The sequence below is a fragment of the Enterococcus hailinensis genome (genome assembly GCF_045862035.1).
GTDB lineage: Bacteria > Bacillota > Bacilli > Lactobacillales > Enterococcaceae > Enterococcus_A > Enterococcus_A hailinensis.
In genome coordinates this window covers 173,015-230,685 of record NZ_BAAFRV010000001.1, presented here as the reverse complement: position 1 = coordinate 230,685, position 57,671 = coordinate 173,015, and the positions used below count along the sequence as shown (strand labels likewise).

Here is a 57,671-nt window from a genome sequence, read left to right as displayed (position 1 = left end):
GAAAATCGTATCAGAACTGATATCGATCCCATCTCGGTATTCTTTATCACTAAAGATGATTCTAAGCGGAACCATAAAAAATGGTCCATTATCAATCACTTCTTGTGGGACATCGGTCCCTGAATCAACTAAAACTGCAATTTTCTCAGTCATTACTTTCGCCTTCTTTCTCTTTTTCCAATTGAATGATCTTTTCCGCTAACATTTTTTGCGTCAGCGAAGCGACCGCACTTTCCATTGCTAAATAATGCACGTCCTTATTGGTCCGCGTCGTAGTGATCGTTTCACCTGCGATCATTTTTGCGCTATCGCTCAATGCCGCTTCTTGTACGATACAAAAATTGTTATAGGCTTCTTGCGGTTCATTGACCGATAACTGCATCCGGATCAACTCGTTGATATCTGGAATCGCAAATACTTGTTTCAACGAAGTGATCGCGATCAAGTAAGCCAAGTGATTGCGATTGTAACGCTTCTTCACTGGTGGTGGTACCAATTTGTGTTTAACGTAATTATTCACCATCGCACTCGATAAGACAGTTTGCTTTTCATTTTGAATCAATGGAGACAAGTAACGATCGACTAGTGTAATGACTTGATCCATATACAATTCTAATTCTGGTAATTCTTCCCAACGAGGCAGACGAACACTTTGGATCGTTTCGGCCCATTCTTTGAGTGCATTCTCTTCCAAATCTAATAGCTCCTCTTGTGATACTGAAAATTTCGTTTATCTATTGGTTCAAAGATATTTTTTATTTTTCAATCATTTTATTGAAACGCCAGTCAATTGATTTTATCGCTAAAAATAGTTAGACTACGATAAAGTGACAAATGAAACCGGCATCTTTGAATTCTTATTTTAGCAAAATTACCATGATTCTACAATATAGTTTTCGAAACTAGATAAATAAAATATTTTCTTTAATTAAATCTTTATTTATTCTTGCATTTTTATTTTCTCAGTGCTAACATATGTAAGTAATTTGTTTGGGCTGTTAGCTCAGTTGGTAGAGCAGCTGACTCTTAATCAGCGGGTCGTGGGTTCGAACCCCTCACAGCCCATTGGGTGCCAAACCCACGTCACCGGCACAATCTTGGCGTCTTCGGACGTTTCGAAAAGAATGTGTGCGGTGGCATTTTTTATTTATCTGAAAAGCAAAAAAGTTGAAACAAAAGTATTTTTACTTTTGTTCCAACTTTTTTTATCTTAAAATATCGATCAAATCTTTTTTTGCTGCTTCGGATGCTGGCATAACAGAAAAGAGTAAACCAATTCCGCTGGAGACACCAACCGCTAAACAAACGGTAAATAAATCTACCGAAACATGGATATCCATCACACTGCCAATAGCATAAGCGACTAGCATTCCTAATAGATAACCAATGATTCCGCCTACTAAGGTCAGCGTCATCCCCTCTAATAAAAACTGGAGACGAATCGCTCCTCGCGTTGCTCCTAAAGCTCGTCGAATCCCGATCTCTTTCGTACGTTCTGAAACAGAGATATACATCATATTCATTACACCAACTCCTGCAATAAATAAAGAGATTCCTGCTACAGCACTAATAAAGAGTGTAATACTACTCAAGACATTACTGATGCCATCTGTCATCATCGCCATATTAGAGACTTGGTATTCTCCCTGTTGACGCATCGCCCCATTTGCTTTCAATTTATTGATAGCTTTTTCAGCAATTTTATTTATTTTGCTGCCGTTGGCCAAAGTCAATACCACAGATCCAGTATTTTTTTCATTGCCGAAAAAGTGCGTATAAGTCTTTCGTGGGATTTGGACTTTTGTAGCGCCGACTGAAAACATGGATTCCTCCGCGCCAGCCGGAAAAACACCTACGATCGTAAAGACTTCTTGATCCATTTCGAAACCACGTCCCACGGCTTCACTTGCTGTCCCAAAAAGTTCTTTCGCTAACGAGGCATCCAATGTCACAACTTTATTTTGTGTTTGATTGTCAAAAGCCGTTAGCGCCCGACCGTGACTAACTGCTTTACCTTTTTTGGTAACTACCCCAATACGAGTGCTTTTAGTTTTTTCTTTTACAGGGATGTCTTTATAGATGTAAGTCAAATCCGTTTTAGGATATGAGACTTCTTCTACTCCGTCAATTGTTTTCAACAAACTAAAATCAGACCTTTGGATCAGATCAAGATTTGATTCATACAAATTATTATTATTAGGAACAAAATCGATATTAACTTCTAGCTTATCTGATTCCTCTGAAGTAAGACTTTTGATCGTATCGCGTTCAAATCCACGACCGATCGATAAAATCGCAATCACAGCCGCGATGCCAATGATAATTCCAAACATTGTTAAGGCACTTCTTTTTTTATTCTTGAAAATCGATCCTAACGAAGAACGCCAATTCACATAAAATTTCATGCTTCAATCACCGCCCGATCTTCAATAATTGCGCCGTCTCTGATTTGAACAAGTCGCGTACAGTAAGGAACGACTTCTGGATCATGGGTCACTAAAAAGATCGTGACTTGATCTTGACGATTCAATTCCTTGAACAATTCCATGATGTCGTTGGAGGTGTGTGTATCCAGTGCCCCTGTTGGTTCATCTGCAATGATAAACTTTGGTTGGTTGATCAATGCTCGGGCAATCGCGACACGTTGTTGCTGCCCGCCAGAAAGTTGACGAGGATGTTTTTCTGCTTTGTCTGCTAAACCAACTTTGGCTAACACTGCCATAACTTTTTCTTTGGTTTGATGGAAACTGTAGCCATTATATAGCAAAGGCAGCTCAACATTTTCGTAAACGGTATAATTTTCGATCAAACTGAAGTTTTGAAAAACAAATCCAACTGTTTGATTTCGAATTTTTGATAACCGATCATCTGTTGTCGTAATAAGATTTTCTCCTTCAAAGAGATACTCACCTTCAAATTTCGTATCGATAAAACCTAAAGTATTGATCAATGTCGATTTTCCACTACCTGAAGGGCCCATGATCGCAATCATCTCACCAGCATCGGCGTAAAGATTGATGTCTTTCAATACATGCAAGACTTCCTCATCATTCCGATAATATTTATTGATCTGTTTTAATTCGATCATTTAATCCACCGCCAATTCCTGACCATCATGTAACGTCTTATCAGGATTTGAGATTATCTTGTCTCCTTCTTTAAGACCTTCTTTTAAAATCACGTAACTTCCTTGATTTTCAGTTTTGATCGTCGCTTCATGGACTTTGCCTTTACGATAAACAAAAACATATTCTGTATCGCCAGTAGTTCGAATCGCTTTTTTAGGAATACGAAGCTCATCGAGTGGCAGAACTACTTGGACATTGTAACCATAATGCAACGTTTCCGTTGGTTTAACACTAAAACTATAATTTGAAATCGAAGAAGCAGCCGTTGTTGTTGCATTTCCATTGGTCTGACTAGCTTGATCAGGTAGTTGGTTAACATGCGTGATCGTTCCTGCAATTTCTTGATTCGTCGTCACTGGTTTGATCGTTACCGAAGCATCTTGTTTTACTTGAGGATAATCATATTCAGAAGCGGTTGCTTCAACAGTGACTTCATTGCTGACTACTTTTACAACTGGAACGGTCGCATCATTTTTGCCTTTTTGATCGACATAAGCAATTCCTTTTGTCGTACTAGTTACGACGGAACTTACTTTATTTCGGACGGTATCGACACTTTGATTGGCCGAATTTAATTCTACATTCGCACTTTCTAATCCTTGTCGCGCTTGAACGACCGCATCTTTTGCACTATCTAATGCTGTTTCATACTGATCTTTTTCTTGTTTGTACTGCTCTTTTTTAGCTGCGCCTTCCTCCGTGTTTTCATTCGTATTATTATAATTATTGATAGCCGTATTCAATTGTTGCTGAACTTTTGCCTGTTTATCTTGAGCAATCGCCAGCATCTCTTGTGCGTTCGTCACCGCGAGATTCAATTTATCTAAATTACTACTTTGTTCCTCAGCTTGAGTTTCATATTCTGGATTGGTATAGCTCAACAAAGTTGTTCCTTCAGCTACTTCTTGACCATCCTCCACATTGATTGTTGAAATTTTCCCCAACGTTTGATCTAAATAATAATCCTGCGTATGTGTCGCTTGGACGATTCCGTTGAATGTCAGCGGATCCGTTTTCTTTAACGTAACCGTTTGAAATTTATTTTCGCTCGTCTTACTTGGCTTCATTTGTTGGAAGACAATAATTCCGATCACTAACACCAATGCAATGATTCCGCCAATGATACTCCAACGAATTTTTTGTTTTCTCGTCATTTTTTTCATTTAGGCTACCTCTACTGGTTCTGCTTTGAATAAATGAACGATTACGATTACTGCTGGAATCAAGAAAATCAATTGAAAAATCAACGTAACGATCATCATGATCAATGAAACATTCGCACCTTCAACTTGCATCGTCGGTTGCATCAATTGATTGATCAATAGCCCGACCAAACTCCAGATGATATAGACATAATAAGGAACCTTTGTTGGAATCGATTCATCTGCTAATTTTTTATTGGCTTTAAAATAAAAGACCAGTAAGCCAATCGTGACGATCAGTGAAACGATCGAGAAAATTTTTGTGAATGGACTATTCAGATAATCAAACATTTCTTGACCATAGTCGCCTAACATTTTGTAGTCACTAAGTTTTGGATTCAATGATTTGGGTAAGCCAATAATCCCAGTAATCGTTGAAAGTATTCCTAAAATAATCAAAATCATATTCCATGTCTTTGCTTTCTTCAGATGCTTTTCCATTTACTCACTCCTAAATAATTTTATTTAATGAAAACAATCTCCAACCCTAAAGTGATCTCATTAAATTAGTCCAAGTATACTCAAATTTGATTATCTTTTAAAGTGAAATTGGAAAATAAAATTTTTTTTGGTCATTGTTATTTTTTTAATTGTTTATAAACAAAAGAAATAGCAAATATTTATTTGTTTAAATAAACATTTTAAGTTATTTAAAATAAAAAAAGCTATGACTCAGGCGTCATAGCTTTTCTCTCAAATTTAACTTTTAACCAATAATTTTGCACTTTTTAAGTGTTCTAATTTTTTCTTATAGTAGGCCACTTCATCTTCTGAAGAATAAATATAGTGTCCAGGACCAATCTCTCGCAATGTTCGAGTCTTGCCATCATGTGGTTCTGTTTGATATTTGATCCGGCGGCGTTGACGTTCATGGTCTGGATCGGGCATCGGGATCGCCGACAACAAACTCTCCGTATAAGGATGGACACCAAAATGATAAATTTCTTCACTATCGCCAACTTCTAATAAGTGCCCATTGTTCATAACACCGATTCGATCACTGATATGTTTTACCATCGACAAATCATGAGCGATAAACAGATACGTCAAGTTTTGTTCTTTTTGCAAATCTTGAAGCAAATTCACGACCTGTGCTTGGATCGATACATCCAAGGCTGAGATCGGCTCATCACAAATAATAAAGCGTGGACGAACAGCTAGGGCACGTGCGATACCGATCCGTTGGCGTTGTCCACCTGAAAATTCATGAGGATAACGCGTACCGTGGCTTGGATTCAACCCGACCGTCTCTAATAATTCATTGACGATCTTGTCCCGCTCTTTCGGCGTACTAGCTAATTTATTGACATCAATACCTTCAGCAATGATATCTTTTACTTTCATCCGCGGATTCAATGAAGCATACGGATCTTGAAAAATCATTTGAACATCGCGACGGAATTTGGTCAATCCAGCTTTTCCGTGGATCTTCGTGACATCTTCCCCGTCAAATAAGATTTCCCCCGCTGTTGGTTGATTTAAGCGAATGATCGAACGACCTGTCGTTGATTTTCCGCTACCTGATTCACCAACTAATCCAAAAGTTTCGCCTTCATTGATGTAAAAGCTGACATCGTTAACTGCTCGAACCTCATTTTTTGTACCAGTATTAAAATACTGTTTTAAATGTTTGACTTCTAATAATCGTTTCTCCATGTATAGTCCCCCGTTTTTTTCTCACTTTGTTTAAGCAGAATATTGATTTTGCTTTTTGCGGAAAATATCCCAACGTCTTTGGATCTCAGCCGGAGGCGTTACTTTCGGAGCTTGTGGCGCTAACAACCAAGTCGCTGCTTTATGCGTCTCTGAAAGTTCAAAGAACGGCGGTTCCATCTCTGCATCAATTTTCAAAGCAAATTCATTCCGAGGATAAAAGGCATCCCCTTTTGGAGGATCTAATAGATCCGGCGGTGAACCTGGAATCGCATAAAGACGATCATTTTCACTATCTAATGTCGGCATCGAACCTAATAATCCCCACGTATACGGATGTTGCGGATTATAAAAAATTTCTTCTGCTGTACCGACTTCAATAATTCTACCCGCATACATAACTGCTACCCGATCCGCTACGTTCGCCACAACACCAAGGTCATGGGTAATGAAGATGATCGATGTTTCAATTTTTTCTTGGATTTCTTTTAGTAATTCTAAAATTTGAGCTTGAATCGTTACATCTAAAGCCGTTGTCGGTTCATCTGCAATCAAGATTTCAGGATTACAGATCAAAGCGATCGCGATGACGATCCGCTGACGTTGTCCACCCGAAAACTGATGGGGATAATTTTTAAGTCGTTTTTCAGCATCGGGAATCCCGACCAGGTTCAGTAGATCCAGTGCAGCTTGCATGCCTTCCTTTTTTGAAACCTTTTTGTGTTTGCGCAATGACTCTGCTACTTGTTTTCCAATCGTCATAGTAGGATCCAATGACGTCATCGGATCTTGAAAAATCATGGCGATTTCGCGACCACGAATTTTTTGCATTTCTTTTTCAGTTTTATCAACGATATTTTCACCTTTGAATAAGATATCTCCTTCATCGATGTTGGCGTTACTAGACAACAATCGCATGATCGTTCGAGTAGTAACAGATTTTCCGCTACCTGACTCGCCAACGATTGCCAATGTTTCACCCTTATTCAAATCGAAGTCCACACCACGAATTGCTCGCACTTTTCCGGCATAGGTATCGAATGAAATATTTAAATTTTTCACTTCTAAAATTTTTTCCATAAATTCTTCACTCTTTCATTTTCGGATCGAATGCGTCACGTAGACCATCGGCTAACAAGTTAAAGCAGATCATGATCAATGAGATCGTCACGGCTGGTATCCATAATAAGTATGGCAAATACAAGAACGTTTTGTATCCGTCGTTCAGCAATGTACCTAGTGAAGCAGCCGGCGGTGTCAAACCTAAACCAATGAAACTCAAGAATGCTTCGAAGAAAATTGCTGTCGGAATACTAAACATCATTTGGATGATGATAACACTGGAGATATTTGGAATAATGTGTTTCAGTGAGATTTTCCATTTCGATTCACCCAGAGTCATACCTGCTAAAACATATTCTTGATCTTTTAGCTTGAGGGTCTGGGCTCGGACAATTCGGGCCATTGGTATCCAGTTCGTAATAGCCATTGCAGCAACGATCGAGAAGATCCCTGGTTCAAAGACGACCAACATCAAAATCATTACTACTAAGTTGGGAATCCCAGAAAGAATTTCCAAGAAACGTTGCATTGCGTTATCGACTCTGCCGCCTAACATACCAGAAATTAGTCCGTAAGCAACACCGATCGTGATATCAAACAATGCGGCAATAAAAGCAATCAATAATGAAATACGTGTTCCCATGAATAGGCGACTCAATACGTCACGGCCTAATCCATCTGTTCCTAACAAGTAATTCACGCTGCTAGGCACATCTGCTTGCGCATATTTATCAACTAATTCACCAGCGACCATTGTTTTTCCGTTTAAACCATTGATATTCAAGCCCGGAACTCGAGGGGGTAAATTGATATAATCAACGTTTTGTTTCGTTGGATCTTGTGGAGAGACAAAGATCGTTGCGATAGATATTACGATAATAATCGCCAAAACGACCATTGAGATAACTGCCGCTTTATTCTTTTTCAAACGACGCCAAGAATCTTGTAAGAAATTCAAGGAAGGTGCGGCGATCTCCTCGCGTTCTGCTTCCGTATTTTTTTGTAAGGGTTGAAATTCATCAGCGGGAATATCAACGATTGAAGGATATTTTATTTCCATTAACTCTTACTCCCTTCTGACAGACGGATCCGAGGATCCACAAAACCATAAAGTAAATCGACGACCAAAATCACGAAGACCAACATGAATGAATACAAAATCGTAACAGCCATGATTGTTGGATAATCATTGGTCATGATTGATTTAACAAATTGTTCCCCGATACCAGGGATAGCAAAAATATTTTCGACAACTAATGAACCCGTCATCAACGCAACGGCTAGTGGCCCTAACAAAGTCATTAAAGGAATCAAACTATTACGCAAGCCATGTTTAAAGGCGATTTCCCAACGGCTTAATCCTTTCGCACGTGCTAACTCCACGTAATCACTGTGCAAGACTTCTACCATTTCCGTTCGAATGAAACGCGCGGAATCGGCTAACGGCGACATCGCTAATGCGAGAGTTGGTAAAATCGTATAGGCAAAACCTTCCCATTTAGCAATCGGTAAAATACGCAATTTCATTGCAAAGATATATTGTAATAACACAGCGAAAACGAAGTTAGGAATTGAACGACCTAAGATCGCTACTAATGTTGCCAATGTATCTGCCCATGAATTTTGTTTCATTGCAGAAATCGTACCTAAGACAATACCGACAAACGTTCCGAAGATAATTGCTTGCAAGCCTAATTGTAATGATGGTCCGATACGGCCAGCCAATAAAGAAGCAACTTCTTGGTTTTTGAATTGGAACGAAATTCCAAAGTTTCCTTGGACCAGGTTCATTAGATAGACCCAATACTGAACAATGATCGGTTTATCTAGACCAACTTGTTTATTCAACATTGCAATCGTTTCAGGACTTAATCGTTCTTGGTTGGTATACGGTGTTCCTGGTAGTAATTGCATTAAGAAAAAGGTGATCGTTGCAATCAACCATAATGTCACTAGCATGAAAAAGACACGCTTTAAAAAATATTTAAAATAACTGCCCATGAGGTGCCTCCTAATTCGTTTCAACGAATCCATCAAGCGACTCGTTGTTGCGTTCTTAAATTTTGACTTCTACTTTTGTTATGGTTTACAGTAGAAGAAAGTTCTAGGTAAATCGTTTTATTTAAAAAGCTTTTAAAGCCTTTAATTATTGGAGTGTATGTATGAAAAGTAAATTATTTCCCATTGGGATCGGCGGTGGATTACTTTTGATCACGATCATCTTTTCGATCATTCAAAAGCCGTTTTCACTACTCGCCTTATCAAATCGTTTATTTCTTATTGGACTGCCTTTTTTGATCATTGGAATCTTGTTTTGGATTTTTTCTTCAGGCTTCTTTGATCACTTTCAACGTTCAATGCATCATGCGTTTAGCAGAAGACAAAAGAAAAAACCAGAATTTCAGTCCTTCTCTACCGTTGGACAAGGACGCTATTCTTTTTGGTTGATCATTGCAGCCATTTTGATTGGTTCTTCGATACTTTGTATTTTACTAACAATGATTTAAAAGGAAGTTGGAACGAGATTCGTTCCAACTTCTTTTTATTTGTCATTGTTTTTCTTTTAATTGATTGAACTAGTTGAAAAATACTTATTTTTCAACGTATGTCCATTTGTAATCCCATGAAGCGCCGGCAGGATGGTGAACGATGCCTTTGACTTTTTCATTGATCAAATGTGCTTCAGATAATTGATACAATGGTGCCACACCTGATTCGTCTGAGATAATTTTGTTTGCTTCTTGTAGGTCTTTCCAACGAGCATTTTCATCACTTGCATCTTTATTCGCTGAATCTTCTACCGCTGTATCGTAATCTTCATTACTCCAACGACCACGGTTATAAGAATTGCCTGTTACGAATAAATCAGTAAAGCTTGAAGGGTCTGCATAGTCAGCGCCCCAGCCGCCAAGTAAGACATCAAAGTCACCTGCATTTGAACGGTCTAGACGAACAGAGAATGGTACTGGTGTTGGTTTCACTGTTACTCCTGGTAACGCTTCTTCCAACGCACTTTGCATATATTCAATCACTTTCTTCGATGAATCTGTATCAGAAGCCATCAATTCAAATGATAGTGAGTCGATATTCAATTCTTTTTTAGCTTTTTCCCAATACTCTTTGGCTTTCTTCTTATCGTATGGAGCTAAATCGCCAGCTTCTTTCGCAAAATCTTCATCCGTTTCAGGGTTTTTAGACATACCTGATGGAACTAAACCAGTTGAAACGACTGAACCATCACCTAACACTTGGTTCACAAGTGATTTACGGTTGATCGCATATGAGATCGCTTTACGTAAGTTTTCGTTTTTAAATGGTGAATTATCCTCACGTTGATTGAACTCTAAGTAACTTGTACGAGCTTCTTTAAATGATTGATATGTTGATTCATTCGCATTTTGTTGTGCTAACTCACCAGAAAGAATGATGTCGTCTGCTTCACCATCTTTAAATAAATTCAATGCAGTAGATGACTCTTTTACAACATTGACTTTGATTGAAGACAATTTCACTTCATCTTTATCCCAATAGTTATCATTTTTCTTGTATTCCCATTCTGTATCTGTACCAGGACCATCGAAGCCTTCTAAAGTAAATGGGCCATTGTAAACGGCTTTATCACTCTTGCTTGCGTAATCTTTACCATTGGCTTCGACCACTTTTTGGTTTTGTGGGAAGAATGATGGAAATGCTAATAAGTAATCAAAATAAGGCGTTGCTTTTGCTAATGTGATTTCTAATTCATAATCACCGACTGCTTTGATGCCTAATTCGTCAGGTGATTTTTTTCCTGCAGTGATATCTGCAGCATTTTCAACTGATTCAAAAAGGTAAGCATATTCTGAGGCTGTCTCTGGTTTCACTGTACGTTGCCAACCATAAACATAATCTTTTGCTGTTACAGGATCGCCATTCGACCATTTTGCGTCCTCTCTTAGTTTCACCGTGTAAGTCTTGCCATCGTCACTTACTTTGACTTTTTCACTTGCACCGGCTGGTTGAGGTTTGTTGTCTTTGTCTAGACGATAAATTCCTTCATATACATTGTTCAACGCAGTGAAACTGATTGTATCTGTTGCGACAGATAGATCAGCTGTAGGCATTTCTTGTGAAACGACCAAATTAAATGTGCCGTTATCCGATGCCTTACCGCTTGCTGAACTACTACTGTCTGTAGAAGAACTACTTCCTCCATAACACCCCGCCAAAACGAGTCCGCAAATTGCGACAATACCATAAGCTAATTTGTTCCTCATATCCTTTTCCCCTTTTGATCAAATGATCTAAAATTTTTGATTCAATTTTCAGAATAATTACGCATTTCTGAATATGAACAATATTTTAATCATTTATTTTTAATTAATCAAGTAATAAACACCAAAAATTCTAATTTTATTCTTTTTTTCCAAAAAATTCCTTATAATACTTGTCAAATCAACAAATTTGTCGGTATTTTTTTTTTGCAGGAAAAACTAAAACGCTTTTTTTGGTTAAAAAGAACATTTTTTCCTTTTTGAAGCATTTTTATAACACGTCAATGGCAGTTGAATCATCACAAAAAAATCATAGATACCGTTTTCTATTCTTTGATTACCTATTATTCCGCCCAATAAAAGCAAAAAAACTGGATTTATTCTCATTTATTTTTCATAATAGCATTGACATCTCACATCGTTTTCTATAAGATTATAAAAAACAATTTCAAAAAAATTCTGACAATAACGGGTGGTTGCTATGAAAAAATCAATTACAACACATATCGCAACTTTATTATTATGCTAGGGACTTATTGAAAAATATTTCAATAAGCCCCTATTCGCATTGCATCGGAGAAGAAAGTGGTTCTTCTTCGATGGGATGCTTTTTTTATACCCATTTTTTGTCATAAGGAGGAAGAACATGAGACAAATCCAATTTTTCGACACCACACTAAGAGATGGGGAACAAACCCCTGGCGTTAATTTCAACACCAAAGAAAAGGTTCAAATCGCTCTGCAATTAGAAAAATGGGGCATCAATGTGATTGAGGCAGGTTTTCCTATCGCCTCCCCTGGTGATTTTGAAGCTGTCAAAGCGATCGCTGAAAATGTTACACAAATGACTGTGGCTGGTTTGGCTCGTTGCCAAAAGAAAGATATCGATCGAGTATACGAAGCATTAAAAAATGCGGTCGATCCACAGATCCATGTCTTCTTGGCAACTAGCGAAGTCCATATGAAATACAAATTGAAAATGACGCCTGATGATGTTTTAGCTTCCATCAAAGAGCATGTCACTTATGCACGGAACTATTTTGAAAAAGTCCAATTTTCTCCTGAAGATGCTTCTCGAACGGAGAAAGACTTCCTATTAAAAGCCGTTCAAACAGCCATTGATGCCGGCGCAACCATTATCAATATTCCTGATACGGTCGGTTACTCTAATCCAGCTGAATATGGCGCTCTATTTAAATTTTTGATTACGCAGATAAAAAGCGAAAAAGAGATCATCTTCTCCTCACATTGTCATGACGATTTGGGAATGGCGACTGCCAATGCGCTTGCGGCAATCGAGAATGGTGCAAACCGAGTTGAAGGTGCAGTCAACGGGATCGGTGAACGAGCAGGTAACACTGCCTTGGAAGAAGTCGCCTTAGCATTAGCAATTCGTAAAGATTTTTATCACTGTCAATCAACGATTGTATTAAACGAAACCAAACGAACCAGCGATCTTGTATCACGACTTTCTGGCATTGCTGTTCCTAAAAACAAAGCGATCATTGGTGACAATGCCTATGCGCATGAATCGGGGATCCATCAAGATGGCGTATTAAAAAATCCTGAAACCTATGAGATCATCACGCCAACTCTTGTTGGTGTTTCGCAAAACTCTCTACCGCTAGGAAAATTATCTGGTCGTCATGCTTTTAGCTCTAAACTTGAAGAATTAGGTTACCAACTAACAGATGACGAAAGTAAAGAGGCCTTCAAGCGTTTTAAAATTTTAGCGGATAAGAAAAAACAGATTACGGATAACGACTTGGTTGCTTTGCTGGCTGACCAGCACCGTGAAGAAATCGAGAAATATCGATTAGCTGATGTACAAGTCCAATACATTTCGAACGGTTATCAAAGTGCGATCGTTTCGATCACTGACGAGGACAACCAAATAAAAGTAGCTTCCAAAATTGGTTCTGGCAGTATCCAAGCGATCTACAATGCGATCGATGAATTGTTCCAACAACGTCCGAAATTGACCGACTACGAGATTCAAGCATTAACTAGTGGCGAGGATGCTCAAGCGGAAGTACGGATCACTTTGCATGATGAAAAAAGTAAACAAGATTTTCGTGGCATCGGCGTAGACTTTGATGTTTTACATGCTTCAGCTAAAGCATATGTCCAAGCCTGCAATCATTTGATCCAAGAACATTAAATTTTCAGATTAGTGAACCTCATTAAATGAATTAGTTGAGAGAAAGATAGGAGTCCTTTTAATATGAAGAAAAAAATTGTTGTGCTAGCCGGTGATGGTATCGGACCTGAAATTATGGAAAGCGGCTTGCGCGTATTAAGCGCCGTTGAAAAATATTGCGACGATGAGTTTGATTATCAATCTTTTCCTTTTGGCGGTGCCGGGATCGATGAAACAGGAGCTCCGCTGCCAAAAGAAACATTAAATGCTTGCCAAGCGGCAGATGCGATTCTTTTAGGGGCTATCGGCGGTCCAAAGTGGGAAAAAGCTGCGGAAACACCTGAAAAAGGATTATTGGCTTTACGTAAAAGTTTAAATTTGTTTGCCAATATCCGGCCAGTAGCTGTTTCAGACGTGTTAGCCCCGCAATCGCCGTTAAAGCCTGAGATCATCGTCGGGACAGATCTCGTGATCGTCCGGGAACTAAGTAGTGGAATTTATTTTGGTGAACCGCGAGAACTAACACCTAGGATGGCCTATGATACAGCGCGTTACCAAAAAAACGAGATTGAACAGATCCTCCATACGGCCTTCAAAATTGCAGAAGGTCGAAATAAAAGAGTTACTTCGGTCGACAAAGCGAATGTCTTAGCTTCAAGTAAATTTTGGCGCGCAACTGCCGAGGAAATCGCTAAAGAATATCCTGATTGTCAGTTGGATCATCAATACGTTGATTCTGCCGCAATGAAGTTGATCCAAAGACCGACGGATTTTGATGTAATCGTAACTGATAATTTGTTTGGTGATATCTTGAGTGATGAAGCTTCTGTCCTACCCGGAACATTGGGTGTATTGCCTAGTGCTAGTCATAGTATCGATGGCCCTTCACTTTATGAACCGATCCATGGTTCTGCCCCAGATATCGCCGGTCAAGGCATCGCCAATCCAATATCGATGATCTTATCGGTAGCCATGATGTTGCGGCAATCTTTTGCACAAGAACAAGCAGCACAACTGATCGAAAAAGCGTGTGATCACGTTTTAGCTCAAGGAATCGCCACCAGTGACTTAGGTGGAACTGCTCGTACGAAGGAATTTACCGAAGCAGTCATCCAAATATGTCAGACGAGCAGCGCAACACTTTAAACTATAGCTAAAAAGGGAGTAAGAACTATGGGAAAAACACTATTTGATAAACTTTGGCAACGACACGTCGTTTATGGTGAAGCAGGTGCTCCGCAATTACTTTATATCGATCTACAATTGATCCACGAAGTTACTTCACCGCAAGCCTTCGAAGGATTGCGGGCAGCAGGACGTACGTTGCGTCATCCTGAAAGAACGTTTGCGACGATGGATCATAATGTTCCGACTGTCGATATCTTTAATTTTTCTGATCTTGTCGCAAAAAAACAAATCGATACTTTGAAAGAAAATTGTCAGGAGTTTGGTGTTCAGCTTTGTGACAATGGCAGCGATCGGCAAGGAATCGTGCATATGGTCGGACCAGAAACTGGTTTGACCCAACCTGGAAAAACGATTGTTTGCGGTGATTCTCATACTGCAACTCACGGAGCATTTGGTGCTTTAGCTTTCGGGATCGGCACCAGTGAAGTGGAACATGTTTTTGCGACACAGACGCTTTGGCAAAACAAACCGCAAAACATGGGGATTAAAATCACAGGAACGCTTCCTAAAGGTGTTTATGCAAAAGATATTATTTTGGCATTGATCGCTAAATATGGAACAGATTTCGGTGTAGGCTATGGGGCAGAATTTTATGGTGAAGCTATTGAAAACCTATCAATGGAAGAACGAATGACGATCTGCAACATGGCGATCGAAGGCGGCGCAAAAATCGGTTTGATCGCTCCAGATGAAAAGACCTTTGCCTATGTCGCAGGACGAGAATTTGCACCAAAAGATATGCAAGCTGCGATCAATGATTGGCAAGAACTTTATACTGATGACGATGCTGTTTATGATAAAGAATTGACCTTGAATGTCGATGAACTGGTTCCTTTCGTAACTTGGGGCACCAATCCAGAAATGGGTGTGCCTTTTGACGGACAATTTCCACTGATCACTTCACCCGATATCCAAAAAGCTTATGATTATATGGGCCTAGAACCAGGACAAACGCCCGCGGATATTCCAGTAGGCTACGTCTTTATTGGTTCTTGCACCAATGGCCGGCTTTCAGATCTGCAAGAAGCGGCTAAAATCATTGCCGGAAAGAAAGTCCATGAAAAAGTAACCGCCATCGTCGTTCCTGGCTCGCGGCCTGTCCGTAAAGCGGCAGAAAAAATCGGCTTGGATAAAATTTTTAAAGATGCAGGCTTTGAGTGGCGTGAACCGGGCTGTTCTATGTGTCTAGGTATGAATCCTGACCGTGTACCAGCAGGAGTCCACTGTGCATCTACTTCAAATCGAAATTTCCAAGGGCGGCAAGGCAAAAATGCACGTACACATCTTTGTAGTCCTGTCATGGCTGCTCTAGCTGCCATCCATGGAAATTTTGTCGATAGCCGTAAGGAGGTTTTCTAATGGAAAAATTTATTCGCTACACTGGTCAAACAGTCCCATTGATGAATGACAATATCGATACGGATCAAATCATTCCCAAAGGATTTTTAAAACAAGTTGATAAAGCTGGATTTGGTAAACATTTATTTGATGAATGGCGTTTTTTAGCCGATGGTTCTCCTAACCCTGAATTTATTCTGAATGCACCTGAGCGAAAAACAGCAACGATCTTGATTGCCGGCGAAAACTTTGGTTCTGGTTCTTCACGAGAACATGCCGCTTGGGCTTTACAAGATTACGGGTTCCATGCAGTGATCGCTGGTAGTTACAGTGATATCTTTTATATGAATGCGTTAAAAAATGGCTTGCTTCCGATAAAATTGAATCACGAAGCTCGAAGTGTATTGAGTCAACTTCCCGCAGAAGAAGCGATCACGATCGATTTACCCAACCAAGAGATCCAAACTTCAGAGGCTCGTTACGCCTTTCAAATCGATCCAACTTGGAAAGAAAAATTGATCAATGGTTCCGATGATATCAGCATCACCTTGCAATACGAAGATAAGATCAAAGCGTATGAAGCAGCACTGCCTAGCTATAGATAAAATAAAAAAACTAGTCAGACAAAATTTGTCTGGCTAGTTTTTTATCTTCAATTAACAACTTGTTCTTGTACGTACTCTGCATACAATGGATGCGTTGCAATCAATTCACTGTGTGTGCCATGTCCTGTTACTTCACCTTTTTCGATGAAATAGATATGATCCGCATCTACGATCGTAGACAATCGATGCGCGATCACCAAAGTTGTCCGCCCTTCCATCAATTGATCCAATGCACGTTGAACCTTTTCTTCTGACTGTGAGTCAAGGCTCGCTGTTGCTTCATCCAACATTAAAATTTTAGGATCTCGCAAAAACGCACGAGCTATCGCGATCCGTTGTTTTTGACCGCCTGACAATTTAACGCCGCGTTCGCCAAGTTCTGTCTCCAATTGATCTGGGAAATCACGGACAAATTGATCGGCGTATGCTAATTCTAAACCCTGCCATAACTCTGCTTCACTCAATGTACGTTCCAATCCATATTGTAGATTGTCACGGATACTGCCGGCAAAGACGGCACTATCTTGTGAGACGTATCCGATTTGTGAACGCCAATTGGCTAAACTAAGTTCATCGACAATTTCATTACCGATTTTGATCAAACCTGCTGTTGGCTCGTAAAAACGTTCCAATAAAGAAAAGATCGTTGATTTCCCGCCACCGCTAGGTCCAGCAAATGCAATGACCGTATTTGGTTTAGCTTCAAACGAAACATTTTTTAAAATTGGACGATTTTCTTCATAATGGAAAGATAAATTTTCCGCTTTGATTGTTTTACCGGAAACATCGACTGTTTTTCCAGCTTCGATCGGTTCTAGCTCGGTTTTTAAAATTTGTTCGATTCGTTCAGTCGCTCCCATAGCTTTTTGAACTTGTGAGAAGAAGGTTGCAAAACTAGCTGCAGGCATCATGATATTGAATAGATATAATAGGAAAGCAACTAATTCCCCACTAGTCAATGTTCCGGCTTGGACTCGAACAGCACCATAACCTAAAATCCCCACGAATAAACCTAACATCACAGTCGTGATAATTGGTTGAAGTAATGCCTCTACCTTTGCATCTTTGATCCCTAAACTAAAAATCTTATTAATAAATGAACGACCACTTTCTTTTTCAAATGGTTCTCCATTACTAGCCTTGATCAGACGAATTTCTGATAATTTTTCACTTGCTTCCGCATTGAAATCAGCAGTTGCTGATTGTAATTGACGGCCAAGACGTGAAATTACACGGCCAATCGGCACCATGATCAAAGCCATGATCGGTACCGCTAAAAACATCATTGCAGCCATTTTCCAGTCCATCACGAATAAAATGATCATCGAACCCACAAGTTGGATCCCGCCAGTAATAAAGTTTGGAAATTGTGTAGCGACTAAATCTTTGATTACTGTCGTATCATTCACTAGACGAGAACTACTTTCACCTGATTTATGGTCATCATAATACCCAACAGGCATTTGTAAGAGGTGTCCCCATAATTTTTCTCGTAATGTTTTAACAGCGCTTTCTCCCACATAACGTAATAAGAAGCTGCCGATCGCGCCAAAAGCTAATTGAGCAACAAATGCTAAGACCAATACTGCCAACATCGCTTTATCGATTTGAGCCAGTTTGCTCGTATCGATTAAGCCTTTCGTCAATTGTGGCACGATCAAACTAGCCCCACTAGTCAACAAGCTTAAAAATAAGCCAACTCCAAATAATGTTTTCTTAGGGTTAACGCTAGTAATCAAGCGAATAAAATCTTTCAATTTGTAATTACTTTTTGTATAGGGGCGTTCTTGCTCCATACTCATATCACGATCCATTATCGTTTCCTCCTAGTTCATAGCGACGAGAGCTAGCTCGTCAGTTTACTCATTCTGCTAATACCCAGAGACTATGACTAGCTCTTATATAGTAGAAAATTTATTTTGTTCCATTACCAAATCAATGATATTTAGAAATCTTCCCAGTCATTGTCTTCTGCTTTTTTGGGTTCCTCAGGTTGATTGAAACAGTCTGGATTCCCCCAGAAATTTTGACGAAAATCACGTGGGAAGTTTCGTGGAAATTCATGCGAAGCATTTCGCATTTCACGTTTCATTTGATTACGCATTTGACGTTGTTCTTCTCTTGAAAGATTCTTCCAATTATCAGCGACTTGTTCACGCATCGCTTGCATTTGACGTAAGCGATCCATCGGATCAACAAAGCGGCCTGCTTGCTTTTTGAATTCATCTTGCCAGCCAGCAGATATTTTTTGTAATGATTCACTAAATTGTCGTTGTTCTTCCTCTGTCAATCCAGCAAAAAACGCTTCACTCATATCGCCACCTGCGGCGCCTAATTTTTGTGCTTTTTCTTTGCCTTTTTCAGTTAGAAAGACGCGTTTGATTCGACGATCTTGTTCCTCTTCTTGTCGACGAACATCACCGCTTTTTTCCATTTTTTTCATTAATTCAGCTAATGAGCTTGGACGAATATCCAATATTTCAGCCAATTGAATTTGAATCAAGCCGTCTTCCTTGTCTAAAATCGCTAAGACACGTTGTTGCCCGGTCAATCTCTGGCGCTTGCTGATAAACGCATTACTCGCTGTGCTAACAAACCGTAATTGCTGCATCAATTCTTCTGTAAAATGACTCATTCTAATCGCTCCTCTTAATTATTTTGATTGTGACTATCTTTAAAGTTCGGTACCTAACTTCAATTCGTTAGTTATTATAGTTCGGTACCTTATCTTTGTCAACAACTTTGTAACATTTTTTATCTCTTTCCAAAAAAAAGAAAAAACGATCCGGCGAATACTCGCCAAATCGCTTAATTTTTTTGTTGTTCTTCTTTTACTGGGCAACTGAAATCACAGTCTTCACACGAACTGCCATGTTTGATTCGCCGATAAATGACTGCACCTGCTCCGCCAAAAATTAGGATGCTTAAAATTATAGTTGCCATTCTTTCACCTCGTTGATTTCTTGGATTGAAATGCTTGGTGTTTGTTTTACTGGTTTTCTGACAATAAAATACAGCATGATCGCTAAAACGATTCCCGCGATCACAGTCGCTAGATTGACCTGTCCACCTTCAAAGAAGAGATGACCAAATTGGTAAAGAATAAAACTTACTGCATACGCTAATCCGCATTGATAACCGATCGCGCGAAGCGTCCATTTTGTATCGCCCATCTCACGATGAATTGCACCCATTGCAGCAAAACAAGGAGCACACAAAAGATTAAAGACTAAAAATGAATACGCACCAACAGACGTGTAGGTCTGACGCAAGGCTGACCAAACTTCTGCTCCATTTTCCGAAACTTCCGTGTGACGATACAACACGCCAAAGGTTCCGATCACATTCTCTTTTGCGACCAGGCCTGTGATCGCAGCCACGGCTGCTTTCCAATTTCCCCAGCCGAGCGGAGCAAACAACGGAGCGATCGTGCCGCCAAGAGCCGCTAAAATACTATCATTTTCATTAACCGATTGTAAGTGGAAATTATAACTAGAAATAAACCAAATAATGATGCTTGAAACAAAAATAATCGTTCCTGCTCGTTTGACAAACGCTTTACTATGATCCCAAGTGTAACGAATTGTATTTCCGATTCGCGGAAAATGATAGACTGGTAATTCCATAATAAATGGCGATGGATCCCCACTAAATAGACGCGTCTTTTTCAATGCGATTCCTGAGAGTACGATGGCAGCCATTCCAACAAAATAGGCCGAAGGAGCTACCCAGCTACTATGAGGGAAAAAGGCCCCTGCCACTAAAGCGATGATCGGCAATTTAGCTGAACAAGGCATAAAAGTCGTTAGCATCACGGTCATCCGACGATCTTTTTCATTCTCAATCGTCCGGCTAGCCATGACTCCGGGTACGCCGCAGCCGGTGGCGATCAACATCGGAATAAACGATTTACCTGACAACCCAAATTTGCGAAAAATTCGATCCATGACGAAGGCAATGCGGGACATATAACCACAGTCTTCTAAAATAGCTAAACATAAAAATAGTACCATCAACTGCGGCAAGAAGCCTAGCACTGCGCCGACACCGGCGATGATCCCATCTAAAATCAAGCTCTGCATCCAAGCGGCCACATGCCAAGCTTGTAAAGTCGAACTGACAAAATTAGGTACGATCGAACCAAATAACTGATCATTGACCCAATCAGTTCCCATCGTTCCAACGGTTTGGATCGCAATATAATAAATCAGCCACATCACTAAACCAAAAATCGGCAACGCTAAGAAACGATTAGTGATGATGTGGTCGATTTTATCTGAAAACGATACTTTAAATTGATCTCCGTTCACGACACATAGCGTTGTTAAATGAGTAATAAAATTATACCGTTCATTGATGACCAAACTTTCTGCGTCATCGCCAAAAATCTTTTCTGTAATCTGAATGATTTCTGTAATTTCTTTTTGCTGGATTTTGCTTAAATCCAATTGCGTGAGCGCTTGTTCATCACGCTCAAATAATTTCACACTATAAAAACGACTATATTTTGCTAGAACAGTACTACCCAAAATTTCTTCGATTTCACTGAGTGCAGCTTCTAGACGACGATCATAATGTGGAAAGCTGACTTCAGCTTGTCCTTTTTCAATTAGATGCACCGCCTCGCTTACGGCTTTATCAATTCCAAAATTTTTCAGCGCACTGATACCGACGACCGGTACACCTAGTGCATAAGCTAATTTTTCTAAGTTGATTTGTTTGCCACTTTTTTTAACGATATCCATCATATTGACTGCGACGATCAATGGAATACCCGTTTCGATCAGCTGAGTCGTCAAATAAAGATTCCGTTCTAAATTGGTTCCATCGATGATATTAATGATCGCATCCGGCGTCCCTGACAACAGATAATCCCGGGCCACTACTTCTTCAGGCGAGTAAGGCGAAAGAGAATAAATCCCTGGCAAATCATCGATCGTTACTTCTGAGTTATTTTTATAACGCCCTTCTTTTCGTTCAACTGTTACCCCAGGCCAATTGCCTACGAACTGATTGGTCCCAGTCAATACATTGAACGTACTAGTTTTCCCACTGTTAGGATTTCCTGCCAAAGCAATATGTAACTGTGCCAATTAGTCCGCCCCCTCTTCTTTCGATACCACGATCATTTCAGATTCACTTTTTCGTAAACTTAATTCATAACCGCGGACTCTTAGTTCGATTGGGTCCCCCAGCGGTGCTAATTTCACTACCTTTATCGGTGTGCCTTTGGTCAATCCCATGTCCATCAACCGACGTTTGACTGCACCTGTTCCGTGGACATTGACAATCACCGCCCGCTCACCTGCACGTAATTGATCCAATGATACCCAAGATTCTTGCACTTGCGTTAGGTCTTTCACAAGTATTTGTTTTAATAAAGAACGCGATAATGCTAAGCGGGTATTTTGCAAAAGGACGATACCATTTTCACCAGAATGATTGACTAAAGCAACTTTTGAGCCAACGATCATCCCTAAATCCTGTAATCTATGTTTTAAGTCATTTTCTAACGTCATTTCATCGATTTGAACGACTTGGTTCAATGATATATCTGCTAAAGTTGTCATAGTTTCCTCCATTTATATCGGCTTATTTTATCTACTTAATCAATAATGAGAATCTTTCTCAATAAGAATAGCCTCATTTGATATCAAAGTCAATAAATGGTCGAAGATTTTTGCTATTTTTGAGCAGTTTATTTGACAAGCAGAGATACATTTGATTTTATTTTAAGATTTACGTTATTAAAAAAACTTATTTTAGGTAAAAAAACACTGACCTTCTTGAATCAAGCAAATAAAAAGGCATTTTCCTTTGAATTCACCTGTTTTCAATATTTTTGCAAAAAACACAAAGAGTGGTATACCACTCTTTTACCACCACAATATATAGTGTTTAACGATTGACTTTTCTACTACATCTTTTATACTAGGAAATGTAGAAATCAGAGGAGGTAGTCTTATGGTAAAAGTCTATTCAAAAAATAATTGTATGCAGTGTAAAATGACAAAACGTTATTTAACTGAAAATCAAATTTCATTCGAAGAAATCAATATCGACAACGAACCCGAAGCTCTAGGTTTCCTAAAAGATCAAGGTTTTCAAAGTGTTCCTGTTATCTTCGGCGGTCAACAAGCCATCATCGGTTTTCGCCCAGATCAATTGAAAGCATTAGCGTAGTTCAAAACTTTGCGGTCCATGATTGCAAAGTTTTTCTTCATTATATAGATAGAAAATTTTAAAGAGAAAGATGTGACGAAATGAGTTTAAAAGATCTTGGTGAAGTATCCTACTTCAAACTGAACAACGAAATCAATCGTCCAGTCAACGGACAGATTCCATTAAACAAAGATAAAGATGCGCTAGCTGCTTTTTTCAAAGAAAATGTTGAGCCTAACACGCATGCGTTTTCTTCTGTGCAAGAAAAAATCGATTACTTATTAGAACAAGATTTTTTGGAAGAAGCCTTTATCGCAAAATATTCCCCTGCCTTTATTGAAAAATTATTTACTTATTTAAAAGAACAAAACTTTACTTTTAAATCATTTATGGCAGCCTACAAATTTTATTCTCAATATGCCTTAAAAAGCAATGATGGCGATGAATACTTAGAAAGTTATGAAGATCGAGTTGCTTATAATGCGTTGTATTTTGCTGATGGCGATGAAAAATTGGCACTTTCTTTAGCCGACGAAATGATTCATCAACGCTATCAGCCAGCGACCCCTTCTTTCTTGAATGCTGGCCGTAAACGTCGTGGTGAATTAGTTTCTTGTTTCTTGATCCAAGTAACCGATGATATGAATAGTATCGGTCGCTCAATCAACTCTGCCTTACAACTTTCTCGTATCGGGGGCGGTGTAGGAATCAATCTTTCCAACTTACGTGAAGCTGGTGCTCCGATCAAAGGCTACGAAGGTGCCGCAAGTGGCGTGGTACCCGTGATGAAATTATTTGAAGATAGCTTTTCTTACTCAAATCAATTAGGCCAACGTCAAGGTGCCGGTGTCGTTTATTTAGATGTCTTCCATCCTGATATTGAAATGTTTTTATCAGCTAAAAAAGAAAATGCAGATGAAAAGATTCGAGTAAAAACATTATCACTTGGGATCACTGTACCAGACAAATTCTATGAATTGGCTCGTAAAAATGAAGAGATGTACCTATTCAGTCCTTATGGGATCGAACGTGAATATGGTGTGCCTTATTCTTACGTCGATATCACAAAAGAATACGATAATTTAGTCGCTAACCCAAATATCCGCAAGAAAAAAGTTCGTGCGCGTGATTTAGAAAATGAAATCTCTAAATTGCAACAAGAATCTGGATATCCTTATATCATCAATATCGATACAGCGAATCGTGCAAATCCAGTAGATGGTAAAATCGTGATGAGTAATTTATGTTCAGAGATCTTACAAGTCCAAACCCCTTCATTGATCAATGGTCGTCAAGAATACGATGTTTTAGGAACAGATATCTCTTGTAACTTAGGATCAACGAATATCGTCAATTTAATGGAAAGTCCTGACTTTGGACAATCTGTTCGAACGATGGTTCGAGCTTTGACTTTCGTAACTGACGAATCAGATATCGATGTGGTACCATCGATCCAAAATGGCAATCAGCTCAACCATACAATCGGTTTAGGAGCAATGGGGCTTCACAGCTTCTTTGCCAAACATTTGATGGCCTATGGCTCTGAAGAATCGATTGATTTCACGAATATTTATTTCACCTTGTTGAATTATTGGACCTTAATGGAAAGCAATGCCTTAGCGAAAGAGCGTCAAACAACTTTCCATAATTTTGAAAAATCAGCTTATGCTGATGGTTCTTATTTCGATAAATATACAACAGGCGAATTCTTACCTAAAACAGCTAAGGTCAAAGAAATCTTTAAGGATATTTTTGTTCCAAGTGCTGAAGATTGGAAAGCTTTGAAAGCAGCGGTGCAAGAAGACGGCTTGTATCACCAAAACCGTTTAGCTGTTGCACCAAATGGCTCGATTTCTTATATCAACGATACTAGCGCCAGCTTGCATCCGATTACTCGTTTGATCGAAGAGCGCCAAGAAAAGAAAATCGGTAAAATTTATTATCCAGCACCTTACTTGAACAATGATACCTTGCCTTACTATACTTCTGCCTATGATATGGATATGCGTAAAGTGATCGATGTCTATGCAACGGCTCAACAACATATCGATCAAGGAATGAGCTTGACCTTGTTCATGCGTTCTGAAATTCCAGAAGGCTTATACGAATGGAAAACAGAAAGCAAACAAACGACACGTGATCTGAATATTTTACGGAACTATGCCTTTTATAAAGGCTGTAAATCGATCTATTATGTCCGGACATTTACCGACGATGCTGAAGAGATCGGCTCAAATCAATGTGAAAGTTGTGTCATCTAAAACCTAGTTGCCTCTCGTGCTTTTGTACGAGGGGTACTCTATCGTTTAACTTACTATCTTAGGAGGAATATCCATGGCAGAAACTTATTATGAAGCCATTAACTGGAACGAAATCGAAGACATTATCGATAAATCAACTTGGGAAAAATTAACAGAACAATTTTGGTTGGATACACGAATCCCCTTATCTAACGACTTAGATGACTGGCGTAAATTATCAGACCTTGAAAAAACTACCGTTGGGTATGTGTTTGGCGGTTTGACTTTACTTGATACCGTCCAATCAGAAAGCGGCATGGATCAATTGAGAAAAGATGTCCGTACCCCACATGAAGAAGCGGTTTTAAACAATATTCAATTTATGGAATCAGTCCATGCCAAAAGCTATTCATCGATCTTTAGTACATTGAATACTAAAGCTGAAATCGAAGACATCTTTGAATGGACGAATACAAACCAGTATTTGCAAAAAAAAGCCGAACGAATCAACGAAATCTACAAGAATGGCACGCCGTTAGAAAAGAAAATTGCGAGTGTCTTCCTTGAAACATTCCTATTCTATTCTGGTTTTTATACGCCGCTTTATTATTTAGGCAACAATAAGTTAGCCAATGTAGCCGAGATCATTAAACTGATCATCCGGGATGAATCTGTCCATGGAACATATATCGGTTATAAATTCCAACGCGGCTACAATGAATTACCGGAAGCAGAGCAAGAACGTTTGAAAGATTGGATGTACGATTTGTTGTATGAATTGTATGAAAATGAAGAACGCTATACAGAAGAGTTGTACGATGCAATCGGTTGGACCGAAGAAGTCAAAACGTTCTTACGTTATAATGCCAATAAAGCATTGATGAATTTAGGAATGGATCCCCTTTTCCCAGACACCGCAGACGATGTCAATCCAATCGTTATGAACGGTATTTCAACCGGAACCAGCAATCACGATTTCTTCTCACAAGTTGGGAATGGCTATCTATTGGGACAAGTTGAAGCGATGAATGATGACGATTATCTCATCGGATTTGAAGATTAAAAAAAAGGCCAGCGTTGGCTGGTCTTTTTTTTATACATTGATCATACGCAGTTTCGTAATATTTTTATACATCGATAAATCTTCGATCACTTCTGTGTAATTCAATCCCCTTGGTAAATCGATCGTATAAACATTTGTATAGATACGATAATCATCCATAAAATCAACGTCAAAATCGACATCTTCAACTTCAATTTTTTTACTATCAAAATAATTCATAATGAATTCTTTGGTCGCTTCCCGATGAATATAACGAATTTCCAATTTTTTGATCGAGTTGATTTTGATGATACGTTTGACAACAGTCAACGCTAACATGATCCCAACAAAACTACAAATAGCGATCGTATAATACCCCATTCCAATCGCAATCCCTAGACCAGCACCTGCCCAGATCGAAGCGGCCGTAGTCAATCCTTTGACTGAGCGATTGCTGACCATGATCGTTCCGGCACCTAAAAAACCGATCCCACTGACGACTTGTGCGATCAAACGAGCTTCATCTGCTCGGACAACACCGACAAATTGTGGTTCTGCTGCTGCATAACGCAACGCTTGATCCGCGATCTCTACTTGGATCAGCGCGATGATCGTCGCACCCATACAGACTAAGATATGTGTTCTGATTCCAGCTGGACGATTTTTATATTCACGTTCGATCCCGATACCTCCGCCCATGACCATCGCCAAAAATAGCCGAAGCATGATTTCATAAACTGATAAATGCAGATCCATTCTCTGACCTCCTCTTTCAGGAGCTAATTTTGCTCTTTTTTAATAGTATAGCATGGCTTCAAAAAAGTAAGCGTTCTAACCCTTGATTTGTCGCAATTCTTCTTCTGTCAACGCGCGATACGAACCTTTCTTTAACGCTTTTGGTAAGGCTAGTCCACCCATCCGGATTCTTTTAAGATAAGTCACTTCTTTTCCACAAGCTTTGACCATTCGTTTGACTTGATGGAATTTACCTTCATGTAAAATGATTCGGACGATCGAGGTGTCTTGTTCCGTTTCATCGATCAATAATTCTGCGGGCAATGTCAGTTCACCATCTAATCGTATCCCATTTTTGAATTGCTCCTGATCTTCAGCCGTCATTACACCTGCAACTTCTGCTAAGTATTCTTTCTCCACGTGTTTTTTTGGCGATAATAATGCATGTGCTAATTTTCCATCATTCGTGATCAATAATAAGCCTTCAGTGTCTTTGTCTAAACGCCCCACTGGAAACAAATCCTGTCTCAGATCCTGAGCAGAAAATAAATCCATCACCGTCCGATCACGAGTATCTTCGGTCGCACTCACCACGCCAGCTGGCTTGTGGAGTAAATAGTAATAAAATTCTTGATATACTAACACTTCTCCTAAAAAAGTAACAACATCTTTTTCCGGATCAACTTGGGATTTATCAGACTTTTCAACTCGTTGATTGACCGAAACCGAGCCTTTTTTTATCAACTGTTTGACTTCTTTTCGACTGCCTAAACCCACTTCTGCTAAAAATTTGTCTAATCGCATGACCATGTTCCTCCATTGATTGCTTGATAACTTACTATAACCAACGCAAAAAAAAGAAGCAAGCAACTTTAAAAACAAAAAAGACGCTAAGGAGTTCTCACTCCCCAGCGTCTTGAAACAAATCAATCTTATAATTTGCTAGCAGCTGCTTCGTCGATGATTACTGTTACATCTGCATGGTTTTGTAAAACACTTGCTGGAAGATCAACAGTCACGTCGCCATCGATCATTCCTTTAATAGCGTCCGCTTTATCTGTACCAAAAGCCATCAATAAGATTTTTTTACTTTGCATGATTGAACCAATGCCCATTGATAAAGCGTGTGTTGGTACATCTTCAACTTTATCAAAGTAACGTTTGTTTGCTTCGATTGTTGATTCAGTTAATTCAACTACATGAGTTGTTACATCAAATGGTGTTCCTGGTTCGTTAAAACCGATATGTCCATTACGGCCGATTCCTAATACTTGTAAATCAAGTGGATGTTCAGCGATCACACCATCATAACGTTTGCATTCAGCTTCTAAATCAGCTGCTTTACCATTTGGTACAAAGGATTCTTTGAAAGGTTTTTTATTAAATAAGTGATCGTTCATGAAGTAGCGGTAGCTTTGTACATCTTCGCCCGCTAATCCTACATATTCATCTAAGTTGACAGAAGTCATTTCTGAAAAATCTAAATCGCTAGAAGTCATTTCTTGGTATAACGTTTCTGGTGTACTACCAGTAGCTAGTCCTAAAATTTTAACGCCGTTTTCCATTCCGTCTTTAATAATTTCAAATGCTTTTTTTCCGCCTTCATTGGCATCTTTTACGCGAATTACTTTCATTGGTAAACGCTCCTTCACTGATTTGGTATACACCAATTTTAGCACCTTTGAATTCAATTATCAACTAAAAATGTCTAGACCAAAAATTAAAATTTTGTCATCTTCCTTCCATTATTATCTCTAATTACTTTTATCGGGTAAAGCGATAACCACTATAATGTAAAAAAACTGTTCGAAATAGTTTCGAACAGTTTCTTAGTTGTTTATTTTTGATAGTTGGCAGAAATTTCAGCGATCAATTGATCGTCTTTAAGATCCGTCACTTGTTGAATCACTTCAGCAACTGATTTTTCTTTCAAATAGCCTTGTAATTCGACACTTTGTTCATCGTTCGGATCATCGTATTTTAAGACCATCGCTACGACATCAACTAAATTATCATAACTCAACTCACGATCTTTCAGCTCACGGATCGGACGGATGAAACGTTCGTCGTAACCAAGTTTACGAATCGGTGTCCGTGCTACACGGCTGATGCTGTCTGAAATATATTTATTTTCAAAACGGCTAACGATTTTATTGATATAAGCAGTATGTTTTGCTTCATCGAAGCCCCATTTGTTGATCAGCAAACTGCCAGTTTCACCTAAAACTGCCCGTAGTTTTTCTAAAACACGTTCATCAGCAATGGCTTCGTCGATTGTTTGATAGCCTTCATAGGCACCTGTATATGCAACCGTTGCATGACCCGTATTGACTGAGAACAATTTACGTTCAATATAGGGTTCTAAATCTTCCACATATTCTACATCTGTTAAGCGTAATTCTTTATTTTTACTTTGAGTCGCATCGATCACCCATTCACTGAAAGGTTCGACGGAGACAAATAATGGATCTTCATGGTGTTGGATCGGTACGATCCGGTCAACCGCTGCATTGGGAAATCCGATATATTGTTCCACATATTCTAAGTCTTCTTCAGTCAGGAAGCCTTTCACTTTTTCAAATAAAAATTGACTGCCACCAATCATGTTCTCACAGGCTACTACGTCTAAGGCAGCTGTATTTCCATTGCTACGACGTTTTTGGATTCCTTTTGCGATCAATTCTGCGATAAAAGGTAAGATATTCGGTCCGATCGCTGTCGTTACGATATCTGCTTTGCTGACAGAATCAATTACTGCTTCTGGATTTGTTTGATTGTTCAATCCATCAACGTTTGAGACATGGATTTCTTTTTGGCTTTCATCTGCTAATTGAATCGTGTATTCATTGCGTTCATTCAAGGCATTGATGATCGTTTCATTGATATCGACAAAGTCAATTGAAAAACCATTCTTTGCTAAAATCTCACCGATAAATCCACGTCCAATATTGCCTGCTCCAAAGTGTGTTGCTTGCATCCTATTCTACCTCCTGAAGATAGCCCATGACTTCTTCTTTTGTTTTTGCATCTGCTAATTTTACGACATTTTCAACATCTGAACAAAAGATGGCAATCTTTTGCAAGATATCTAAATGTTCATTTTCGATTCCAGCGATACCAAATAGTACCATCGCTACATCATCTGTATCGTCTTTACCAAAGTGAACGCCCGTTGGGACTTGGATCACTGAAATGCCGCTTTTTTTAACGTATCGTTTTGCTTCATCTGTTCCGTGAGGGATCGCGATAAAGTTTCCCATATAAACTGAAACCAATTCGTTTCTTTCGATCATCGCATCGATGTAACCCGCTTCGACACAACCTGCATCGACCAGCAATTGACCACTTGCACGAATTGCCTCTTCTTTATTCGCAAATTCTTGATCTAATAAAATCATTTCTGGCTTTAGTTCCATCATAATTTCCTCCGCTTCTCATGTTTAATTTTCCCGAATTTCTTTGACGAATAACGAACTCAATAATTGATAAATGATTTCTTTATTGCCAAATTTATAAATCTCAGTATTTAGATCGCTCTCAATCACCGAGCTGCTGATCTTTCCTAATAAATGTTGTTGACTTTCAGGCATCGGATCTGGGGCTAATAATAATAAAATTCGCGTTAATTCAATGCTCTTTTTATCCATTCCTTGAATCAAAAATTTCTGATCCAAATCATAGATCGTAAACAATGGCTCTTTGACATGCGCATCCGCGCAGTGGAATAAGGCAAAATTAGTATTCGGTACGCCAATCGGCGCTACTAAATATCGTTGGATCACTTTTTCCGTTACTACTGCTGCATTGGAAACGAAAGTTCCTTGCAACGGATCGATGATTTTTTTTAAGGTTTGTTCAATCGTTTCTTGTGCCTGAAAAGATTTGACATCGAAACTTTGCAGTAGATTATTAGCGATCCGCATCGTTTCATAAATCGCATCAAAGGCTTCGCTTGGCTCTTGTTCCGGCTCATCAGCCAACTCAGGTGTTTTTTCTGGATGCAGGGTTTGAATATAGTCTTTGATCTCTTTGATTTCGTCATCTAATAATAAAGGCGAGATCACTTTATACGGCAAGTGGAATCCTGGTAAGAAAACCGTCGCCAAAATCAAATCATAGCTTTTATAATCTAACTGATTCATCTCAGAAATTTTTGCAACCTGAACTTTCTCAATCTCCGTCAAGTATTTATGGATTCGACTTTCTAAAATCCTTGCTGTTCCAATACCGCTAGAACATAAAACTAAAGCTGAAAGTGCTCGTCCACTAGGGTTGCGCTCAAGTGAAGTCGCGAAATGGATCACGACATATCCCAACTCATCGGCTGTAAACTGATGACCCGGAAAAATAACCGCCAATTCTTTGATGATTGCTGTAGTTAAGCCTTGGTATTTCTCACGTATTTTTTTCAGCAGTGGATTATTAGCGCTCTGAATAACGGTTAAATTCCGTTTCAAAGCAGCTGACATATGCGCTGATAGATCATTGAACAATTGTTCATCTTTACGAAAATCAATTGCTGTCGCTTCAGAAACTAAGCGAATCAATTCCTTGATTTTATATGAAAGTTCCACATCGAAACTATCAATAAAAATATTTTGCGGTCTTTTATAATTGACTCCTTCCAATTGGAAAGCAAACAATCGAACTTCTTGCGGTGGAATCGACTGCTTGATCGCCATCGCCACTTTGATCATGATTTGACTGGCGATTTGCATGCTTTCTGGTTTGGCTTTGCTGTCTTTTTCATCGATAATATAGCGTTTTTGTTCCATTCGATCGATTGATAGTGTCAATAAGACCAATACTCGTTGCAATTGATTATCTGTTACTTGTTCAAAAGATTGCCGTGAAACTTGTTCAACAATCGTATGAGCTAACACTAAATTTTTTGGATTTAATAATTTTAAAAAGAAATTATCTTTTGTTGCTTTTTCCGCCTTTAACAAATCAATGTACTTAAAGAAATCATATTCACTGACACCATTGTAAATTAAATTTCCCAATAATTGGCGTCGCTGTTTTTCCTGTCCATCAATACGGATGCCTCGCCCTTTTAAGCGTTTTAATATCAAGCGATAATCGACCAAGCTTTTTTCGATTGCCAACAAGTCAGAGGTGATCGTTGCTTGACTGACCTTAAAATCAATCGCCAGACCTTCGATCGTCTCTTCTTCTTCCATTAACAGTAAAGAACAAACGATTGCACTTTGCCGTTGGACATTGTCGGTGAATAATTCTTCTTGTTTTTCTTTGATCAGTTGCTTTAAACGATCTAGATTTACACTTTCTCCTACGATACGATACCCTTCGCCTCGCGGTTTGATAATTTGTACATCTAGTGATTTGATTGTTTTTTCTATACTCGATAGTTCACGATACACTGTTCGCTTGCTGACTTGCAAAGTAGCTTGCAATTCTTCCGAAGTGATGCCATTCGGATAGTCTAACAAAAGGGAAAGTATCTTTTTTTCGCGAATCGAAAAATACACAATATCTCCTCCAATGGATTCAAAGGGTAAAAGCAGTGAGAATCCCCACTGCTTTAAGAGTAATACGATTCTTTAAAAAAGACCACTTATTTCCTTAAGTTTTGAATGACCTGATCATATTTTTCTGAAGCAACTAAGTCAGTTAGCGGTACATGCACAGCACTTGGCGCTTGTTGTTCTGCTTTAACTGTTTCATCATTGTTTGTAATGATCAATGCATTTGTTTCATCTTTTAAGTCTTTGATCGCTACTACGACTACTGGATAATGCAATGAATTGTTCTTCATTAATTTCTTCAAGATCGTTGCACCCATATTCGCAGAACCTTTGACTTGGTCATATGCAAAGACAATGTGATCGACTCTTGAATAGTCGGCCAAGCCTTGTACCACATTATCTGTTAACTTTGCTTTTGGGTCTTTAGCTGGGGCTGAATCACTTGATAAGCGTTCAACGATTTCATCATAACGTGGTGAGTTCATAAAGTTTTCTACTTGAACAAACGTTGCACTTGGCGCTTTTTGAGAAGCTCGGTCATGCAATTCTTCTTGCGTTACGATCAATGCATTCGGATCATCGGTCAAATTATTGATTGCTGAATTTGAAACAGGTAATGACAAGCCAGCTTTCTTCACTTTATCACGTAAAACTGATGCCCCCATCGCACTTGATCCCATTCCAGCATCACAAGCAAAGATGATTTTGTTTACATTACCGAACATTTCTTGATTTTCAGTTTTTACTGCAGCTTGACCTTTTGATTCAGCTTTTGCATTTGCTACAGAAGCTTGAGTTGCTGCTAAATCGTCTTCATCACTATGATCAGCTTTCAAGATAATCATTGCAACTAAGAATGATACGGCACAAGCTACTACGATACCAGCTAAGTTCGGTAAGTATCCGCCTCTTGGTGTCATTGCAAGAATAGCAAAGATCGAACCAGGAGAAGCAGCTGCTTGTAGTCCCGCACCTAATAGTTGGAAAGTAAATGTTCCAGCAACCCCACCAGCCATAACAGCTAGGAATAAAAGAGGTTTCATCATTACGTATGGGAAGTAGATTTCATGAATCCCACCTAAGAATTGAATAATGATTGCACCTGGTGCAGATGATTTAGCAGAACCTTTACCAAAGAATGTAAAGGCCAATAAGATACCTAGACCTGGTCCAGGGTTTGCTTCTAATAAGAATAGGATTGATTTTCCAGCTTGTGCTGCTTGCTCTGCTCCTAATGGCGTCAAAATACCATGATTGATCGCGTTGTTTAGGAACAAGATTTTCGCAGGTTCAATAAAGATATTTGCTAATGGCAATAGATGCATGTTGATGATTGTCTCAACACCCTGTGCCATTAAATGTGTAGCACCTTCGACTACAGGTCCAATCGCATAATACGCAATAATCGCTAAGGCAAAACCAATTAAACCAGAAGAAAAGTTGTTGACCAACATTTCAAAACCAGCTTTGATTTTTGCTTGGAATGCGTCATCAAATTTCTTGATGCACCATCCGCCTAAAGGACCCATGATCATCGCACCGATAAACATCGGTACATCCGACCCTACAATAACACCCATCGTAGCGATTGCCCCAACGACTGCTCCACGTTGTCCATGAATCATGCTACCACCGGTATATCCAATCAATAATGGCAATAAATAAGTAAGCATCGGACTTACAAGTGTTGATAATTCTTTGTTTGGCAACCACCCTGTATCAATAAATAATGCCGTGATAACTCCCCAAGCAATAAATGCTCCGATATTCGGCATGACCATCCCAGAGAGATAGCTCCCTAATCGTTGGACTTTAGCTTTTAATCCACTTTTCTGTCCAGCTTTTTCCATTTTATGTTCCTCCTCTGAATAAAAATGATTTCGTTTACATTTTTATAATACCGCTAGCAGAATACGCTTTCAACGAATAGAAGGTATAGCTTTGGCACAGAACTTTGTGCCAAAATTAAAAAGCCGTCAACATAAGGCTAGACGGCTTTCTGATCTTATTTATGCAATTTATTTTTGACACCACGTTTGATGACATCAAAGAAACTCAACGATTGGACCATATGAGAAGGATCTACGTATTCACGAATTGCTCTTAATACTTCTTTTGGCTGCTTAGATGAAAAAGAATATGTTCCATTTTTCTTAGTTTGTATAGCATAACGAGGAATTTTTTTTCCTTTAAACATTATTGAGGCTATGACGTAATCTACTTCTTCCCAAGGTATTTGGATAAACTTATTCGCATCACGTTCATTGTAAAATTCAAATCCCTTATCCCCAATCATAATTTTTCCATAATCTGTTAATCCTTGATAAGATGTCGCCTTTACAACTAGATCTACCTTTGTATTCAATGACTGAACCATAATAATTCCTCCAATTTTTAGATTAGTGCTTTATGTATTTAAATTATATTTCAATTTTAATAAAAAAATCTAGGCCAATAAAACTAGCCTAGACTTTTTAACTTATTTAAATTTACATTAGTCCGATTAAATGGAATACAATACCCACAACGAACAATCCTAGAATGATAATAATTGGAGAAACTTTTTTCTTCAATAACCACATACAGAATAAAGTTAAACATAATGCAGCCAATCCAGGAATTAAGCTATCTAAGTTATTTTGTAAAGTTGTAACTTTATGATCTGTTAATGATAGCCCAGCTGCTTGTTGCTCTAAAGCTGTTTTAATTCCCTGAGCCCCAGCTGGTAACTTGTCCCATTCAATATAAGCACCATTGTCAAGTTTTACAGAAGAAACTGTTGGTGCAAATGATATTGACACCCAACGGTTAACTAATGAACCCAGTATAAACATCCCTAAAATTGAAGCACCTTTAGTGATATCTTGTAAAAGTCCACCAGATAAATCATCTGTAATTTTAGAACCTGCTTTATAACCAAATTCTTGTGTATACCACATGAACGCCATACGGATTAAATTCCATCCAACAAAGTAAATAATTGGACCAAGGATATTTCCACTAATAGCAAGTGAAGCTGCTAAAGCACCTAAAATTGGTTTAACTGTGAACCAGAAAACGGGATCTCCGATACCAGCTAATGGTCCCATCATACCAACCTTAACCCCTTGGATTGTTACATCATCGACAGGTGCGCCATTAGCTCTTTCTTCTTCAAGAGCCAACGTTACACCAATAATTGGAGACGCTACATATGGATGTGTATTAAAGAATTCTAAGTGACGTTTTAACGCCGCTGCCCGATCTTCTTTAGTTTTATATAATTTCTTGATTGCTGGAATCATAGTAAATGCCCAGCCACCATTTTGCATACGTTCATAGTTCCAAGAACCTTGAATAAAAGTTGAACGCCACCAAATAGAAATACGATCTTTTTTAGTTAATTTAATTTGTTCAGCCATTCTATTTATGCCTCCTTTTCTTAATAATTATCAATTATGTCGCCGACAGGATCTCCGGTATTGGAATTTCCACCATTATTACCTGATCCACCGCCTTGTTTAGAAAGAGCCAAGTAAATAAGAGCAAGTGAAACACCAATTGCACCTAATCCAATAAGAGTAATTTGTGTTACAGTTGCTAGAACAAAACCGATTGCGAAGAATGGCCATACTTCACGAGTAGCCATCATGTTGATAACCATTGCATAACCAACGGCTACGACCATACCACCACCGATTGCTAGCCCATCAGTTAACCATGCTGGCATTGATTCAAGTAGTCCTCTAACTGGACCTTCACCTACTGCTAAGATTAAAGCTGCAGGAATAGCAATACGAATACCTTGCATACAAATAGCGATAATGTGCCATAATTCAACTTTACGGAAATTGCCTTCTTCTGCAGCAGAGTCCATGAAATGAACGAATGCTGTAGCAATAGTACGACAAATAATTGTTAGTAATAGTCCAGCAACTGCTAAAGGAACAGCAATCGCGATAGCTGAAGAAACGCCTGCTTTGCCTTGTCCACCTAAAACTAAAATAATTGCAGAAGCAATTGATGCTAAAGCAGCATCAGGGGCAACAGCAGCTCCAATATTTGCCCAACCTAAAGCGATCATTTGTAGTGTACCGCCTAAAATTAAGCAAGGAAGCAAGTTGCCTGTTACTAAGCCAATTAACGTACATGCAATAACTGGTTGATGGAAGTGAAATTCATCTAAAATACCTTCCATACCAGCTAAAAAGGCTACGATAACGACCAAAATCATTTGAATAATATTTAATTCCATGATTAATAATCCTCCATTTTCTACTGATAATTATATTACTTTTGTTTGTTTAGTTCTTCTTGAGCTTTCTTAAGAATTTCACTCATATTACCTTTAGAATCATTAGGTACTTTACGAACATCAAACGATAAACCCTTTTGTTTCAATGTTTCAAAAGTATCAATATCATTTTGATCGAATGCTAAAACTTTATTGGGTTGAACTTTTCCTGTTGAATGTGCCATTGACCCAACATTGATTGTTTCTAAAGGCACACCACCTTCAACTGCACGTAATGCATCTTGAGGATTTTCGAACAATAATAATGCTTTTTGCCCACCAAAATGTTGGTCATCCTTAGCAATCTTAATCATTTGTTCTACAGGAACAACATGCGCTTTTACACCTGGAGGAGCTGCTTGTTGGATAAGTTTCTTACGTAATTCATCCTTTGCAACTGCATCTGACACAACAATGATTCTTGTTGGACCAGTAGTTTTAGTCCAAGCTGTTGCTACTTGTCCATGTAGTAACCGTGAATCGATACGAGCTAGTACATATTTTAATTTACCTGGTGTTCCAGCATTTGAACCTTGTGACGCTGACGCAGTAGCTGCTTCAGCTGGTTCTAATTCTTCAGGACGGATTCTTACGCCTTCTTTTGCTGTTCCAGAAATGTGAGCAGCGATTTCATGCGCAGTTTCCATTGAAAAACGTGAAGCATAAGCTTCAATAACCATTGGTAAGTTCATGCCGGCAACGATTGCCCATGTATCTTTGTGTTCTTCAAACAAGCTATTTGCTTGGTTGAACGGAGTTCCACCCCAAAGATCGACTAAGAATAAAACTTGGTCTTGGTTTTCGAAAGATGCAATTGCTTCTTTCATTTTTGCTTTAACATCATCGGGTCCTTCACTCGGCATCAAAGTTACTGCTTTGACGTTTTCTTGTTCTCCAAAGATCATCGCGCCGGATTGCAAGATACCATTAGCGAATTCACCATGACTAGCAATGATAATTCCTACCATCTTTATACCTCCTACTATTATTGTTACAGCTCAAAAATATAAATAAGTTCTAAAAAACCTGTAACCGAAATTAAGTTATTGCAGCATCTTTTCTTTTTTGATCAATTGCATTAGATCTGTTTTCCGATCCGTTGGCACTTGACGAATCTCCAATTTGACACCGGCAACTTCCAGTTGTCTAAAAGAAACGACATCGTTTTCATCTAAAGAGATAAAATTAGTGATCATTTTTTTCCCTTCAGAAAAACGCATCCCACCAATATTGACCGCTTTCAAATCAACTCCTGCTTGAACGACCTCAACCACATCTTGTGGTGAAGCAAACAGCAACATGACTTTCATTCCATCAAACAATTGATCGTGATACACTTCAACCATTTTTCTCTTTGTGACGACATTGGACTTGATTCCTGGTGGCGCAGCTTGCTTCAGGAGGAACTTACGCAACTCATCGTTAGCGACTTCATCACTGACAACTAAAATTCGGTCGATCCCTGTTGCTTTAGACCAAACTGTTGCTACTTGACCATGAATCAAACGATCATCGATACGAGTAAGTCGAATATCCATTACCATCCCACCAACTCCTACTACTACAAGGCTTAGATGCTAAAAGACTTGTGCTACAATTTTTTGAGTACAGTCACACACAAGTACTCACTTATAATAAAGCAAGTGCCATGCCAAAATACACTAATAAGAAATTCTTTATTTAATAGCGTTTTTAAGATACACAAAAAGGATACAGTATACTGTATCCTTTGCTTGTGTATCACATTGTGTATCATTTAAACTTTTATTTCTTCATTATTTTTAAGTAATTGATAAATATAATAGCGTTCAGAAGTAGGAATCGTGATTCTTAATTGACTTTCTAACTCATTCAAGCCACGATTCATCCCAATATTATCTGTAAGAGCTTCATACGCCGCTCTTGTATCTAAATCGATCGTCAATGGTTGTTGTCTGATATTTCGTTCGATCACACCTGCCATGTGCATCACAAAATTTACCATCAATGCATAATTTGCCGCCTCACCATTACTCTCGATCAACGATTGAGCCAAACGCCATAATGGTGCAATCAATTTTCTTGGATTAATAAATGTAAAACTCTCTTCCATAAAATCCACACAGATTTTTCGGGCCTTATCCGCATCTAATGCAACTTCTTCTTGTGCGGATAAATCATTGTCTAGTAGCAATTCATCTAAAATTTGGTCAGCATCTTGACTGATGAACTTCTCCATCGGGATATAAGGTGCACCCACTTTAGGATCCATGATTCCAGTAGTTGCTAAAAGTTTATAATTTTTTTTGAACGTCGGCACTTTCGTTTTGATGTCTGCTACTGATAAGGTCAAAACTTCGATATGTTTTAAATTTCGTTGCTTCAATGGTCGCTCAATAATTTCTTTCAATCGTTGAGCAGTTCCTTCGCCTGAAGCACAAATCGCTAAAATCGCTTGTTTTTCTTTTGGTTCTTCTTTTTCTCGGGTGATATGACCATACCCACGAAAACCTTCTAATGATTCATATAATTCATCAACACCAGAACCAAGAACACTAGATTTACGTGCTGCTTCAATCAATAGTGGTGTCGTCACCATATCCAATGTACAAACTTCAATTCCCGTATCTGTTCGGATTTCTTCATTAAAGGTGGCCAATGATCCCATATCGACCATGATCAAGACACCGCTGCCTTCATCGACTTGAGTCACAGCTTCACGCATTTTTTCGTAAGCCACTCGTGGGTGCATATCTAAGGGCATATCTACTGAAAAAATATTGCTTACATCTAATAACTCACGAACAACTTGGACCATCGAAGAAGCTGTGCTATTTCCGTGTGCCGCTACCACAATCCCGATTTTCCCAGCTGATTGATCCTCTCTCAGTGAAACTAACAAAACCGTTAGATAATATTCTTCACTGTCCGGAATCGTCACTTGGAATTCATGTTCTACCAACGCCCGAATCTCTCGCGCGACCGAAAATTCTTTCGGATAATCTTTGGCCATCTCGCGAATATTATCATTGGTCTCACGCGTTTCACCGACATTGATTTTCTTTAAGAAAGAAGAAATATGCAAACTCATCGCATAAATAAAGTTTTGCTGAAAATGCGTTTCTAATCGTTCGCTGACTAATGCCGCAATTTTATTGCTTGTTTCGATCACTCGCTTATCGACAAATTCCGTTAAACGAGTCTCTGTATCGAATGAAAAGCCATGATTCTTATAAAATGATTTCAAATGGACATTGATATCTGTTGAAATGAAATGATTGATCGTATCTTGATCCAACCCTTCATTTTTTAATAATGCGGCCTTATCCCCAATGATATCGTATAAGTTATACGGCAATTCATACGTGTCCGTCTTGATTAATTCATCGATTTCATTTGGCGTGACGATCATTTCTGGTTCTAAATAAGATGAAAAGTCAGTAGATTTGTATCGATCCGCTGAAAGCTGAACCAATCCAGATTTGATCCCTTCGGTTAGATCATTTAAAGTAATATGAATCTCTGATTGCGTCATATGATTCATAAAACCTCGTGCACAAATCAATTGGACATTTGACTTTAGTTGTCCAACATTCCCATAAGTAACACTACCTAACAAGGCCTTTACCACATCTTCTGATAACGTGATTTTCCGTTGGATCCGATTGGCTTCCATCGCTACCATCACTCGTACTAAATCAATTTGCTCTGCAGCCGGCCGATTACTGAAAGCTGGCATCTGGATATTGATCGGTATCCGTCGAACGAACGTATCTAACAAGGCTGAATGCGGATCTTCAGTCGTAGCTCCGACGATACGCACATTTGCAAACCGATTTTTTCCGCTTTCACCTAGACGACTATACGTCCCATGATCCATAAAATAAAAGATCATCTCTTGGCCTTCAGGCGGTAGACGATGAATTTCATCTAAGAACAACATCCCGCCATCTGCTTGTTGGATCAATCCTTCTTTTTCGGTGTCGGCTCCAGTAAAGGCTCCTTTTTCATAACCAAATAAATGACTCATTAATAATTCAGGATTATTAGCATAATCGGCACAGTTGAACACGATCAAATCATGATCTTCTTCCACAACGCCTTCTGCTTGAGCAAACTGGAACATCGCATGAGCAAAAAATGTTTTCCCAGAACCCGTGGGACCAGTAATTAAACAATTCAGGCCCCGTGGCGGATATAAAATCGCGGCTTTTGCTTGTTCCACCGCGTTACGCATACTTCCTGTCGAGCCAATAATCTGAGTAAAGACGTTCCCAGCGTTATGCTGCAGCATTTTTTTCTCAGGCGGCTCAGTTGTGTGGGTCTTTTTAGGATTGGCTTCTTCTATCGAAACTGCTCGTCCTGCAGATTGCGACGAGACAAAATAGCGGACTGGTCTGCCTTCACTTTTATTCAATTGACCTTCTTTAACGAGAAGATTCAGATCTTTACTGGCATTCGTTCGTTGGATATCCAAAGATGCTGCCACATCATTTGTTGTGACATTGGCATTTTCCAACACAAAGCGATAAATACGATCAATCCGTCGTTCCATTTAGACACCTACTTTATTAGTGTATTTAACCTCTATCAATCATCTATAGTTTTTAATAAAATGTCAAACATTCGTGTTTAAATGATACACTATTTTTATAAAAATGAAAAATATTGGTTTTTCTTTATTATATCTATCTTCTTTTAATCTAATTTTATTTTACTTTTCAGTAAATAATAAAAAACGACCGTTTCCTTCTATTATATATAGATACGTAAAAAAACTCTGACTTTTACTAGCAGTCAGAGCTTTAAAATTGATGAATGTTTTTAACGTATTCGCTATACAGTTCTATTGATTGTAGCCCACTGCAATTATTTCTTTCTAAAACTAATATTCGGATAGTTTTTAACCAAACGATTCAAATTATGATGTTTCAATTTCATTGGACGTTTTTTGATCAACTCGATTACCTTTTCGCGACTCTTAGATGATTTTCGATTACTAATTAGATGCTCCCATCTAAATTCTTTGATAGCCGCATTGTTGGCATCCGAGGTATCGACCACCGCTTCCACTTCTTTTTTGGTTGTAAGTGTAAAAATCAATGTCGTTAAAATATCGGCAAAAAATATAATAGCTAAAATGATTGGACCAATATTATTTGTCGCCTGATTGAATTCGTGGATCTTTTCTTGAATAACCGGATTGATTATTTTCAGTAAAAATAAACAACCGATTCCCCAGAACAACGATACCGGAACTGCTACTCTTCCTTCGATATTCAGTGGAACTTTCGAATAATCCCATAATTTCATCCCAAAAAACTTCTCTAAAACCCAACTAGTAATAAATTCAATGATCGTAACAATTACCACGATATTAAAATACAGATTCAATAACGTCCCCGCATGTTCTGGCACTAATAAAATGACTGCCGAAACCCCAAAACCATATACTGGACAGTAGGGACCTAAAAGAAATCCTCGATAAACATAATGCCTCGCTTTGATCGAACAGTAGATACTTTCCCAAATCCAACCAATAAATGAATACACAATAAATGTCATAAAAATGGATTCCATCGTCTCTTCCTTTCACACGTCAACTTATTTTCGTCCTAAAATTATCCTACCATTAAGACCAACGATAATAAAGTCAGAACAGAATGAACAATTAACGAGCATAAAGAGCAAGAAGTTAGTTTTTGAATTTTAAATAAATAAAAAAAGCCCTACCCCTTGCTAGACAAGGGATAGAGCTATCTGTAATTAAGCTTCTTGAGCTACTGGGTATACAGACACTTGTTTTTTGTCGCGACCTTTACGTTCGAAACGTACTACGCCGTCAACTTTAGCAAACAATGTGTCATCGCCACCGATACCTACGTTAACACCAGGGAAAATTTTAGTACCACGTTGGCGATAAAGAATTGATCCACCAGTAACAGTTTGTCCGTCAGCACGTTTAGCACCTAAACGTTTTGATTCTGAGTCACGTCCGTTAGAAGTTGAACCGCCACCTTTTTTGTGGGCGAATAATTGTAAGTTCATATTCATTAACATGAGCTGCACCTCCTATGATTTAGATTCTGTTTGGACTTCAATGAAATCCAGATAGTCTTTTTCGATTGACTGTAAGCCTAATAATAAATGCTCTAACAATATTTGCGAGATATTCATCTGCTCTTGGGACATCGTATCGTCTAATTCTAAAGCAACATGAAGATAACCACCTTCATCTTCTTTTGTTTCGACTGTAGGAATGATCCCTGCTAGTGCATCCAAACTATTTACAGTACTGATAGCTAAAGCGGAAACGGCGGCACAAACGATATCGCTACCGTAAGGACCTGCTTCTGCATGACCAGTCAATGTAAATTCGCTGATTTGACCTGCATCATTTCGATTGAATGTACCTTTGATCAACTTAGGCACCTTCTTTTTTTATTATGCTTTGATTGAGTCAATGACAACTTTAGTGTAAGGTTGACGATGACCTTGTTTACGGTGTGAATGTTTTTTAGGTTTGTATTTGAAAGTAACGACTTTCTTTTGTTTGCCGTGTTTTTCAACAGTTCCTTCAACAGTTGCACCTTCAACGATAGGAGCTCCTACTTTTGTAGTTTCGCCGCCTACTAAAACAACTTGATCGAAGACAACTTTTTCTCCAGCCTCAACGTCTAATTTTTCAATGTAGACTGCTTGACCTTCTTCAACTTTGATTTGTTTACCGCCAGTTTTGATGATTGCGTACATGCTTGTGGCACCTCCTTATAATAGATACTTAGACTCGCCATCCCAAGTGACCGAAGTTCTTAATAACTTGTTCTGCGCGGTTGTAGCTGTGAGTTCCACAATTACAACATTAACAGTCTACTAAAAATAATTGTCTAAGTCAATGATTATTTATTGACTCGAGGCGTTGTTTTTTCTACTATTAGAAAGATGAAAAACATTCACTATTCTATTTCTCCTTTTGTAGCTTGAGGGAAAATGAATAAACGTTGATTAATGATCCTTTTTTGAAAAGTGAGGCGTTAAGAATGAATTATCCAGAATCACTCGTCAAATTGGTAGCAACTCGCTCTGAAGGATTTCGATTAGAAGGCTTCATTGCTGGACAAGGACCGCTTCACCCAAAACTAATGCTCGTTGGCGAAGCGCCTGGACGAAATGAAGTCGTCAATCACATTCCCTTTTCTGGTGCTGCTGGCAAAGAATTATTGAAGGTCATGGCTGAGATCGGCTTGGATCGTGAGAACACTTATATCACGAGTGCTGTCCGTAGTCGTCCCTATAAAATCGTTGAACGAATCAATAGACGAACGAAAGAAAATGAACTCATTTATCCCAATCGAACACCGACTAAAAAAGAAATTTTGGCACACGCACCGATTTTAGACTATGAGCTAGCCATCGTCCAACCGAAGATCATTGCTACCTTAGGCAATATCGGGTTGCAACGACTATTAGGGCCTAAAAAACAGATCAGCGACTGCCACGGTATTCCTTATCATGGGCCGATCCTCGAACTGACGCCGGAAAATGATGCGTACCAACTAACGAACAAAACATATACTGTCTTCCCGCTTTTTCATCCAGCAGCAATTTTTTACAACCGCTCGTTGAGTGAAAAAATCCAAGAAGACTGGACAAATCTAGGAAGATTATTAAAGAAAGAGGCTGAATAATGCGTAACGAAATGATGTACCGCCCAATTATCAATGAAGATATCTTGAATTACTTGCGAACAGAGCAAAAACAATTAACTGGAAAATTAGGAGATTTGGAAGCAGTGGCTCATGAGAATGGTGTCCCCGTGATCCCTCATGAAACAGTTGTCTTTTTGCAATTTCTATTGAAACAAAAAAAACCTAAAAACATCTTAGAAATTGGCGCAGCGATCGGTTTTTCTGCAAGTTTGATGGCTGAAACGATCGGCAAGGATGCAAAAATCACAACGATTGATCGCTTTCCAGTCATGATCGAAAAAGCCAAAAAGAATTTTGATGCACTAGACTTAACGGAGCAAGTGACTTTACTTGAAGGAGATGCGGCTGATTTATTAAGTACTTTAGAAGGGCCTTACGACTTTATCTTTATGGATAGTGCCAAATCAAAATACATCACCTTTTTACCAGAATGCTTAAGAGTCCTAGCTGATGATGGTATCTTGATGGTCGATGATATTTTCCAAGCTGGTACGGTCTTACAACCGATCGAAGAAATCCCTCGTAAAAACCGTGCGATCCACCGTCATCTAAATGAATTTTTAACAGAAGTAACCAAATCACCCGAATTAACTTCTACCCTGTTACCATTAGGCGATGGTGTAGCATTGATTTCAAAAAATAAATAATCTATGGCAGAAATTTGAAGCTTTTTTGAATTTCTGCCTTTTTGCTTGTGCCTCAAAAATTTTAGCGTACACTTAGGGTTGAATGGAGGGCTGTAGCTGTGAGTAGTAAAAAAATAAGACTTAGTATCATCGTACTGTTCTTTGGTTTAATTAGTATTATTTTGTTTCAAAAACTTGACCCTGTTCATGCTTCTAGAACAAATTCAACTTTAGCTATCCCTGCTCCGGTCATTATGGTGCCAGGAACCAATGGGGATGTTGATCGTTTTGATAGTCTGATTGATTCCTTAAAACAGAAGCAAAAAAATGTTGATACCATAAAAATCACGGTCAATACCGATGATTCGATTACTGCTACTGGTAAATTCACGAAAAAAACCCAACGTCCGATCGTTGTCGTCGCTTTTGAGGATGGTTCGGATCCATCTCTACCGAAGCAATCTCGCTGGTTCCAATTGGCTTTAGCTTATGCTGAAGAACAATACACGTTCAATACCTACGATTATCTCGGGTATTCAAATGGCGGTTTAGTCATTACGGGTTATCTCGAAAATGAACAGAAAAACAATGATCCCTCGCTGAATCATTTAGTAACCTTAGGAACTCCCTACAATGATACTTCTTGGGAATACAATACCGACAGTGATACCTTCACTAAACCAAAAGCAGAAAGCGATTTGCTCCGTTATTACTTAAAAAATACTCAAAATATCCCTAAAAATATTACGATGTACAATATTGCTGGAAATGTCGACAAGCAAAATACCGATACCACTGTTCCGTTAACGAGTGTCCTTGCTGGACGGATGATTTATGGCGCTAGTGAAAAATACAAAGAGATCATCGTGGACGAAGATGCTGAGCATAGTTCATTGATCGAAAACCCAGAAACACTAGATTTGCTCCAAAATTATCTTTTTGAATCGGTAAAATAACGAAATAGCATTGACAATCACCGGTAGTTTTTCTATAATAGCAATTGTTGCAAAACTACTGTCACAGTAGCTCAGCCGGATAGAGCATCCGCCTTCTAAGCGGACGGTCGGGGGTTCGAATCCCTCCTGTGATATAAAAATGTACAGAAAAAAGCTAGGAACAAGGTTCCTAGCTTTTTTTGTCTTTTTATTCTTTTTCTGTTTTTGGTGCGATCAATAATACACACATCGCGATCCCTAAAACAATAAATAAAACAGTACCCATCAAGTTCTCACGTGCCAACATTGCAAAAGCAACGGTACCGAACAAGCCAGCAACTGTAATAATGATCCCAGATTTTTGGATCGTTGTTAGATTGGCAAATGAATTTCTGAAGCCGACAGTTAATAATAATGAGCCAATGAATGAAGCGATCCCAAAAATAATGTGCCCCATTAAAATAAGGTTTTCCATTTTCTCACCTCCTAATTCAACTATACTAGAAAGCGCATTAGAAAACTAAAATTGTGCTTAGCAACTTTTTTCAATTCTAGCTTACGGCTTCAATAAAACTTTTCCGATACTTTTGCCTGTCTCTAAAAATTCATGTGCTGCCTTGCCGTCAGCTAAAGAGAAAATAGTCGGTTCACTTATTTTTATTTTTCCTTGTTCAAAATAATTGAACAAACGCTCACTGCGCAACTTGCGTTCTTGATAACTCGTTAAATAGTCCCATAGATCGCCCGTCAACAAACTCTTCGACTCAGACATGAGTGTCACTGGATCTACTTTGATCGGATCACCGCCAGCCATGCCAAAGAAAACGACTTTTCCACGATGCTTCAATAAGTCTAAACTTTGCGGCAAGGTACTTCCTACCCCATCGTAAACCGTCGCAAATTGACCTTCGACTGATTCGACCCAGTCGGTCTCACGACTTGGGAAAACTTCTCTGACCCCATGAGCTAAAGCTAACGACTTTTTTTCTGCCGACGAAGCTGATCCATAGACTGCTAGTCCATCCGCAATCAATATTTGCGAAAGAAGTTGACCGACTCCTCTACTAATCCCCGTGATAAAGACTTTTTCATCCCGAATATTTTGTCCTAAATCATGAGCTAAAAAATCTGCCGTCAAACCTTGCAACCCGACACTCGCTGCTAATTTACTATCGATAGTTGCCGGTAGACGAATCGCGCGGTCACTGGGAACAGCTACGTATTCCGCGTTGGCAAATGGAACATCTACAAATAAGACCGTTTCACCGATTTGTTGATTCTTTACTTTTGCTCCTACCGCCTCGACGACACCGGCCGCCTCATACCCGTTGATATATGGAATATGTTTTTCAATATGATATTCACCACGTCGACGATAGATGTCCGCAAAATTCAAACCAATATACTCAGTTTTAACAAGTATTTCATCTTGCTTGATTTTTGGTCGTTGGATCTTGCCATACTGTAAGACTTCACGATCACCAAATTTTTCAAAATACAAAGCATTCATTTTATCTACTCCTTTGAGTTAGGCTGATATTTCTTAAAATATACTATGCGAAAAAAATTCCGGCAAAGAATCCGATTTGCACTTTGAAAATTACTTTGGTAATTTAATCAAAAGGAGTGTCTATCATGAAATTAATCACTTTACAAGAACCACTTTCAGTCTATCAAGTCTCTGATTTAAGCCAAATCAATCTTCAACAAAAGCCTTTGTTCATTAGTCACACAGAAGATGAATTGTCGATCGTGTCTGCCAGCAAAACAGTTCCTCAAACTACCCTCAACCGTGAGGATGATTGGCGCGCACTAAAAATCGAAGGCGTACTAGACTTTAGTCTAGTTGGTATCTTAGCAACTATCACCTCATTGCTAGCAGCTCAAAAAATCAGTGTCTTTGCCATCTCGACATATAATACTGATTATATTTTAGTCAAAGCTGATTCACTCTCTGAAACAATCGACGTATTAAAAGCCAATGATTATATTGTAGAAACCTAAGAAAAGGCCTCCGCTATAAACGGAGGCCTTTTTTATTGAATGATTCAAGGTATTTTTTATGTCGCTCGGGTTTGAATAGTAACGTTATCAGAGTCAATAGAAGAGCTAAGAAAAATAAAAGCACTTTCATTATATCTAACACTTGAGGATTCACTAAAAATCCTAGGTATGGTAGATAAAAAGTTGGCAGGCCAATCAGATTCCGTTCATGGACCATACCCATCTCTGCTTTTTCTGCACTATCGCCCTTGACAAAATAACCAGATATTTTATTATCTAAAGCTAAAACACGCCGCGTTTTGATATCCATTCCTTGGTTTTCATAATAAGTGATCGTATCTCCTACATGGATTGGACGATCTGCTTCTTTGACAAAAACCAATCCATTTTTTTTATATTCAGGTTCCATCGCTTCATCTTGAACAATATAAGGTGTTACTTTCAACACACTTGGAATTACAATCGTTACAAAAGATAAGAGGAATATTAGAAAAATAAAAAACGAACAGAATATAGTTATTTTTTTACGTTTCATCTAACTTTTCCTCCTTTATAAAGCAAAGAATTTTCTTTCTTTAAGAATATCATAATATCCATAAAATTACATTTAATTATTATTATTTGAAATTAAATCGAAATAAATTTTGATTAAATGAGACAATATGATACTATTATTATGATATTATTAAACTATAAAGTTTGTTTTTTAAAAAAGGAGTATTTTTTATGCCTTCTTATAAAAATGTTTTTAAGCTGATAACTGCAAAGAAAAATAAAAAATATTTTATATGTTTTGTTATTTTTATTTTAGTTTTTTCTTTTTATTTACTTATTCAAAACAAGTCAAAAAAAACAACTGTTCAAGAACTGAAAAGTGGTTGGTCTTTTATTTTAAAGGATCACTCTGATCAATACATTTATGGAAATACTCACCAACGAATCGAAAAAATCCATGCCAATGATCTATTGATCATGCAAAAACCGCTTGAAATGGTGTTAGATTCTCCCGAAATAGCTTTAAAAACCAATCATCAATGGGTAACTGTTCTATTAGGAGATAAACAAATCTATCGCTATAAAGCTTTGGATGATCAAGACAAACCGGGTATTCTTCAAACCAATATTACTTTACCTAAAGATTTTCAAGGACAAAAATTGCGAATCATCACTGAGAGTCCTTACAACTACCACTCCGGTGTCCCTGCACAAGTTTTTATTGGAAATTCAGAAGATATTGATCGTTATCTGATTTTCCACTCGTTACCGCAATTTATTTTATTGGCAATCGTCCTTACTTTGTTAACAGCCATTGGAATTTTATTTATATTGAAGAAAGATAAATCTCGAGCTTTTAGTCAATCGACTATTTTTTTACTTGGTTTCATCTTCTGTATCGGTATCCAAGCACTTGTTTCAAATAATCAGATCAGTCTACTTTTTCATCCCGAACTCATTGCTTTGTTTAGCGATTTGAGCTTGTTGCTGCTTCCTATTTTTCTGACGAATTATTATTTATCACAAACCAATCGCTATCGTGTCTTTTATCGGCTGGCAGTCTTTTTTCAAACAGCACTTACCTTATGCTTCTTGATCCTAGCATTACTTGGGCAAACAAATCTACCAATAGCAGTCCATGTCTTTAGTGGATTCAATGTCTTTATCACTCTTTATACAGCCGTTATTTCCATGTTTGAAGCAGCTGACGAGAATCATTTCTTCATAGTTTGTTCCCCAGGGATCATTCTTGCTGCGTTCATCCATTGCTTTTATTACATCCAATTATTCACGGGTACCGTTAATTTGACCACGGACTGGCCCTTGATCATTTTTAGTTGTTTAATGATTTTGATTAGCGGCTATTACTTTACTGAAAACTATTTTGTACTGAAACAACAGCAAGCAAGACGCTTGGAAGAACAGCAATTACAGTTAATAGAACATGAAAAACAAGTCAATTTACTGTTAACATTTAAATTACTAGCCGTTCAACGATATAAAACTGAAAATTATTCCTTGAATGAACTTTTCCAAGTGATCGAAGACTATTATCAAAAAGAATTTGCAAAACAGGCTAAGTTTTTTAACTGCCAATTGACTATTCCATCAGAAACAGCTTTCTTAAAAGAGCACCCATTACTGGTGGTGATTCAATTATTAGAAAAATTTTTGCATAGTTCAGATTATAGTGACGTCGAATTGAAGATCAAACAACAGGCCGGACAGCTTATTATTGAAAGCAATACTAGCAATTTTGTCCGTCACTCGCTTGAACTGATCACCGAAGCAGAAACTGATCCGACTCATCAAAAAATCAAAGAGGCAGTTCGACGATCAGATGGACATTGGGCTTGGGAAAACAACGGTAAAGAACAATCCTTTAAAATTATTCTGACCATTTAAAAAAGCGGAGGCAAAAGTAATGATTACTTTTGTCTCCGCTTTTTTTAATAGATCAACTCTAAAAATTCATCTTTTGTGATATTACCAAAGTAATGAGTCAAATCGATTTTTTCAATTGCTTCGATCAACGCTTGTTTCTCGTAGCGCGTACCTATTAATTGCTCCTCGACATCTTTGATTTCACCTAATCCGAAGAAATCCCCAAAGACTTTCGCCTTTTCAATCAGACCATTAGCGACGTCTAAGCGCACCTCGACCGAACCGATTGGGAAACGTTTTTGACGTTCCAAATTGAATTCCGGCGAGCGTCCGTAGTTCCAATCCCAATTACGATAGTACTCATCTGAGATTTGATTGATGACTTTCCAATCTTCTTCATTCAATTCATGAGTATTGATTTGGTCTTCACTTTCAACCCCAAAAATTTGAAGCAAGATCGCTTGGCGGAAATCTTCTGTCGACATCGTTTGTTTTTCAGTCGGTAGATAATCCTTGATATTTGTTACTCTTGAACGAATCGATTTGATTCCTTTTGATTCGATTTTATCTTTTTTGACTTTCAAGGCTTTCACGACTTCCTCGATGTCGCTGTCAAACATTAATGTCCCATGAGCGAACATCCGGCCATTCGTTGAATACATCGCGTTACCTGAGAATTTTTTATCATCGATCACTAGGTCATTACGGCCTTTTAGTTGTGCGCCTTCAATGCCTAATTTGTGTAACGCTTCTACGATTGGTTCGGTTAATTTTTTGAAATCTCTAAATGAATTGCCATCATCCGGCATGATAAAACTAAAATTTAAATTACCAGTATCGTGATAAACGGCACCGCCGCCACTTAAACGACGAACTACATGGATGCCTTTTTCATCTACGTATTCTTTATTGATCTCTTCGATCGTATTTTGATTTCTTCCGATAATGATCGAAGGCTCATTGATATAAAAAAGTAAAATTGGTTCATCTAAAGGCATGTTTTGTAGTAAATACGTTTCAATCGCGAGATTCACACGTGGATCACGTTCATTATCATTTGGTACGTATAACATTTTTCCAACTCCCTGCTTTTATTGAGAAGTAACTTTTCTTTTTATTATGCCAAAAAGCCTTTTTCATCGATCCGTTTCTCCGAAAAAGTAACCTAATTCTGGCTTTTAAATCTCAAAAACTTTATGTGGTGTTGCTAATTCAACGGGAATACCTGCACTTTTAGCCGCAGCTTGTTGACGTAGTTCTTCTAGATCACCCTGTTGTGGCAAGTGCGTTAAAACTAATTTTTTAACTGCCGCCTCTTTCGCAAATGTCCCTGCTTCACCCGCAGTAAAATGTGCTTTATGATGTTCATTTCCATCAAACAAATACGTATCAGCTAAAAATAAATCGGCTTCTTTCGCAAATTGATTGAAAGATTCCAAGTAGCCAGAATCGCCAGTGAAAACAAATACTGCTCCTGTCGTTTCTTCTACAAAACGCATCGCATAGCATGGTACTGGATGAATCGTCTTCATAAACGTAACAAGAAATGGTCCAATTTTCAATTCTTCTGCTTCGTAATAAGCATGACCTTCTGTCACACCGTCCATCGTCAGATCATTGAAATGAAATTCATCTTCTGTATGACCATAGATTGGTAAAATCGGTTTTGGTGTTTGCGTTGGGTAAAGCTGCCAATAATATTGTAAAACACCTAAATCAGCAATATGATCGTGATGATAATGAGTCAAGATTACGGCATCTAAATCCAATGGATCTAATTCTTTTTCTAACTCTACTAACGTCGAACTCCCCGCATCCAGCAATAGATTAAACTCACCTGATTGCAATAAATAACTAGTTGTTCCATGGCCTTCATATGGATATGCCCCTAAACAACCAAGAATGGTTAATTTCATACCAATTCCTCCCGTGTTAGTTTTTCTTTGACTGCTTGATCATAGAATGCGGCACTGGCTGTATTGACATAGACCGCCACAAATAATAGTCCGACGAATAATGCCACGATCCCTAAGATATACCAGCCGATAAATGATAATTGTAACAAAATATATTTGCCCCAACGGTCTTTTAGTAAGAACCAAGCTCGTTTGATGCAATCACCGACACTTAATTCAGGATAATCAAATTTGACCCACACAGCGAACTTGAAAAGAATGCTGATGATCGTTGTAACGATCAAGAAAATCACGGTCAAAATCAGATAGAGTGTCAACATCCCGATATCAAATAATGTAGCGGCATTGCTAGCACTTGTTACGCCTCCACTGACGATCAGTGAAAAATAAACACTGCTGCCCGCGCGCAACAACATTGGGATAAAGAAAATAGCCGCCAAAACGTATTGGACGATTTGAGCCAAGATATTGATCAACAACAACGGTACATAATACCCTTTTTGAAAAACAACAAAAATTTGTCCCAGCTCTGCCCGTCCACCTCGGACAACGTACAGACTGATGTAGTAAATCGCGTAACTAAAAGCAAATAAAACAAAAGTACTTAATAACAGCGAAATCCCTAATTGTAGCGATTCATTATTTGAAACAGACGAAACGCCACCGATCGCTCCGGTTAAAATCCCAATGATCAAGATCAATCCAACATTGATCCCCCACTGTCCATTTAATCGATCTTTGGCTATTTGACGATAATTACTAAGACGCATAGATCCACTTCCTTTTTCAATTATTTATTCGTGAAACCTTCCCATTTATCAGACTATTAATAATTTTTGATTTCGCCCACAGTATCGTAATCCAAACGAGCAACAACTTCTGTTACTAATTTGACTGTATTGAAGTAATCCTCTTCATGGATCACTGAAGTATGCGAATGCAAATAACGGACTGGCACAGTGATCGCTAATGACGGCACACCATCACGTGTTAAATGCATTTGACCAGCATCAGTTCCCCCGCCAGCAATAACAGTATATTGGAACGGAATTTCTAATTCTTCTGCAACGTCGATTACAAAATCTAATAATTTTTTATGTGGAACCATCGAAGCATCATAAATCAAGATCTGCGGTCCTTTTCCTAAAACAGAATCAGCTTCTTTGGGTGTCATTCCCGGTGTATCACCAGCCGTACCTGTATCTAACGCAAAAGCGACATCTGGATTGACGATATGACTGCTTGTTCTTGCTCCACGTAAGCCAACCTCTTCTTGAACATCGCTTCCAGCAAATAAAACATTGTGGTGTTCACGTTTTGAAAGATTTTCTAAGACACGTAAAGCTACAGCTGTACCGATCCGATTGTCCCACGCTTTAGCTAATAAGAATTTTGACTCATTCATGCGTTGGTATTGAATGTACGGTGTCACCATATCACCAGGACGAATCCCCCATTCTTTCGCTTCTTCAGCACTAGTAGCACCGATATCGATGAACATATCTTTGATTTCAAAAGGTTTTCTGCGCGCTTCTGCGGTCAGCACGTGTGGTGGTTTTGAACCGATCACACCGTGAATAATTTTCCCTTTACGGGTCTTGATCTCAACTTGTTGCGCTAGCATTACTTGATTCCACCAGCCGCCGATCGTCTGAAATTCAAGAAAACCTTTTTCAGTGATCTTTGTGACCATAAAACCGACTTCATCTAAATGACCAGAAATAAATACTTTAGGACCGCCACCTCCGCCATGCTTAGCGATCACACTGCCTAGCCCATCAAAGAAAATATCATCAGAAAATTCTTTGGCATATTCTTTGAATACTTCTCTGACTTCTCCCTCATTGCCTGCGATGCCGCGAGCTGAAGTTAAATCAATCAATAATTGCTCTTCTTTTTTGTCCACTTCTGGTCCCCCTATGATTAACGTTTATTTAAAATCTGGATGATGCACTAAATAGCTCTTATTACAAAAAGACAGCGTTCATCCGTTGATCATAAGGTTAGTATACCATTGTAAAAATTATCTGCGTAGTATGTTGTATACTATCTAAGAGGTGATTGAATGGAACGTTTATCAGCAATTGAATTCACAATGATGGTCATGATCGAAAACGAAGATGGTGAGATTTTAGTCCAAGATCGAAAAAAACAAGATTGGCCCGGTTGGACATTTCCCGGCGGCCATGTGGAGCAAAATGAAAGTAGCTATACTGCAGCGATCCGCGAAATCAATGAAGAAACTGATTTTATTATCGTGCCAAATTTAAGCGGTACCGCCGAATGGAATAATTTAAACAAACAGACTCGTGAACTAGCTTTCCTCTATACAGCAACCGTAGAAAAACGTCCTGTTACTGGCGATCTTTTATGGGTGACTAAAAAAGAGCTAACCGCCAAAAATTAGCCGGTACACTAAATGATCTCCTACCGATTTTCTTCGGTGAACAACAGCAGATTTATTTTGAAAGCAATCAATAAAGTTATCTCTGTAAACAAAAAAAGAGCAGCTCTCTGCTCTTTTTTTGTTTAACTATTTTGTTCAATAAAGAATGCTAAGATTGCTTCGAAATCTTTTCGTTGCTGCTCCGTAAATTTTTGCTCGATCAGAACTTGTTGACCATCGATATATTCAGTAGCACTTTTTTCAAAAGCTGAAGCCGTTGATGTAAGCATTACTTGTTTTTGGCGAGCATCCTGATCAGCTTTTTTCCGTTGGATCAAGCCTTTTTTTTCCATTCGTTGAAGAATAACGGTCGCAGTCGAACGTTGGATATTGAATTCTTGTTCAATGTCTCGTTGTAAAACAATTTGTTGTTTGCGTTCGCTCAACATATGAATGATCGATAATTGAACACCCGTTAAATCAAATGAGCGAGCATAAGCATCCATGGCTTTATCCATTTGGTTCGCAGCTCGTTTGATCTCTCGACCTGTATTTTTCATAAGTACTCCTTTTGATTAACTATTTTTTATTTTGACATCTGTTCGGCCTTTGACACTTTTAAATAGAACGAATAAAGTTATCCCCATAATAATCGTCAAAATGAGTAAAGCATTTCGCGAGCCGATCGCAGTAAGATGGGCTTGTGTGCCACGTCCTGATGTTTGACTGATAGCAATGATCGCAGAAACGATCGATGTACCAGTAGCTCCCGCAAATTGTTGTAGCGTATTTAAGATCGCATTGCCATCGCTTTGTTGTGCGACTGAAAGTTGGCTCAAGCCACTTGTCATAATATTACCAAATAATAGACCCAAACCAAACATATAAAGAATATAGACAATCAAAATCAAACTATTTTTCATTGCACTGATATTCATTGTAAAAATAATCAAAGAAAGCAAAATCAAACAAGCACCGGTTAAAATCGGTTTTCTAGCACCAAAACTATCTAATATTTTCCCGCTGATAGGTGACATGATCGCACCTAAAATAGCCGCTGGTAAAATAACTAAGCCTGCAACTGTTGCGCTTGAACCATTGACCAATTGGATATAGTTAGGCAAAATAAATGACATTCCTAACGTACTCAATTGTAAAACAAAAAAGGCAAAAACGTGACCACCAAATGTCCCCACTTTTAATACCCTGATATCGATCAAAGGGTGCTCAATCTTCGTAGATCTTTGGATAAATAAAAGCAGCCCGATCACACCGATAAGTAAGGGTCCAGAAACAGCCAAACTCAAAAAGACTTTACTGCCGAATTCACTGAACCCAACGATCAAACCAACAAATGTTATAACAACAAATACGATACTCAACCGGTCAACGGAAACACATTGAGTTGGATGCAACTGTTGGATACATTTCAAACCGATCACTAGCGAACATAAAATGAAAGGCAATAATAATACAAAGATATATCGCCATCCTAGGCTTGATACTACGATTCCCCCAAATGTCGGACCGATCGCTGGGGCAACTGCAGTAATTAATGTCCCTACCCCCATCATCGTTCCGCGTTTTTCAACTGGAACTTGTTCTAAAATAATATTGAACATCAATGGCAACGCAACGCCCGTTCCCAAACCTTGAATCACTCGTCCTAACAGTAATATGCTAAAATTCGGTGCAAAACTATCAATCAATAAACCAAGTAAAAAACTCAAATTTGCAAAAAGGAACAATGATTTCAAATTAAATCGTTTTTTTAATGTAGCAGATAATGGCACTACGATTGCTACCATCAATAGATAGCCCGTTGTTAACCATTGAACGGTACTTGTTGTGACCTGGAATTCTTCCATCAATGTTGGAAATGTAATATTCATAGCTGTCTCAACGATCACGCCACAAAATGACATAATCCCTGTTGCGATGATCGAGAGCACAACCTTTAAAGGAATTGCTGAATGATGATTGCTTGACATAAAAAGACCCCCTATAATTCGTTAGCAAGCTAACGTTTTATAGAATAAGCCCTTTTCTAAAATAAGTCAATCAAAAAAATCTTTAGAACCAGTCAATGAATTGAAAGGTCTAAAGACTTTTTTCTGATATGTCTATTTAGTCATATTTTCTGGATTTTGTTCTTGCCATTCTTTGCTCAAGAAATAATGATTGTTGATCGTATAGACTTTTTTGGTCGCACCGCGATTTTTTAAGAAAGGTTCGATTTTCTTATCTGCAGTCAGCCAACCCTTCCAACCTAAATGAATCGTATCTTGCATAAAATAAGGTTCATTTTGTTGATTCGTATAGTCAGCAACGTTGGTAAAACCTTGCGATGTCAATTGATACTTGATTTTACTTGCAAATTGTTGCAGCATGTCATCAGAAAGACCGGTGTATTGAGACCAGCGACCATTCACTGGAGGGATGATGAAGAGACAATCCGAATGTTCTTTGGCCAATTGATTTAAAGCTAATTGAAAATCAGAGAATTCTGGCGAATAACGATAATCCCATTCTTTTTGCGAATCTGCTAAATGACTCAAATTTGGCTCAATCCGTTTTTTATAAAATTGTTTTTGAATCCCGAATTCATTGCCTTGGGTCGCCTGTTCGCCCAGTTGATCGGCAAGACTATCCAATTCATCATGATCATAGCTTGCAGGTAGAGCTTTGACATTTTGATCGATCAAGTCTTGTTTACTGATCATACCGATCGTGCTGAACAATTCATCTTCGCGTTCTAACATATTTAATTTTAATTTGCTATATGTGATATCTGTTTTACTTGGTAGTTGACCTTTTCTAACGGCAGTCAGCATGCGGTCTAAGCGTTCATCTTTTCTTATCACTCCATAGTGAGTCAAACGTTGCGCTAGATATTGGTCGCTATCATCGACTTTTTTCAAATGCAGCAACCAATTCAACGTTTGTTCTGGGGAATAGTAGGCATCAAAGTAATCACGTTTGATCCCTTCTTTAACAAACCATTGGGGTGAAATAATAAAGACCGCTTTACGATCTTTTAACTCATCGCCTAGAGATTGCATCATCATAAATTGCGTTAATGATTGGGTTCCGGGTGCCCCCATCAAAAAAGGTGTATAGCCACGGTCATATTTTTCTGCTAAAACGGATGGATGGAAAGGACTGATTCGACTCAATTCAGATGATCCGAAAAAAGGAACATATTTATCGGTACTTAAGGCTTCTTT

Annotated in this window: 56 protein-coding genes, 2 tRNA genes, 1 pseudogene and 1 other annotated feature (2 of these 60 running past the window's edge); of the genes and pseudogenes, 16 read left to right on the top strand and 43 right to left on the bottom strand. The window is 38.5% G+C overall.

Annotated elements, in window-relative coordinates; all coding sequences use genetic code 11:
• Both ACKTSC_RS01060 and ACKTSC_RS01055 read right to left on the bottom strand, forming a co-directional pair.
• On the bottom strand, window positions 1-153 hold the start of the coding sequence (locus tag ACKTSC_RS01060) for a DegV family protein (protein WP_407856601.1). It extends 702 nt beyond the left edge of the window; 153 of the gene's 855 nt are visible here — the first part of the coding sequence; its start codon is at window positions 151-153; its stop codon lies off the left edge, out of view.
• A complete protein-coding gene (locus tag ACKTSC_RS01055) occupies window positions 146-694 on the bottom strand; it encodes a DUF1836 domain-containing protein (protein ID WP_407856600.1) in 549 nt (182 codons plus the stop codon). Before ACKTSC_RS01055 ends, ACKTSC_RS01060 begins: the two co-directional genes overlap by 8 nt.
• Before the next feature lie 298 nt (window positions 695-992).
• On the opposite strand from ACKTSC_RS01055, the gene ACKTSC_RS01050 reads away from it, so the two are divergent.
• Window positions 993-1,065: transfer RNA gene (locus ACKTSC_RS01050), tRNA-Lys, on the top strand.
• A 140-nt stretch (window positions 1,066-1,205) separates the two neighbouring features.
• Here the strand turns inward: ACKTSC_RS01050 and ACKTSC_RS01045 are convergent.
• The 8 genes from ACKTSC_RS01045 to opp3b form a co-directional block, all read right to left on the bottom strand.
• Window positions 1,206-2,405 carry an ABC transporter permease gene (locus ACKTSC_RS01045; protein ID WP_407856599.1) on the bottom strand — a complete coding sequence of 400 codons (1,200 nt, stop codon included), beginning with the start codon at window positions 2,403-2,405 and terminating at the stop codon, window positions 1,206-1,208.
• Window positions 2,402-3,088: an ABC transporter ATP-binding protein gene (locus ACKTSC_RS01040; RefSeq protein ID WP_332580735.1), complete on the bottom strand. Its 687-nt coding sequence runs from the start codon at window positions 3,086-3,088 to the stop codon at window positions 2,402-2,404. The genes ACKTSC_RS01045 and ACKTSC_RS01040 overlap by 4 nt, the downstream gene beginning before the upstream one ends.
• Window positions 3,089-4,291, bottom strand: a complete 1,203-nt coding sequence (locus ACKTSC_RS01035; RefSeq protein WP_407856598.1) for an efflux RND transporter periplasmic adaptor subunit — start codon at window positions 4,289-4,291, stop codon at window positions 3,089-3,091.
• Window positions 4,292-4,771, bottom strand: coding sequence for a hypothetical protein (locus ACKTSC_RS01030; protein ID WP_407854850.1), 480 nt, complete (start codon window positions 4,769-4,771; stop codon window positions 4,292-4,294).
• A 258-nt stretch (window positions 4,772-5,029) separates the two neighbouring features.
• On the bottom strand, window positions 5,030-5,986 hold the full coding sequence (locus tag ACKTSC_RS01025; RefSeq protein ID WP_407856597.1) for an ABC transporter ATP-binding protein: 957 nt from the start codon (window positions 5,984-5,986) through the stop codon (window positions 5,030-5,032).
• A 30-nt stretch (window positions 5,987-6,016) separates the two neighbouring features.
• A complete protein-coding gene (locus ACKTSC_RS01020) occupies window positions 6,017-7,063 on the bottom strand; it encodes an ABC transporter ATP-binding protein (protein ID WP_332580731.1) in 1,047 nt (348 codons plus the stop codon).
• 7 nt (window positions 7,064-7,070) lie between these two features.
• Window positions 7,071-8,105, bottom strand: a complete 1,035-nt coding sequence (gene opp3C, locus ACKTSC_RS01015; protein WP_332580730.1) for an oligopeptide ABC transporter permease — start codon at window positions 8,103-8,105, stop codon at window positions 7,071-7,073.
• Window positions 8,105-9,046, bottom strand: a complete 942-nt coding sequence (opp3b, locus tag ACKTSC_RS01010; protein WP_332653773.1) for an oligopeptide ABC transporter permease — start codon at window positions 9,044-9,046, stop codon at window positions 8,105-8,107. Before opp3b ends, opp3C begins: the two co-directional genes overlap by 1 nt.
• Window positions 9,047-9,207: 161 nt before the next feature.
• On the opposite strand from opp3b, the gene ACKTSC_RS01005 reads away from it, so the two are divergent.
• The gene (locus ACKTSC_RS01005) at window positions 9,208-9,552 is read left to right on the top strand and encodes a DUF3899 domain-containing protein (protein WP_332580070.1); all 345 of its coding nucleotides are present in this window, start codon (window positions 9,208-9,210) and stop codon (window positions 9,550-9,552) included.
• Between the two features lie 84 nt (window positions 9,553-9,636).
• Here ACKTSC_RS01005 and ACKTSC_RS01000 read toward each other — a convergent pair whose 3' ends face one another.
• Complete coding sequence (locus tag ACKTSC_RS01000) at window positions 9,637-11,301, bottom strand: peptide ABC transporter substrate-binding protein (protein ID WP_407854854.1); 1,665 nt, start codon at window positions 11,299-11,301, stop codon at window positions 9,637-9,639.
• A 643-nt stretch (window positions 11,302-11,944) separates the two neighbouring features.
• On the opposite strand from ACKTSC_RS01000, the gene ACKTSC_RS00995 reads away from it, so the two are divergent.
• The 4 genes from ACKTSC_RS00995 to leuD all read left to right on the top strand — a co-directional run bounded on the left by ACKTSC_RS00995 (window position 11,945) and on the right by leuD (window position 16,569).
• Window positions 11,945-13,459 (top strand): 2-isopropylmalate synthase, encoded by a 1,515-nt coding sequence (locus ACKTSC_RS00995; protein WP_407856596.1) that lies wholly within the window; start codon window positions 11,945-11,947, stop codon window positions 13,457-13,459.
• A 63-nt stretch (window positions 13,460-13,522) separates the two neighbouring features.
• Window positions 13,523-14,584 carry a 3-isopropylmalate dehydrogenase gene (gene leuB / locus ACKTSC_RS00990; RefSeq protein WP_407856595.1) on the top strand — a complete coding sequence of 354 codons (1,062 nt, stop codon included), beginning with the start codon at window positions 13,523-13,525 and terminating at the stop codon, window positions 14,582-14,584.
• 27 nt (window positions 14,585-14,611) lie between these two features.
• Complete coding sequence (gene leuC / locus ACKTSC_RS00985; RefSeq protein WP_332580066.1) at window positions 14,612-15,985, top strand: 3-isopropylmalate dehydratase large subunit; 1,374 nt, start codon at window positions 14,612-14,614, stop codon at window positions 15,983-15,985.
• Window positions 15,985-16,569, top strand: a complete 585-nt coding sequence (leuD, locus tag ACKTSC_RS00980) for a 3-isopropylmalate dehydratase small subunit (protein ID WP_407856594.1) — start codon at window positions 15,985-15,987, stop codon at window positions 16,567-16,569. The genes leuC and leuD overlap by 1 nt, the downstream gene beginning before the upstream one ends.
• Before the next feature lie 47 nt (window positions 16,570-16,616).
• Here the strand turns inward: leuD and ACKTSC_RS00975 are convergent, their stop codons facing one another.
• The 5 genes from ACKTSC_RS00975 to ACKTSC_RS00955 form a co-directional block, all read right to left on the bottom strand.
• Complete coding sequence (locus ACKTSC_RS00975; protein WP_407856593.1) at window positions 16,617-18,383, bottom strand: ABC transporter ATP-binding protein; 1,767 nt, start codon at window positions 18,381-18,383, stop codon at window positions 16,617-16,619.
• Window positions 18,384-18,514: 131 nt separating this feature from the next.
• Window positions 18,515-19,204 (bottom strand): MarR family winged helix-turn-helix transcriptional regulator, encoded by a 690-nt coding sequence (locus ACKTSC_RS00970; protein ID WP_407856592.1) that lies wholly within the window; start codon window positions 19,202-19,204, stop codon window positions 18,515-18,517.
• Between the two features lie 173 nt (window positions 19,205-19,377).
• Window positions 19,378-19,512: a FeoB-associated Cys-rich membrane protein gene (locus tag ACKTSC_RS00965; RefSeq protein ID WP_407856591.1), complete on the bottom strand. Its 135-nt coding sequence runs from the start codon at window positions 19,510-19,512 to the stop codon at window positions 19,378-19,380.
• Entirely contained in the window at window positions 19,500-21,662 is a 2,163-nt protein-coding gene (gene feoB / locus ACKTSC_RS00960; protein WP_407856590.1) for a ferrous iron transport protein B, read from the bottom strand. Before feoB ends, ACKTSC_RS00965 begins: the two co-directional genes overlap by 13 nt.
• Complete coding sequence (locus ACKTSC_RS00955) at window positions 21,663-22,139, bottom strand: FeoA family protein (RefSeq protein WP_332580060.1); 477 nt, start codon at window positions 22,137-22,139, stop codon at window positions 21,663-21,665.
• 394 nt (window positions 22,140-22,533) lie between these two features.
• Between ACKTSC_RS00955 and nrdH the strand changes: the two genes are divergently transcribed.
• From nrdH to nrdF, 3 genes are all read left to right on the top strand, one after another.
• Complete coding sequence (nrdH, locus tag ACKTSC_RS00950) at window positions 22,534-22,752, top strand: glutaredoxin-like protein NrdH (protein WP_016180418.1); 219 nt, start codon at window positions 22,534-22,536, stop codon at window positions 22,750-22,752.
• A gap of 80 nt (window positions 22,753-22,832) precedes the next feature.
• Window positions 22,833-24,992, top strand: a complete 2,160-nt coding sequence (gene nrdE / locus ACKTSC_RS00945; protein ID WP_407856589.1) for a class 1b ribonucleoside-diphosphate reductase subunit alpha — start codon at window positions 22,833-22,835, stop codon at window positions 24,990-24,992.
• A 73-nt stretch (window positions 24,993-25,065) separates the two neighbouring features.
• A complete protein-coding gene (nrdF, locus tag ACKTSC_RS00940) occupies window positions 25,066-26,034 on the top strand; it encodes a class 1b ribonucleoside-diphosphate reductase subunit beta (RefSeq protein ID WP_332580058.1) in 969 nt (322 codons plus the stop codon).
• A gap of 30 nt (window positions 26,035-26,064) precedes the next feature.
• Here the strand turns inward: nrdF and ACKTSC_RS00935 are convergent, their stop codons facing one another.
• From ACKTSC_RS00935 to rplU, 17 genes are all read right to left on the bottom strand, one after another.
• On the bottom strand, window positions 26,065-26,769 hold the full coding sequence (locus ACKTSC_RS00935) for an MgtC/SapB family protein (protein ID WP_332580057.1): 705 nt from the start codon (window positions 26,767-26,769) through the stop codon (window positions 26,065-26,067).
• A gap of 75 nt (window positions 26,770-26,844) precedes the next feature.
• Window positions 26,845-27,552, bottom strand: coding sequence for a pseudouridine synthase (locus ACKTSC_RS00930; RefSeq protein WP_407856588.1), 708 nt, complete (start codon window positions 27,550-27,552; stop codon window positions 26,845-26,847).
• Between the two features lie 128 nt (window positions 27,553-27,680).
• Window positions 27,681-28,382, bottom strand: a complete 702-nt coding sequence (gene nagB / locus ACKTSC_RS00925) for a glucosamine-6-phosphate deaminase (protein ID WP_332580055.1) — start codon at window positions 28,380-28,382, stop codon at window positions 27,681-27,683.
• Between the two features lie 203 nt (window positions 28,383-28,585).
• The gene (locus tag ACKTSC_RS00920) at window positions 28,586-29,725 is read right to left on the bottom strand and encodes a mannitol-1-phosphate 5-dehydrogenase (RefSeq protein ID WP_407856587.1); all 1,140 of its coding nucleotides are present in this window, start codon (window positions 29,723-29,725) and stop codon (window positions 28,586-28,588) included.
• Window position 29,726: 1 nt separating this feature from the next.
• Window positions 29,727-30,164 carry a PTS mannitol transporter subunit IIA gene (locus tag ACKTSC_RS00915; protein WP_332580074.1) on the bottom strand — a complete coding sequence of 146 codons (438 nt, stop codon included), beginning with the start codon at window positions 30,162-30,164 and terminating at the stop codon, window positions 29,727-29,729.
• A 24-nt stretch (window positions 30,165-30,188) separates the two neighbouring features.
• Window positions 30,189-32,240 (bottom strand): BglG family transcription antiterminator, encoded by a 2,052-nt coding sequence (locus ACKTSC_RS00910; RefSeq protein ID WP_407856586.1) that lies wholly within the window; start codon window positions 32,238-32,240, stop codon window positions 30,189-30,191.
• Window positions 32,241-32,326: 86 nt separating this feature from the next.
• Entirely contained in the window at window positions 32,327-34,087 is a 1,761-nt protein-coding gene (locus ACKTSC_RS00905) for a PTS mannitol transporter subunit IIBC (protein ID WP_407856585.1), read from the bottom strand.
• 155 nt (window positions 34,088-34,242) lie between these two features.
• Complete coding sequence (locus tag ACKTSC_RS00900) at window positions 34,243-34,614, bottom strand: DUF956 family protein (RefSeq protein ID WP_407856584.1); 372 nt, start codon at window positions 34,612-34,614, stop codon at window positions 34,243-34,245.
• Window positions 34,615-34,726: 112 nt separating this feature from the next.
• Window positions 34,727-35,638, bottom strand: a complete 912-nt coding sequence (locus ACKTSC_RS00895) for a PTS system mannose/fructose/sorbose family transporter subunit IID (protein WP_407856583.1) — start codon at window positions 35,636-35,638, stop codon at window positions 34,727-34,729.
• Between the two features lie 20 nt (window positions 35,639-35,658).
• Window positions 35,659-36,471 (bottom strand): PTS mannose/fructose/sorbose transporter subunit IIC, encoded by an 813-nt coding sequence (locus ACKTSC_RS00890; protein ID WP_407856582.1) that lies wholly within the window; start codon window positions 36,469-36,471, stop codon window positions 35,659-35,661.
• A 35-nt stretch (window positions 36,472-36,506) separates the two neighbouring features.
• The gene (locus ACKTSC_RS00885) at window positions 36,507-37,478 is read right to left on the bottom strand and encodes a mannose/fructose/sorbose PTS transporter subunit IIA (RefSeq protein WP_407856581.1); all 972 of its coding nucleotides are present in this window, start codon (window positions 37,476-37,478) and stop codon (window positions 36,507-36,509) included.
• Window positions 37,479-37,553: 75 nt separating this feature from the next.
• Window positions 37,554-38,054, bottom strand: coding sequence for a PTS sugar transporter subunit IIB (locus ACKTSC_RS00880; RefSeq protein WP_332580047.1), 501 nt, complete (start codon window positions 38,052-38,054; stop codon window positions 37,554-37,556).
• Between the two features lie 212 nt (window positions 38,055-38,266).
• Complete coding sequence (locus ACKTSC_RS00875) at window positions 38,267-41,044, bottom strand: sigma-54-dependent transcriptional regulator (protein ID WP_407856580.1); 2,778 nt, start codon at window positions 41,042-41,044, stop codon at window positions 38,267-38,269.
• A gap of 314 nt (window positions 41,045-41,358) precedes the next feature.
• The gene (locus tag ACKTSC_RS00870; protein ID WP_407856579.1) at window positions 41,359-42,069 is read right to left on the bottom strand and encodes a putative ABC transporter permease; all 711 of its coding nucleotides are present in this window, start codon (window positions 42,067-42,069) and stop codon (window positions 41,359-41,361) included.
• Between the two features lie 186 nt (window positions 42,070-42,255).
• Window positions 42,256-42,549, bottom strand: coding sequence for a 50S ribosomal protein L27 (rpmA, locus tag ACKTSC_RS00865; RefSeq protein WP_010779981.1), 294 nt, complete (start codon window positions 42,547-42,549; stop codon window positions 42,256-42,258).
• Between the two features lie 12 nt (window positions 42,550-42,561).
• Complete coding sequence (locus tag ACKTSC_RS00860) at window positions 42,562-42,912, bottom strand: ribosomal-processing cysteine protease Prp (protein ID WP_332580044.1); 351 nt, start codon at window positions 42,910-42,912, stop codon at window positions 42,562-42,564.
• A gap of 21 nt (window positions 42,913-42,933) precedes the next feature.
• The gene (rplU, locus tag ACKTSC_RS00855; protein WP_137602969.1) at window positions 42,934-43,242 is read right to left on the bottom strand and encodes a 50S ribosomal protein L21; all 309 of its coding nucleotides are present in this window, start codon (window positions 43,240-43,242) and stop codon (window positions 42,934-42,936) included.
• A gap of 20 nt (window positions 43,243-43,262) precedes the next feature.
• Window positions 43,263-43,334 (bottom strand) — a sequence feature (ribosomal protein L21 leader region).
• Between the two features lie 195 nt (window positions 43,335-43,529).
• Between rplU and ACKTSC_RS00850 the strand changes: the two genes are divergently transcribed.
• From ACKTSC_RS00850 to ACKTSC_RS00835, 4 genes are all read left to right on the top strand, one after another.
• Window positions 43,530-44,177: a uracil-DNA glycosylase gene (locus ACKTSC_RS00850; protein ID WP_407854872.1), complete on the top strand. Its 648-nt coding sequence runs from the start codon at window positions 43,530-43,532 to the stop codon at window positions 44,175-44,177.
• Window positions 44,177-44,845, top strand: a complete 669-nt coding sequence (locus tag ACKTSC_RS00845; RefSeq protein ID WP_407856578.1) for an O-methyltransferase — start codon at window positions 44,177-44,179, stop codon at window positions 44,843-44,845. The genes ACKTSC_RS00850 and ACKTSC_RS00845 overlap by 1 nt, the downstream gene beginning before the upstream one ends.
• Before the next feature lie 98 nt (window positions 44,846-44,943).
• Window positions 44,944-45,780, top strand: coding sequence for an alpha/beta hydrolase (locus ACKTSC_RS00840; RefSeq protein WP_407856577.1), 837 nt, complete (start codon window positions 44,944-44,946; stop codon window positions 45,778-45,780).
• 60 nt (window positions 45,781-45,840) lie between these two features.
• Window positions 45,841-45,914, top strand: a tRNA-Arg gene (locus tag ACKTSC_RS00835).
• A gap of 53 nt (window positions 45,915-45,967) precedes the next feature.
• Here the strand turns inward: ACKTSC_RS00835 and ACKTSC_RS00830 are convergent.
• Entirely contained in the window at window positions 45,968-46,234 is a 267-nt protein-coding gene (locus tag ACKTSC_RS00830) for a Na+-transporting malonate decarboxylase, carboxybiotin decarboxylase subunit, madB (RefSeq protein ID WP_407856576.1), read from the bottom strand.
• 81 nt (window positions 46,235-46,315) lie between these two features.
• Window positions 46,316-47,269 carry a zinc-binding dehydrogenase gene (locus ACKTSC_RS00825; RefSeq protein ID WP_407856575.1) on the bottom strand — a complete coding sequence of 318 codons (954 nt, stop codon included), beginning with the start codon at window positions 47,267-47,269 and terminating at the stop codon, window positions 46,316-46,318.
• A 125-nt stretch (window positions 47,270-47,394) separates the two neighbouring features.
• Here ACKTSC_RS00825 and ACKTSC_RS00820 point away from each other — a divergent pair, with 125 nt between their 5' ends.
• Window positions 47,395-47,763, top strand: a complete 369-nt coding sequence (locus ACKTSC_RS00820) for an ACT domain-containing protein (protein ID WP_407856574.1) — start codon at window positions 47,395-47,397, stop codon at window positions 47,761-47,763.
• A 13-nt stretch (window positions 47,764-47,776) separates the two neighbouring features.
• On the opposite strand, the gene ACKTSC_RS00815 is transcribed toward ACKTSC_RS00820, so the two are convergent.
• Window positions 47,777-48,298 carry a signal peptidase I gene (locus ACKTSC_RS00815; protein ID WP_332580037.1) on the bottom strand — a complete coding sequence of 174 codons (522 nt, stop codon included), beginning with the start codon at window positions 48,296-48,298 and terminating at the stop codon, window positions 47,777-47,779.
• A 191-nt stretch (window positions 48,299-48,489) separates the two neighbouring features.
• Here ACKTSC_RS00815 and ACKTSC_RS00810 point away from each other — a divergent pair, with 191 nt between their 5' ends.
• Complete coding sequence (locus ACKTSC_RS00810) at window positions 48,490-50,163, top strand: MFS transporter (protein ID WP_407856573.1); 1,674 nt, start codon at window positions 48,490-48,492, stop codon at window positions 50,161-50,163.
• Window positions 50,164-50,207: 44 nt separating this feature from the next.
• Here ACKTSC_RS00810 and lplA read toward each other — a convergent pair whose 3' ends face one another.
• The 4 genes from lplA to ACKTSC_RS00790 form a co-directional block, all read right to left on the bottom strand.
• On the bottom strand, window positions 50,208-51,215 hold the full coding sequence (gene lplA / locus ACKTSC_RS00805) for a lipoate--protein ligase (RefSeq protein ID WP_332580035.1): 1,008 nt from the start codon (window positions 51,213-51,215) through the stop codon (window positions 50,208-50,210).
• A gap of 105 nt (window positions 51,216-51,320) precedes the next feature.
• Entirely contained in the window at window positions 51,321-52,058 is a 738-nt protein-coding gene (locus tag ACKTSC_RS00800; RefSeq protein WP_407856572.1) for an MBL fold metallo-hydrolase, read from the bottom strand.
• Window positions 52,055-52,828, bottom strand: coding sequence for a DUF975 family protein (locus ACKTSC_RS00795; RefSeq protein WP_407856571.1), 774 nt, complete (start codon window positions 52,826-52,828; stop codon window positions 52,055-52,057). The genes ACKTSC_RS00800 and ACKTSC_RS00795 overlap by 4 nt, the downstream gene beginning before the upstream one ends.
• Before the next feature lie 56 nt (window positions 52,829-52,884).
• Window positions 52,885-53,964 carry a M42 family metallopeptidase gene (locus ACKTSC_RS00790; RefSeq protein ID WP_332580032.1) on the bottom strand — a complete coding sequence of 360 codons (1,080 nt, stop codon included), beginning with the start codon at window positions 53,962-53,964 and terminating at the stop codon, window positions 52,885-52,887.
• 159 nt (window positions 53,965-54,123) lie between these two features.
• Here ACKTSC_RS00790 and ACKTSC_RS00785 point away from each other — a divergent pair.
• Window positions 54,124-54,539, top strand: a pseudogene (locus tag ACKTSC_RS00785) (NUDIX domain-containing protein).
• A 48-nt stretch (window positions 54,540-54,587) separates the two neighbouring features.
• Here ACKTSC_RS00785 and ACKTSC_RS00780 read toward each other — a convergent pair.
• The 3 genes from ACKTSC_RS00780 to dltD all read right to left on the bottom strand — a co-directional run.
• Complete coding sequence (locus tag ACKTSC_RS00780; protein WP_332580030.1) at window positions 54,588-55,004, bottom strand: MarR family winged helix-turn-helix transcriptional regulator; 417 nt, start codon at window positions 55,002-55,004, stop codon at window positions 54,588-54,590.
• Between the two features lie 15 nt (window positions 55,005-55,019).
• Window positions 55,020-56,435, bottom strand: a complete 1,416-nt coding sequence (locus ACKTSC_RS00775) for a DHA2 family efflux MFS transporter permease subunit (RefSeq protein WP_407856570.1) — start codon at window positions 56,433-56,435, stop codon at window positions 55,020-55,022.
• Between the two features lie 132 nt (window positions 56,436-56,567).
• Window positions 56,568-57,671, bottom strand: the 3' portion of a protein-coding gene (gene dltD / locus ACKTSC_RS00770) for a D-alanyl-lipoteichoic acid biosynthesis protein DltD (protein WP_407856569.1). 165 nt of this gene lie beyond the right edge of the window; the window shows 1,104 of its 1,269 coding nt (coding positions 166-1,269); the start codon falls outside the window, past its right edge; its stop codon occupies window positions 56,568-56,570.

Excerpts from the sequence above, each read along its gene's own strand:
- ACKTSC_RS01045 (WP_407856599.1), bottom strand. The coding sequence starts at position 2,405 with ATGAAATTTTATGTGAATTGGCGTTCTTCGTTAGGATCGATTTTCAAG.
- ACKTSC_RS01040 (WP_332580735.1), bottom strand. The coding sequence starts at position 3,088 with ATGATCGAATTAAAACAGATCAATAAATATTATCGGAATGATGAGGAA.
- ACKTSC_RS01035 (WP_407856598.1), bottom strand. The coding sequence starts at position 4,291 with ATGAAAAAAATGACGAGAAAACAAAAAATTCGTTGGAGTATCATTGGC.
- ACKTSC_RS01030 (WP_407854850.1), bottom strand. The coding sequence starts at position 4,771 with ATGGAAAAGCATCTGAAGAAAGCAAAGACATGGAATATGATTTTGATT.
- ACKTSC_RS01025 (WP_407856597.1), bottom strand. The coding sequence starts at position 5,986 with ATGGAGAAACGATTATTAGAAGTCAAACATTTAAAACAGTATTTTAAT.
- ACKTSC_RS01020 (WP_332580731.1), bottom strand. The coding sequence starts at position 7,063 with ATGGAAAAAATTTTAGAAGTGAAAAATTTAAATATTTCATTCGATACC.
- opp3C (WP_332580730.1), bottom strand. The coding sequence starts at position 8,105 with ATGGAAATAAAATATCCTTCAATCGTTGATATTCCCGCTGATGAATTT.
- opp3b (WP_332653773.1), bottom strand. The coding sequence starts at position 9,046 with ATGGGCAGTTATTTTAAATATTTTTTAAAGCGTGTCTTTTTCATGCTA.
- ACKTSC_RS01005 (WP_332580070.1), top strand. The coding sequence starts at position 9,208 with ATGAAAAGTAAATTATTTCCCATTGGGATCGGCGGTGGATTACTTTTG.
- ACKTSC_RS01000 (WP_407854854.1), bottom strand. The coding sequence starts at position 11,301 with ATGAGGAACAAATTAGCTTATGGTATTGTCGCAATTTGCGGACTCGTT.
- ACKTSC_RS00995 (WP_407856596.1), top strand. The coding sequence starts at position 11,945 with ATGAGACAAATCCAATTTTTCGACACCACACTAAGAGATGGGGAACAA.
- leuB (WP_407856595.1), top strand. The coding sequence starts at position 13,523 with ATGAAGAAAAAAATTGTTGTGCTAGCCGGTGATGGTATCGGACCTGAA.
- leuC (WP_332580066.1), top strand. The coding sequence starts at position 14,612 with ATGGGAAAAACACTATTTGATAAACTTTGGCAACGACACGTCGTTTAT.
- leuD (WP_407856594.1), top strand. The coding sequence starts at position 15,985 with ATGGAAAAATTTATTCGCTACACTGGTCAAACAGTCCCATTGATGAAT.
- ACKTSC_RS00975 (WP_407856593.1), bottom strand. The coding sequence starts at position 18,383 with ATGGATCGTGATATGAGTATGGAGCAAGAACGCCCCTATACAAAAAGT.
- ACKTSC_RS00970 (WP_407856592.1), bottom strand. The coding sequence starts at position 19,204 with ATGAGTCATTTTACAGAAGAATTGATGCAGCAATTACGGTTTGTTAGC.
- ACKTSC_RS00965 (WP_407856591.1), bottom strand. The coding sequence starts at position 19,512 with ATGGCAACTATAATTTTAAGCATCCTAATTTTTGGCGGAGCAGGTGCA.
- ACKTSC_RS00955 (WP_332580060.1), bottom strand. The coding sequence starts at position 22,139 with ATGACAACTTTAGCAGATATATCATTGAACCAAGTCGTTCAAATCGAT.
- nrdH (WP_016180418.1), top strand. The coding sequence starts at position 22,534 with ATGGTAAAAGTCTATTCAAAAAATAATTGTATGCAGTGTAAAATGACA.
- nrdE (WP_407856589.1), top strand. The coding sequence starts at position 22,833 with ATGAGTTTAAAAGATCTTGGTGAAGTATCCTACTTCAAACTGAACAAC.
- nrdF (WP_332580058.1), top strand. The coding sequence starts at position 25,066 with ATGGCAGAAACTTATTATGAAGCCATTAACTGGAACGAAATCGAAGAC.
- ACKTSC_RS00935 (WP_332580057.1), bottom strand. The coding sequence starts at position 26,769 with ATGGATCTGCATTTATCAGTTTATGAAATCATGCTTCGGCTATTTTTG.
- ACKTSC_RS00930 (WP_407856588.1), bottom strand. The coding sequence starts at position 27,552 with ATGCGATTAGACAAATTTTTAGCAGAAGTGGGTTTAGGCAGTCGAAAA.
- nagB (WP_332580055.1), bottom strand. The coding sequence starts at position 28,382 with ATGAAAGTAATTCGCGTAAAAGATGCCAATGAAGGCGGAAAAAAAGCA.
- ACKTSC_RS00920 (WP_407856587.1), bottom strand. The coding sequence starts at position 29,725 with ATGCAAGCAACACACTTTGGAGCAGGCAATATTGGACGTGGATTTATC.
- ACKTSC_RS00915 (WP_332580074.1), bottom strand. The coding sequence starts at position 30,164 with ATGGAACTAAAGCCAGAAATGATTTTATTAGATCAAGAATTTGCGAAT.
- ACKTSC_RS00905 (WP_407856585.1), bottom strand. The coding sequence starts at position 34,087 with ATGGAAAAAGCTGGACAGAAAAGTGGATTAAAAGCTAAAGTCCAACGA.
- ACKTSC_RS00900 (WP_407856584.1), bottom strand. The coding sequence starts at position 34,614 with ATGGTTCAGTCATTGAATACAAAGGTAGATCTAGTTGTAAAGGCGACA.
- ACKTSC_RS00895 (WP_407856583.1), bottom strand. The coding sequence starts at position 35,638 with ATGGCTGAACAAATTAAATTAACTAAAAAAGATCGTATTTCTATTTGG.
- ACKTSC_RS00890 (WP_407856582.1), bottom strand. The coding sequence starts at position 36,471 with ATGGAATTAAATATTATTCAAATGATTTTGGTCGTTATCGTAGCCTTT.
- ACKTSC_RS00885 (WP_407856581.1), bottom strand. The coding sequence starts at position 37,478 with ATGGTAGGAATTATCATTGCTAGTCATGGTGAATTCGCTAATGGTATC.
- ACKTSC_RS00880 (WP_332580047.1), bottom strand. The coding sequence starts at position 38,054 with ATGGTAATGGATATTCGACTTACTCGTATCGATGATCGTTTGATTCAT.
- ACKTSC_RS00875 (WP_407856580.1), bottom strand. The coding sequence starts at position 41,044 with ATGGAACGACGGATTGATCGTATTTATCGCTTTGTGTTGGAAAATGCC.
- ACKTSC_RS00870 (WP_407856579.1), bottom strand. The coding sequence starts at position 42,069 with ATGGAATCCATTTTTATGACATTTATTGTGTATTCATTTATTGGTTGG.
- rpmA (WP_010779981.1), bottom strand. The coding sequence starts at position 42,549 with ATGTTAATGAATATGAACTTACAATTATTCGCCCACAAAAAAGGTGGC.
- rplU (WP_137602969.1), bottom strand. The coding sequence starts at position 43,242 with ATGTACGCAATCATCAAAACTGGCGGTAAACAAATCAAAGTTGAAGAA.
- ACKTSC_RS00850 (WP_407854872.1), top strand. The coding sequence starts at position 43,530 with ATGAATTATCCAGAATCACTCGTCAAATTGGTAGCAACTCGCTCTGAA.
- ACKTSC_RS00845 (WP_407856578.1), top strand. The coding sequence starts at position 44,177 with ATGCGTAACGAAATGATGTACCGCCCAATTATCAATGAAGATATCTTG.
- ACKTSC_RS00830 (WP_407856576.1), bottom strand. The coding sequence starts at position 46,234 with ATGGAAAACCTTATTTTAATGGGGCACATTATTTTTGGGATCGCTTCA.
- ACKTSC_RS00825 (WP_407856575.1), bottom strand. The coding sequence starts at position 47,269 with ATGAATGCTTTGTATTTTGAAAAATTTGGTGATCGTGAAGTCTTACAG.
- ACKTSC_RS00820 (WP_407856574.1), top strand. The coding sequence starts at position 47,395 with ATGAAATTAATCACTTTACAAGAACCACTTTCAGTCTATCAAGTCTCT.
- ACKTSC_RS00815 (WP_332580037.1), bottom strand. The coding sequence starts at position 48,298 with ATGAAACGTAAAAAAATAACTATATTCTGTTCGTTTTTTATTTTTCTA.
- ACKTSC_RS00810 (WP_407856573.1), top strand. The coding sequence starts at position 48,490 with ATGCCTTCTTATAAAAATGTTTTTAAGCTGATAACTGCAAAGAAAAAT.
- lplA (WP_332580035.1), bottom strand. The coding sequence starts at position 51,215 with ATGTTATACGTACCAAATGATAATGAACGTGATCCACGTGTGAATCTC.
- ACKTSC_RS00800 (WP_407856572.1), bottom strand. The coding sequence starts at position 52,058 with ATGAAATTAACCATTCTTGGTTGTTTAGGGGCATATCCATATGAAGGC.
- ACKTSC_RS00795 (WP_407856571.1), bottom strand. The coding sequence starts at position 52,828 with ATGCGTCTTAGTAATTATCGTCAAATAGCCAAAGATCGATTAAATGGA.
- ACKTSC_RS00780 (WP_332580030.1), bottom strand. The coding sequence starts at position 55,004 with ATGAAAAATACAGGTCGAGAGATCAAACGAGCTGCGAACCAAATGGAT.
- ACKTSC_RS00775 (WP_407856570.1), bottom strand. The coding sequence starts at position 56,435 with ATGTCAAGCAATCATCATTCAGCAATTCCTTTAAAGGTTGTGCTCTCG.